Raw genomic sequence first — 56,658 nt, 5'->3', positions numbered from 1 at the left:
ACCCGGCCGAGCAGACGTAGCCGTTGGACATCTCGATCTGCTGGCCGCCGTACAGGTCGGCGGTGGGCCGCACCGCTCCCCGTACCTTCTCGACGGTCACGGTCACCCCGAGCTTGCGGGCCTTGGCCAGGAACGCCTCGGTCGCCTTGTCCTCGGCGCCCTCGACGACCCGGACCAACAGGCTGTTCGACCGCGGGTCCGCCCGCCACGACTGCGCGTCGCCGGCACCCTTGGAGCGGGCGAACTCGTCCAGTTCCCTGCGCTGCTTGGCCAGGTCGGACCCGGAGTGCTTGACCTGGCGCGCCTCGGCACCCGACGCGCGGACCACCGCGGCAGCCTCCGAACTGGTCACCGCGACGACGAGCTTCCCGGAGCCCGCGTCGATCCAGGATCCGGCACTGACGTCCGGGCCGAGCTTGGCCTCGAGGTCGACGGCCAGCACCGACAGCCTGGCCTGCACCGACAGCAGGTTCTCGGCAGCGTCCGTCGACAGCCCGAGTGCGCGGGCCAGCGCTTCCAGCTGGGAATCCGGGATTCCCTTGTCGGGTTGAGCGGTCGCCGCAGTGGCCGTACCGAACATCAGCACGAGCCCGACCAGCGCGGCGAGTAACGGCCTCAGGACAGGGGTCGTTCCCCGATGTGACATGACTTCCTCTCGATCGATTTCCCCGATGGGCACACCCCCGACCTGACCGAGAGCCAGCTCCCCCTGAGCAAAATCGCTTGAGTAAATCGCCGTCGACGCTAACGAACGTCCGGTGGTGGGGTCAAGGGCTCACCCTCCTCGCGGCGATCCGGGTAGGTCTCTTCCACCGAGTTGCGTTCCGTGAGCCTGTCGTTACTATTCTGTTATCCGCAAGGGGTGTGTCACCTGTGCTCACCCACCCGCAGACCCGCTGGAGAATCGTGCGCAAAGTTGTTCCTGCAGTCGTGATCGCTGGCCTTCTCACCGCTGGTGGCCTCGGCTACGGCGGATACGTCGCGGCCGCCGACGATGTCAATCTCTCGGTCGACGGGCAGTCAACCCGCTTCACCACCCATGCCGGGACCGTGGCCGACGTGCTGCGCGACCAGGGCATCGCGGTGAACGACCGGGACGACGTGCAGCCCTCGCTGACGTCCGAGGTCGCCGGACCGACCACGATCACCGTGAACTTCGCCCGGCAGCTGACGATCACGATCGACGGCAAGAAGGACAGCTACTGGACCACGGCGCGCAGCGTCGACGAGGCACTGCAGGAGATGAACATCCCCGCCTCGGCCAAGCTGTCCACGTCGCGCGGCGCCAAGATCGACCGGACCGGTATCCACATCAAGGTGGACACCTCGAAGACCGCGACGATCGTCGCCGGCGGCAAGACCCTGAAGGTCACCTCGACCGGGCGGACCATCGCCGACGCGCTCAAGCAGGCCAAGGTCGCCTACGACAAGGATGATCAGGTCTCGCCGAAGCCGTCCTCGGCCCTGCGGGACAAGGCCAAGATCGTGGTCAAGATCGTCGAGGTGAAGAAGGCGACGAAGAAGATCGAGCACGAGTTCAAGACGATCGAGAAGGAGACCGCCTCGCTCGAGAAGGGCGAGACGAAGACCGACACCACCGGCATCACCGGCATCACCGAAGAGGTCTGGCAGTACGTCTACGTCGACGGCAAGGAGACCGAGAAGCGCAAACTCTCCTCGAAGGTGCTCAAGAAGAAGCGGGACAAGATCGTTCTGGTCGGCACCAAGGAGCCGAAGAAGTCGGACGACAGCAACGACGACAGCAAGAACGACGACAGCGATAGCAACGACGACTCCGGCGATTCGGGCGGCTCCGGCAACGACGACGAGCCGAAGAACGACGAGGCGTCGGGCAAGTCGGGCACCTGCGAGGCGTCGTACTACTGGCAGGGCCAGATGACCGCCAACGGCGAGCAGTTCAACACCAACGACTTCACCGCCGCGCACAAGTCGCTGCCGTTCAACAGCCGCGTCAGGGTGACCAACCTCAACAACGGCAAGAGCACCGTCGTCCGGATCAACGACCGCGGCCCGTACATCTCCGGCCGCTGCCTCGACCTGTCCCGGGCCGCCATGAAGGCCATCGGCGGCACCAGCGCCGGCGTCGTCCCGGTCAAGTACAAGGTGCTCTGAGACCTTAGGACGCGGACGAGCTCAACCCGGAGGGTTCGGCGCACCACCACCGAGCTCTCCGCCCTCGACCCGGTCGTGCCGTGCCGGGTGGAGGTGAATTGGGCCGCTACTGATAGACGCGGACGTAGTCGACCTCGAAGGCGTTCGGGAAGATCGTGGTTTCATCGGGCGGCCCACCGCGGTGATCCGGGGCCCAGGTCCCGCTGTTGAGGATGACGTACATTTCCTTGTCCGGGACCACCTCCCCGGTGACCTCATAGGTCGGCGAGCCATCGGTGAAGAACACCAGGCGGTCCGGCTCCCACAGCACCGAGTAGGTGTGCCAGCCGGTGGTCGGCGTGTCGCCGTAGCTCCAGTGGCTGTCCCATCGCACGTCCGGCCAGTTTCCGGTCGCCAGGCCGCTGTGCATGCCTTCGATGCTGCCGAACCATTCGGCGACGTCGATCTCCGGTGGCCAGCTGCGGTCTTGCGGGACGAGCCAGAAGGCCGGCCACAGGCCCTTCCCGGCGGGGAATTTCGCGCAGATTTCCCAGTAGCCGTACCTCTGGAAGAACTTGTCGTGGGAGGAGATGAAGCCCTCGCTGTAATCGAATTCGCCAACCGGGTCGGTGCCGGTCACGGGTTCGTCGTTGGCGATCAGATTGAGTTGTCCGCGTTTCAGTACCACGTTCTCGTCCAGGGCGTAGCTCCCGTACGACGTGTTGTGGTAGTGGCCGCCGGCCCGACCGGGAAAGTCCATCACGGTGCTCCACTTCGCCTCGTTCAGCGAACGACCGCCGAACTCGTCGCGAAAGGTGGGCCGCATTCCGGCGGTGATGTCCGGGTTGGGGCGACACCCACGGTTGGTGTCGACCGATGCGTCGTCGTCGGCTCGGGCCGGGCCCGAAACGCCGAGGGCGGCAGCCATGCTCAGCATCGCGAGAAGTCCGATCAGAATCCGGGATCTGCGAATCATTGTGGCGTTCCTTTCACTTCGTCGTGATGGGCCCAGTTGCCCGCGAGAATCGGCGACGTTCATGCTCGGATCGCTGTCCACGGCAGTGACATGGTCGCCTCCAGGCTGTCCCGATCAAGATCGACTCCGAGTCCCGCGCCGGGCGGCACGGCGATGCTTCCATCGGCGTCCAGGACGAACGGTTCGCGCAGGTATCCCGCGCCGATGACGGTCGCACCGTCGAGTCGTTGGGCGTTGACCTCGTTGTGTTCCTGGATCAGGAAGTTCGGGATGGCCGCGTCCAGTTGCACCGACGCGGCGAGCGAGATCGGGCTCAGCGGGCAGTGCAGCGCCACGCTGGCCTGCGCCGCCTCGGCCAGTGCGGCGATCTTCTTGCATTCGGTGATTCCGCCGGCGTGGGCGATGTCGGGCTGGACCACGGCCAGTGCACCGGTGCCCAGCGCTCGGGCGAAGATCTCCTTGCCCATCCAGCGTTCGCCGGCCGCGAGCGGGACCGGGCAATGGTCTGCCACCCGGGTCAGCGATTCCACTGCCTCCAGCGGCACCGGCTCCTCGAGGAACAACGGCTTGCTGTCGGCGATCTGGCCGGCCAACTGCGCGGCGACAACCGGGTGCGGATTGTGCACATCGACCGCGAGCACGATATCGGGCCCGATGGCCGCCCGCACCTCGGCGACGATCGCCGCACACCGGTCAACGCTCCCGGTGGCCTCCAGCCCGGACCCGGGATGGACGTGCACCTTGACGGCGCGATACCCCCACTCCTGCACCAGTTCGGCCGCCGACTCGCCGGCTCCGATCTTGGGCCCAGGCGGCAGCCGGTGCCCGGCCGGAGCCGAGGTGGGACCACGGGCTCCACCGGTCGCGTGATACAGCGGGATCGATTTCCGGATCGGACCGCCGAGCAACTCGTGCACCGGTGCACCGAGCGCCTTGCCCTTGAGATCCCACAGCGCCATGTCGATCCCGCTGATCGCGCTCATGGTCACGGGGCCACCGCGATAGCCGAAGCCGGCGTCGCGCATCCGCATCCACAGCGCCTCGATTCGCCGCGGATCCTGTCCGACGACCGCCTGCTCCAGCCGCCGCACCTCGGCGATCACCGCCTCCGGGTGCCCCTCCAGGTATGGCTCGCCGATCCCGATCAGATCGGTGTCGGTATGGATGAACAGCCACACCCAGCTCGGCGGCACCTTGACGATCTCGAACTTGGTGACCTTCATCGTGTCCTGCTCTCGCTGCCGCTGGATGCGAAGCAGGTCTGCAGCAGGACCGCTACCACCGGCACGATCAGCACCAGCCCGCCGATCGAGATGACGCCGACCACCAGGACGGCGCCGACCATCAGCCAGCACCCAAGCGTCGCGCCCGGCCGATCCAGCGCCAGCCGGACCGACCCACGCAGCACCGACATCGCCGACTGCCGCGGGTCACGCGCCAACAGCGGACCCCAGTACTGGGCCGGCACGGTCCAGATCAGCAGCGCCGCAGTCAGCAGGGTGACCACGGCGGCCTGATCGAAATGCCGGGCCAGTGCCCATCCGATCACCCCAGCGGCGGTCACCAGATAGAGCGGGGCCAGGGCCCGCAGACTCGGCCGGGCGAGCACGCGCAGGGCGTCGCGAACCGAGTCATAGCCCACGTGCTGGCCTTCGGCGGCCACGGCCGCTACCCCGTACAGCATGCCGGTGAGCGGCACGATCACCACGACGGTGTAGATCACCAGGACGGTCCGCAGCCCCAGCGGCCACCCCGGAAAGGCCATCGCCAGCACGCCCGGAGCCAGGTTGAGCGACCACAGCACGTTGACCGCGACCAGTCGCTCGACCTGATCGCGGACGACGGCGAACGCCTCCCATACCGGTGGCCGGGCGGCGTCGTCCGGGCCCGCGTTCTCAAGAAACGGCATGGCTCGAGCCGTACGTCAGCGAGGCTTCCGTCTCGGCGTCGAACAGGTGCAGATGATCAAGATCAATCGCCAGCGGCACCTCCTGATCGAGGTAGCTCGCCGGCATCCGCACCTTGAACGTGGCGACGAAATCGACGCCCGGCTCGTCCGGCGTGCTCAGATAGACCGAGCTGCCGGTGGCGGTCGGTTCGATCACGCGGACCAGCCCGTGCAAGGTGTTGTCCGCGGTGACCTCGAACGGCGCCAGCTTGGGCACGTGCAGATGTTCGGGCCGGACGCCGACCTTGACCAGACGCCCGAGATGGCCGGCCACCGCCTCCCGCAGCCGAGGGGGCAGGACCAGACTGAACGCCTCGCCGACCGCCAGAATGCGATCCTCATCGGCCCGGAGCTCGACGTCGAAGAGGTTGATGCTCGGGGTGCCGATGAAGTGGGCCACGAACAGGCTCTTGGGCCGCTCATACAGTTCCGCGCCGGTGCCGATCTGCTGGATCTGCCCGTCCCGCATCACCGCGATCCGGTCGCCCATCGCCATCGCCTCGGACTGATCATGGGTGACGTAGACCGTCGGCCGCTCCTTCTCCCGGTGCAGGGTCATGATGTCCTCGCGCGCCTGATGACGCAGCTGAGCATCGAGATTCGACAGCGGCTCGTCGTACAGATAGACGGACGCGTCCCGGACCATCGCCCGAGCCAGCGCGACGCGCTGCCGTTGGCCGCCACTGAGCTGGCGGGGTTTGCGGCGGAGAAGTTGGTCGATCCGGAAGGTCCTGGCCGCCTCCTCCACCCGCGGCTTGATCTCCCGGCCGGGCACCCGCCGCGACCGCAGCCCGTAGCCGATGTTCTCGAACACGGTCAGGTGCGGGAAGATCGCGTAATCCTGGAAGACCATGCCGATGTTGCGGTCCCTGGGCCGGATGTCGTTGACCACTCGGTCGCCAAATCTGATCTCGCCGCTGGTGGCCGCTTCCAGCCCGACCAGCAGCCGCAGGGTCGTGGTCTTTCCGCACCCGGACGGCCCGACCAGTGCGAGGAACTCGCCCTCTCCCACCTCGAAACTCACGCCGTTCACCGCGGTCTTCCCGGAGAAGTCCTTCACCAGCCCGTCGACGGTGATTCCAGCCATGTCATCAACTCCTGATCAGAACAGTTCGTACGGGTCAGAACAGGTCGAGCGGGCCGGGGACGTGGATCGGCTTCTCGCTGTCGGCGGCGAAGAAGTACGCCCGGTCCAGGTCGGGAGTGATCGCCAGCGGCCGGCCCTGGGGATGATCAAGGTCGGCGATCACGGTGAGGTTGACCCCGGCCAACGTGCCGTGGGCGTAGCAGACGCGTTCGGACGGGATGCGTTCCAACTGCCGTACCGGCAGCTCGGCTCCGCCCGGCTGCCCGATCAGCCATCCTTCGGGACGCACGCCGAGCCGAATCGGCCCGTCCGGCAGGACCGGACGCACAGTGGCCGGCAGCGGCCAGGATGCCTGGTCGACCATGATCGACGGCCCGGTCACCGTCGCCGGCAGCACCGCGAGCGGCGGAGTTCCCAGGAAGGTGGCAACGAACAGGTTGGCCGGTGAGTAGTACAAGTCGTCGAAGGCGCCGATCTGTTCGACGATCCCGTCCCGCATCACCGCGATCCGGTCCCCCATGAAGATCGCCTCCTGTTGATCATGGGTGACATACAGCGTGGTGATACCGAACTTCTTCAGCAGCTTCTTGATCTCCAGCCGGGTCCGCTCCCGAAGCTTGGCGTCCAGGTTGCAGATCGGCTCATCCATCAGGAACAACTGCGGTTCGCGGACGATGCACCGGGCGATCGCCACCCGCTGCTGTTCGCCGCCCGACAGCGTGGTCGGGGCTTGGCCGAGAAGTTGATCAAATCCGACGCCCATCAGTTCGGCGACCTCTTTGGTCCGCTGGGTCGCCTCTTCCTCGGTGCGCTGATTGACCTGGAAGTAGTAGGCCAGATTGCCCTTGCCCTTCATGCTCGGATAGAGGGCGTAATCCTGGAACACCATGCCGATGCCGCGTTTCTGCGGTGAGACCTTGGTCATGTCCTCGCCGTTGTAGAGCACCCGGCCGCTGTTCGCCTCCTCGAGTCCGGCGACCACCTTGAGCAGGGTGCTCTTGCCGCAGCCGGACGATCCGACGATGCTGATGGTCTCGCCGTCTGCGATCTTCATCGACACCCCGCCGAGCGCCGGTGGGCCCGACCCCGTTGCATCGCCGGCGAAGTTCTTGGTGATCCGGTCGATCTCAATGCTGGCCATGACCGGCCTCCCTCCGTGTGGGGGTGATTGCCGTGGTGATCACTTCAAGCCTCGGATCCGGATGCCCTTCAGCAAGTACTCCCGGCAGATGATGAAGACGATGAACACCGGCAGCGACTGCAGGATGCCGAGCACCATCAGGCCGTTCCAGGACAGTCCGGCGTCCAGTAGTTGTTGCATCTGCTGCGACTCGACCCCCGCTTGTTGGGCGCTTGTCGTCCCGGCCTGGGTGAACTGCTGCAACAGCTGGTAGATCTCTACCGAGGCAGGCATCTTGTCCGGGCTCTGCAACACGATCAGCGGCCAGAGGAACTGATCCCAGGCGCCGCTGAAGGCGCCCCAGATCGCGACCGCATACACCGGCACGCTCATCGGCAACACGATCCGGCGAAAGATGTTGAACTCCGATCCGCCGTCGACCCGGGCGGCCTGGATGACCGAGTCCGGGATGGTGTCGAAGAACCCCTTGAACAACAGGAAGTTGAACGCCTGGAACACCGCCGGCAAGATCACCGCCCAGTGGGTGTCCCAGAACTGGACATGGAAGAACTCGTAGTCGGTGCCCGGAATCAACGGGGCTTCCGGCAAGGCCCACGGGAAGTTCCGGGTCAGCAGATAGTTGGGGACCAGCGTCAACGCCGCGGGCATCATCAGGGTGCCGATGAAGAACAGGAAGGACCACCGGGCGATCCGGCCACCCTGCAACTTGCTGTTGGAGTACGCCGCCAGCGAGGTGATCGGGATGCCGAGGATCAGCGTCCAGAACGTGATGTGCAGCGAATTGGCGAAATAGAGCCAGAACGGTCCGCTGAGGAATTGCTCGGCCACGGTGTTGCCGCCCTGGACCAGGCTCCAGACCAGGTTCCAACCGGCGAAGTTGGGATCTTGCGGCCACCAGGTCGGCGGGAACTGCATGACCTCCTGGCCCGACTTGAACGAGGTGATCAGCATGAAATAGAACGGGAACAGGTGCAGGGCGATCCCCAGGATCAGGAGCGCGACGACCACCCACCACCCGACGCGAAGCGCCGGCTGCTTACGGCCTACCTGTGGAAAGAGCGTCATGATCTGCCCTCCTTAGCTCGGATCCAGGCTCGGGTCGCATCACTGGTCGGGGTCTTCGCGGACGACACGGCGCTGGATCAAGATCAGCGCCATGGTGACGAGGAACAGATAGACGCCGAGGGCGGTGGCGTCGGCGTACCGCACGTTCTGCAGCAGCTCGTACAGATACATCACCACCGTCCGGCTGGCGCCGCCCGGGCCGCCGCCGGTCATGATCAGCGGATACTCGAACGCCTGCATCGATCCGATGACCGAGAACAACAGCAGCATCGAGATGATCGGCCGCAGTCGGGGCAGGGAGATGGTCCAGATCTTGCGCCAGAATCCGGCCCCCTCGACCTCGGCTGCCTCGTAGTAAGAGGCCGGAATGCCTTGCAGGGTGGCCATGTAGATCAGCCCGGGCCCGAAGAACAGGATCCCGGGGAACACCAGCCAGAACAGCACCTGATCGGCCGAGCTGAGGAACGGCTGGACGGGCAGATTCAGGATCTCGGTGGCGATCCACTGGAACAGGCCGTACTCGGTGTTGAAGAGATAGCGGAACAGCAACGTGCTCGCGATTCCTGACAGCGGCAGGAACCACAGCAACATCATCCAGCGGATGTGCTTGCGCGGCATCTCCATCAACAGGATGGCGACGAAGATCGGGATGAAGAAGGTCAGCGCGATGGAGAGGGCCGCATAGATCGCCGTGACCTGGAACGCCTGGGCCACCAGCGGGTCGGTCCACAACCGGGTGTAGCTCTCCAGGCCGGTGAACTCCACCGGACCCCTGAAGCGGGCGTTGGTGAAGCTGATCACGAACGCGATCAGCAGCGGATACCACCCCCAGGACAGCTGGAACAGGAAGGCCGGGGCGATGAAGAGCGTGCGTTCCAGCTTCCGGCGCCGGCTGAGTTGGGGTGCGGTCCTCATCGACGAGTCGGCCCGCGGTGCTCCCGACTCGGCTTCGTCCGCCGCGCCGGCGCTGGCCGACGACGGCTGTTGATCTACCGTCACGGTCAGCCTCCCAGGGCGGGCAGCACGGTCCGCTCGTACCACGGGCGAACGACGTTGGCGGAATAGTCCGGAGCGTGCTCGGCCCAGAACGCGTCGACCGCTTCGAAGTAGGTCCGCGCTCCGGCGATGAAGTCGTCGTCGGAGGCGCTGGAGGTGAATCCGCCGGCCTGTTTGTTCATCGTGTCGGTCAACTTGGCGAGACCGGCGTCGACGTCGACGCTCCCCTTCTCATACATCCACGCCGAGGTGGCGTCCTGGACGGCCGTCGAACTCGGGCCCGGGTTTTCCTCCACCGGCAAGAAGTTGCTCTGGTTCGGGATGAGCGGTAGCGCGGCAGCCGCGGCGACGTTGTCGGCGTACCGCTGGCCCCAGGCCTCCGCGACCGATCCCGGAACGCCGGGGATCTCGACGTTTCCGGCGAGCGGCGTGGGATCGCTCCACACCTTCTGCAGGTCCTCGGTGGCCTCGTAGATCGCCTGCTTCTGCTTGACGAAACCGTCACCGAAGGCCAGATAGGTGTGCAGGCTCACCGCCTTGTCCAGGGCGATGTCATCCAGATCGGGGTCGAAGCCGAGGACCGTCATGAACGGTTGGGTGCCAGCCCTGTTTCCGTACCGGCCCACCGGGTATTGGATCCAGCCGACGACGTCGTCCAGCGGTTTGTCCAGCTTCTTGGCGAGGTTGGCCGGGGTGTTGTCGGTGTCGGGGTCGCCGAGCATGAAGAACTGGTTGTTGGGCATCATCGCCGCCCGCTCCTGGGCGAAGGCGGCGGTGACGTCGCCGTCGGCCCAGCCGATGTCGGACTGGATGCTCTTCACGTTGAGCGCCATGTCGCGGTACTGATCGATGATCGTCTTCCAGACGTCGGCCTGGGCCCGGTAGTCGTACGCCCAGTTCCATGAGGTGTCCGGTGCCGGAATATGCGGCAGCAAGGACCAGCCCTCCGATCCGAGCCACACCCCGAGGAAGTAGGACTGGGCGGCGAGGCCGCGCCGATTTCCCTTGGTCAGACCGTTGGCGAGTTCGGTGAGATCGCTCCAGGTCCAGCCCGCCTCCGGCTCCCGCAGCCCCAACTCGTTGATCAGATCCCGGCGGAAGTAGATGCCGTTCCCGGCGCCGTACCCCTGGGGCGCGGCGTAGTAGCGGCCGTCGACCTTCCACGAATCCCAGATGGGCCGGGCGTAGGGGGCGATCTTGTCGTTGAGTTGGTAGCGGTCGAGGACGTCGGTGACATCGGCGGAGAGTCCCTGCAGGAAGGCCGACTTGGTGACGGTGTCGTTCCATCCGCCCAGCACATTGCCCGGGAAGAAGGACGGCGCCGTGCCTCCGGTCACGGCCGTGGTCAGGGCCTGCTGATCCCACACCTCGAATTCGATGGCGCTGAGTTTGACGCCGGGGTTGTCGCTCAGCCAGGTTTGCAGGACCTCGCGATAGGCGCCCAGTACGGGATCGTCGGCAGCGGCACTCTCGCTGGGCATCGCGGCGTACGGCCAGGCTGCGGTCTTCAGCGTCACGTCCACCTTCTGGCCCGGATCCGGTGCTTCATCGGCGCCGCGTCTGGTGCAGGACGTCACGACCCCGCCGGCGGCAAGGGTCGCCGAACCGAGCGCCATCGTTCTGAGGATTTGTCGGCGACTGAGGGCCACGGAATTCGTCATCGTTGAAACCTTCCGTTGTCGTTGCTGCTACAGGTGTTTTCGGCAGACTCGGCCGCCGGACATCAGGACGTGGATTTCTCTTTGCTGTACGGCGAGGTCGCGCACTTCGGCGACCGGCAGCCCGTCGTCGATGCGGATCCAGTTCGCGGCGGCCCTGACCGGATCGGGACACCACCACAGCTCGGTGGAGGTGAGGACCACGATCCCGCTGCGGTCGCCGGCGACGAGGTCGATGCCGTCGTCGAAGGTGCGGGCAGACTGCCAGCGCCGATCCTGGCGCCGGAGCACCGAGCGGCCGATGCTGAGCAGTAGTGGATCGCCCAGGCCACCGACGATCGGCCAGGCGGTGCTTCCGTCGGCTGCCAGTCGCCAGGTGGTCCCCAGATCGTCTGATTCCCAGATCCGTACGTGCTGGTGGCGTCGGTCCATGATCATCGCCACGAGAAGATGGCCGCCGTCGATCAGCTTGGCCACGGGTAGCGCACCGAACGGGGTCGGATGCTCGGCCCAGGTCCGACCCCCGTCGCCGGTCCGCAGCAGGTGGTCGCCGTGCCCGCTCGGAGCCGCCCATCCGGTGCCGTCGTCGCGGAGGATCAGGTCGCGGCACGGGGCGTCGGACGCGGCGATCCACTCACCGGTCGCGAGCACCCCCGCCAACTCGGCGCGGGCGATGCCGTACGGGCTTGCCACCAGGATCGCGTCGCCGGAGATCGCCGCGGCGGTCGGATGGGTCGGCGCGCCTGCTGGGATCTGCCAGCCGGAGCCGCCGCTCCGAAGGGCGATTCCGGTCAACGCACCGCTGGCGAGTAGCCATGTGTGCCCAGCCGCGTCGGCGCCGATCGGCCGGAGTTGATCAAGATCGGCGAGGCTCGGGATCGGTATCGGCCGCAACGTCGGATCGGATTCCATGGCGACGGCGTAGAGTCCGTCGGCCGTGCCGATGTGGCAGGTGTTGCCATCGGCGGTCAGCGACAGAACCGGCTTGGCGGTCGCAACGGCCTGCCATGGGGATCCCTGATCGGCCGACACCAGCACCCCGGCCTCGGTCCCGAGGATGAGGACTCCCCCGCCAGTGATGGCCAGCGCTGTCGCCGCTGGGCTGTCCGTTGTGTGCCACGGCTCATCGCGAACGGAATCGGTCCGGAGCAAACCGCCGGTCTCCAACGCCGCCACCGCGGCACCGCCCGGATGGACAGCCAACCCCGCGACCTGTCGGCCCTCGGTGCCCGCGCACATTCGCCAGGCCCGACCGCCGTTGGTCGACACGGCGACGCCGTGGTCGGTGCCGGCGAGGACGGCGCCGGCTCCTACGGCGAGGGCGCTGATCTCGCTGGTCGGCAATCCGAAGTTGGCCGGCCTCCAGGTGGCGCCTCGATCGGTTGAACGGAGCACGCCTCCGCCGATGGTCGCCGCCAACACCGTGCCGTCGGGATCCAACCGGACCAGCGCGGCCACGACCGCCGGTGCACCTTCGATCGCGCCGCGTTCCCACGACCAGCCGTCAGCCCCGGTCCGGTCCAGCCGAGCCCGCGCGATGCCCGAGCAACCGCCGACGAGCAGCCACCCGTCGCAGTCGAGGATCGCGGTGACCGCGCCGACCGGTGTGGGCCGGACCGAAATGTCGGAGCTGCGGGCGACGCCGCCCGGTCCGCCGACCCAAACCTCGCCCGCGATGGCCTTGACCGCGAGCACCGGCGCAGCAAGATCATCGGCGGGGAGCCAGTGCCACTGTGTGCCCAGCGGTGTTCGGGCGCCCAGCGGTGTTCGGGCGGCGGTCGCTACGGGCGGTATCAGTTGCGACATGGGATCACCTCGGCGGAGATCATCAGGCCGGCCGTGGCTGCCGCGGCGCGCACCGCGCCGACCTGTACCCCCGCGAGATCGACGATCCCGGCCTCGACCATCCGGGTGCAGTGGCCGGTCGTCGCGTCGAATCCGTGGCCGGGACCGGCTCGCTCGAGCTCGAGCAGGATCGGGGACGGGTCGATCCGGCCGGAATTGCGGATGAGCTGGCGTAGCGAGGCGTCCAGAGCGTCGACGACCGCAGCCATCCCGGCGCGGACGTCGGGGTGGTCGCAGTCTCGCGCCGACTCCCGTACGGCTGGAGCACTGTCGCGGAGCGCCACCCCTCCACCCGGCACGCAGCCCTGGCCTTGCGCGGTGGCCAGCAGCCGGACCAGACGCTTGCCCAGGCGGACGCGGGGTTCACGTTCGGCGTCGCTCGGCGCACCGACCAACAGTTCGGCGACCTGACCGGTCAACCGGGCCTGCCGCAGCCAGACCCGTTCGTGGGCGGCGTGATGGGCTCCCAGCCCAGCGGCGTGGGCGCGCAGAGCGGCCGCCCGGGCGTCAATCCCGGCCGCCGACGCGTAGCCGCCCCGCAGGGTCAGATCGCCGCGACGCAGCACGACTCGGCGACCGCGACCGAGGTCGGACTCACGAACCCGGGTCAGCGATCGCCCGAGTTGATCACCAAGCACCGACGCTCCGGTCAACAAGGCAAGATCGTCCAGATCCTCGGCCAGGTGCACCCGCGCCGAGGTCAGGACGACCGGAACATTGATCAGCGCACCGGAACGATCGTTGACCGCCAGCATCGTCTGGACGGCCTCGGTGATCTCCGGTGCGATCAGCAGCAGCGGCGGACGTCCGGGAATCGCTTGGACGACCTCGAGCAACCGCGTGAGCCGTCGTGGCTCGTCGAGGGTCTCGTTGATGATCGCGACCACCGGATCGATCAGCGTCAGTTCGCACTGTCCGAGGCCGATCACGCCGCGGTTGGCCGGCCGGGCGGTCCACCGTGAACCGTCGAGGTAGTCGTGCCAGACCCCGGCGCCGCTCACCTCGCTGACCGCGACCGCACCGTCCTGGCCGACGAAGTCGATCAGCTCGCCAACGGTCGCGCCGAGTTCTTCGTCGCCGCAGTTCGCCGTCGCCAGTGCCGCGAGCTCGGCACCGCTGCACACGGGCCGGGCCTGCCGGACGATCGCGGCACCGGCCTCCTCGGCGCCGCGTGCCAGACCTCGTCGGACCAGGACCGGGTTGGCACCTGCCGCCGTCGCTCGACGAGCACGGCGGAGCATCGCCATCGCCAGCACCGCGGCCGTCGCGCCGCCGTCACCGTACTGCTGGGTGACCGACGTGACCAGGTCACGCATGATCGCAGCACCGGTGTCATGGTGGCGGTCGTCGAGTGCGGTGATCCGGCGGACGATGGTCGCGGAATCGGTGAGCAGCTCACCACTCATGCCGACAGCTGACAGCACCGAGCTCAGCGACGGTCCGAGCGTCGCCGCCAGGGTTCGGCCGAGCAGGACGAATCCGGCGTCCACTCCGGGCGCGGCGTCGGGCGCCATGCGGTCTGCGCCGGTGATCGAAGACATCGTCGTCAGCTCTCGCCCCGGTCAGGACGCCAGCGCCGATCCGGTGTCGGGATCGAACAGCGAGATCTCGGCCGAGACACCCAGCCGAACCACCTGACCGGTGGACAGGTGATCGCCGGTGTCGCCGTCCAGCAGGGCCGATACCGTGGCATCACCGCCGATCCGCGCCCGAATGATCGTTTGACCGATGAGGGGCTCGACATCGGCGATCGTTGCCGAGATCGTCGCGGCCTCGGTCCCCGTGATCGTGAGTCCGTCCGGGCGGATGCCGACGATGACCGCGGTCCTGCCGTGATCCTCGATCGCTACCTTCGCCGCCGGCGGGACCGGCAGCCGCACGCCGGCGCACTGCACGCCCAACTCTCCGTCAACGTTGTGAAGTTCGCCGGCGAGCAGGTTCATCGGGGGCGTGCCGACGAACGAGGCAACGAACGTGGTCGCCGGGGATTCGATCAAATCCTCCGCGGTCCCGACCTGGTGCAGCCGACCCTCAGCCATCACGCCGATCCGATCCGCCAGCGCGAACGCCTCGGTCTGATCATGAGTGACATACAGGGTCGCCTTCTGCTTGGCGCGGTGGAGATCCTGGATGTCTCGCCGCATTCGATGGCGGAGTTTGGGGTCGAGATTGGACAGCGGCTCGTCGTAGAGATAGGCGTCGGCATCCTTCACCATCGCCCGCCCGAGTGCGACCCGCTGTTGCTCGCCACCGGACAGGTCAACGATCGACGTTCGTAGCAACGGTGTCAGGCCGAGCTTCTCGGCCGCCTCGACGACGCGGCGCTCGATCTCGGACTTGGGCAGCCCGCCGCGCGCCTGCAACCCGTACGCGATATTGCCCAGCACGTCCATGCTCGGATAGAGGCCGTACTCCTGGAACACCATCCCGAGATTGCGTTCTCGCGACGGCAACGCGGTGACGTCGCGATCGGCGATCACGATCCTCCCGGAATCGGGCTGCTCGATGCCGCAGATGGTTCGCAGTGTCGTGGTCTTCCCGCATCCGGAGGATCCGAGCAGGACGAAGAACTCACCCTCTGCCACTTCGAAGGTAACGTCGTCGACGGCCAGCTGATTACCGAGCCGTTTGACGAGTCGATCCACCCGGAGGCCAGCCATGGAGTCTCCTTCAACACTGACGGAGCGATGGATGAACGTTGGGCGCAGTCCATCAGAATCTTGGAAAGTGTGTCAAGAGGTCTGACACACCTGAGAGATGGGCTAGCGTTGTCCCGTGGCCTCATCGAAGAGTGTTTCTGCAGCTGACACTTCCGCTGGATCGATGGCAGCACTTCGGCGCGGCAACCTCGACCGGCTGATCCGCCGACTGGCGACCACCGGGCCAGGCCATCGAGCCGAGTTGGCCCGGGCCACGCAGGTAACCCGGACGACCGGTTCGAGCCTGGTCAATGAGCTGCTGCAACGCGGTGTGGTGATCGAACTGCCTCGGACACCCGACGCCGACCAAGGCGGGCACGTCGACGGCCGCGCCGGTGCCACCGTTCAACTCAGCGATCGGCTGTGGACCGCAGGCATCGAGACCACCCTCGACACCATCAGCGCAAGCGTGCGCACCGCAACCGGCGCCACGATGGGCACCGCCTCGACCACCGTCAATCCCGAGGACGGCTGGGAGGTCCGGCGCGACGCCGCGTTGAGCCTGCTCAACGAGCTGCTGGCGGACGAGAGGTCGGCCGGCGTCCGGCTGCTCGGACTGGGCATCGGCGTGCCGGGCCAGGTCGCCCCGGACGGCCAGGTCACCGGGGCGCTGGCCGACCAGCCGTGGAGCGGGGTCAACGTCCGCGAGGTGATGGAGGCCGAAACCGGAGTCCCGGTGCTGGTGGACAACAACGTACGGATGGAGACCTTCGCCGAGAGTCGTTGGGGCGCCGGCCGTGGCTGCAGCAACGTGCTGTACGCCCACGCCGCCAGCGGCATTGCCGTCGGGATGGTGATCGACGGTGAACTGGTCCGCGGCCACAACGGGTCGGCCGGCGAGTTCGGCCACCTGTCCATCGACGTCGCCGGTGATCAGTGTGCCTGCGGCAACCGCGGCTGCCTCGTGCTCTCGGCCGGGCGGGCGGCGGTGATGCGCAGCCTGGAACGGACGTGGCCGGAGTCCCCGACCTGGGAGCAGGTGCTGACCCTGGCCGCCGCCGGCGATCGCGCAGCGGCCGGCGCGTTCCATCAGGCCGGTGATCGACTCGGCATGGCGTTGGCCGGCCTGGTCAATGTGGTGGCCCCGGAACTGGTGATCATCGGGGGCGACATGGCCCGAGCCGGTGAAGTGCTCCGCGACAGCGTGGCCAGACGGGTGCACGAACTCGCGCTCAGTACCCATCGCGACGTGCCCGTCGTGCTGTCCGAGCTCGGTGGCGGCCCGGCCGTCGGCGCTTCCGGGGCCGCGGCCATGGTGTGGAGCGATCCGCGTACGGACAGGCGGATCATCGACCGACTGCTGTCCTGACGATCAGCGACCCAGGAGGAATGATCATGGCGGACCCGATCGAGCTCGGCCGACCGGAACTGCTGGGGCCATGTCGTCGGGATCCGGCGCCGGCGCCGCTGGAGGCGGGCGCCTGGCTGGTGGCCGACGAGACCGATGCCGGGCTTCGATACGAGCTGCCGTACGGAATCCTGCGGAGCGATCGGTTCCTGTGGACCGATCTGCTGCTCGACGGCACCGATCTGGCCGTGTTCGAACTATCGCTGCACGAGGATCGCGGAGCGGTCTTCCGGCTGATGTTCGGTGCCCTGGCCCAGTGTCAGGCACGAGTCCGGGTGCCGTTGAGCGTCACCGATTTCAACCGATGGCGCCTCGACCGGGAAGGCGCCTGGTTGAAGCCGATCTGCTTCGGGGAGGCGGTCGATCTCCCCCAGGTCCGATGGATGGAGCTCCGGATGGTCCGTCACAACGGCGACCCGGTGCGCTGGTGCATGACACCTCTCCGGGTCCTCGACGCCGCGCCTCCGAAGCTGGACCATCCGCTCCTGCCCCGCGGGCCACTCCTGGACGAGCTCGGCCAAAGCACGCTCCACGATTGGCCGACCCGCAGTAAGGACGAACACGAAGTACGCGACCGGCTCCAGCAGCAACGGTCGCTCGCCGAGAGCGCGGAGTGGCCGGACGGCTTCTCCCGATGGGGCGGTTGGCAGACGGCGGACCGGATCGCCGAGCCGACAGGCTTCTTCGGCACCCACCACGACGGGCGACGCTGGTGGCTGGTCGACCCCGCCGGCTACCGCTTCTGGTCATCCGGTGTCGACTGCGTCGTCCCGCACGTCGCCGGACACGTCGACGGGCTGACCGATGCGTTGACCGGCAACCCCGACTCGGGCGGAAACTTCCTGGTCAGCAATCTCAGAAACACCTTTGGCGACCGTTGGCGAACTGAATGGGAGCAGATCACGGTCGGGCTGCTGAAGCAATACGGATTCACCACGATCGGGAACTGGTCCGATATCGATCTGGCGAAGCGCGCGCAATTCAGCTACGTCCGCCCCTTGCAGTTGAATTGTCGTCGCACGCCGATGATCTATCGCGACTTTCCCGATGTCTTCGACCCCAGCTTCGCCGAGGACGCCGACGACTACGCTGCTGCGCTGAGCAGCACCAGAGACGATCCCGCGTTGATCGGCTACTTCCTGATGAACGAACCCACCTGGGGATTTGCCCAGGAAACCCCCGCCGCGGGGATGCTGCGCACCAGCGGACCTTGTGCCAGCCGAGTCGCATTCCGAGAATTTCTGACCGAGCGATATGCCACCGACGCCGAGCTTTCGGAAGCCTGGGGACACCAGGACACACTCGAGGAGATTTCCACCCATCGCTGGACCGGCGGGTTCACCGCGGCAGCCGAACATGATCTTGAAGAATTCAGCACCGTGCTGGTGGCGAAACTGTTCGGCCAACTGTCCGCAGCCTGCCGGGCCGTCGACCCGCACCATCTCAATCTCGGCGCCCGCTATTACACCGTGCCTCCCGCCTGGGCACTCTCCGGCATGGGTGACTTCGATGTCTTCAGCCTGAATTGCTATCGGGAGCGCGTTCCGGCCGAAACCATGCAGGAATTGAGTGACCAGACCGGATGTCCGGTGATGATCGGCGAATGGCACTTCGGCGCCCTCGACGCCGGCCTACCCGCCAGCGGAATCGGTCACGTGCCCGACCAAACGGCTCGCGGACAGGCCTTCCGGGCCTACACCGAACACGCGGCCTCCCAGCCCTGGTGCGTTGGCGTCCACTACTTCACCCTGTACGACCAGTCCGCGATCGGCCGGTTCGACGGCGAGAACTACAACATCGGATTGATCGACGTCTGCCACCGCCCGTACGACCCAGTCGTGGATGCCGCACACGAAGCCCACACACGCATGTACCGAGTCGCCGCCGGCGAGGTCACGCCCTACAGCGACGCCCCGACCTACCTGCCGAAACTGTTCATCTGATGGGGCGAAGTCCGAGGACTCGCACCCGCGAGCGGTTCGAGCCCAGCGAACTTCGGCACCGTAAAACCGTTGGTCTCGCCGGGGACCGCCGCGGAACAATCGGGCCTCGTGGACCGGGATGAGATCACGGCGGAGTTGGCGGCCCGGCTGGTCGCGGAGCAGTTCCCGCACTGGGCGAAGCTCCCCGTCCGGCCGGTCGCGCTGAACGGCTGGGACAACACGACCTTCCGGCTCGGCGACGAACTGTCGATCAGGCTGCCCAGCGGCGCCGGGTATGCGGCTGCGGTGGCGAAGGAGCAGCGCTGGCTGCCCGTGCTGGCCCCGCAGTTGCCGAAGCCGATTCCGGAGCCGGTCGCGCTGGGACGTCCGGGGTGCGGCTATCCCTGGCCCTGGTCGATCAATCGCTGGCTGCCGGGGACGCCGGCCGGTCTCGCGCCGATCGCCGACCTCGCTGCGTTCGCGGTCGACCTGGCGGACTTCCTCAGCACGCTGTACGGGCTCGACGCCACCGGCGGGCCGCCGCCGGAGCCGGGCTACGGACACCGGGGCGGGCCGCTCTCGACCTATGACGACGAGGAGATCCCGGAAGCGCTCGACCTGATCGCCGGCCGCATCGACGTGCGCGCCGTGGCCGAGGTGTGGCAGGCGGCGCTGGCCACGGAGTGGGACCGGAAACCGGTCTGGCTGCACGGCGACCTCGTCGGTTCCAATCTGCTGGTCGCCGACGGCAGGCTCAGCGCGGTGATCGACTTCGGCTGCTCCGCCGTCGGCGATCCGTCCTGCGACCTGGCAATCACCTGGACGTTCTTCGAGGGCGCCAGTGCCCGCCGGTTCCGGGACGCGCTGTCACTGGACGAGGCGACCTGGGCCCGCGGCCGCGGCTGGGCGCTCTGGAAGGCGTTGATCACGATCCGGCGGTCGCGGCTGAACGGCACCGACGAGTACGCCGGCGCCCGCCGGTTCGGCTGGCGGCACGATCCGTACCAGGTCGTCCAGAACGTCCTGGCGGACCACCGCCGATCATGATCAGGCCGGCGGCAGCTGCACCAGCGCCTGTACCGGCAGGTGGTCGGACGGATAGCGGCCGTCCTTGCGGTAGCCGTTGATCGCGGCCTTGCGGACCCGGACCTCGGCGCTGCCCAGGACCCAGTCGATCCGGTTGCCGCCCTCGACCAGCTCCCGGTAACCGGCGAACGTGTTCCACTCCGGCGTCAGCTGCTTCTCCGCCACGTCCCAGCTGTCGATCAGCTCGCCGCTGTCGACCAGGATCGCGTAGGCGCCGGAGTTGTGCGACGAGGAGTTGAAGTCGCCGGTGACGATCATCGGCAGGCCGGACAGGCCGCTGTTGATCAACTCCACCATCGCCTTCGCGCTGTTCACCCGGGCCGGTTCGGACTGGTGGTCGAAGTGGGTGTTGATCATGGCGAACTCCTTGCCGGAGTACCGATCCCGAACCCGGGCCCAGGTGACGATCCGGGTCACCGTGTTGCCCCAGGTCGCCGAGCCGATCACCTTCGGGGTATCGGAGAGCCAGAACTGGTCCCATTCCAGGACCTCGATCCGGGCCGGGTCATAGAAGATCCCGGAGTACTCGTCGTGGCTGCCACCCTGCCGGCCGTAACCGACCAGCCGGTGCTCCGGCAGTGCCTGCTCGATCGCGGCCAGCTGCCCGTACAGCACCTCCTGGACGCCCAGCAGCGTCGGCTGCTCCAGCTCGAGCAGTTCGATCATGATCGGCCGGCGGTCCGGCCAGTGATCGGGATCGCCCGGCTGGGTGACGCCGGAGCGGTCGTACCGAATGTTGAAGCTCATCACGTGCAGTTGGGTCCGGCTCGCCTTGCCGATCAGCGGCCGCCGGCCCGACGCCTCCGCCCGAGCGGTTCCGGCGGTCGCGGCCAGGCCGGCGGCGACGCCCGCACCGGCGATCAAGGTACGACGGGAGATCAAGGACATGGCACCCCTCCGAGTCACTGCGTTCGGGTCGGAACGCTAGGAAGGGCAGGTGGAGGTCAGGTGACGATCGGTCGGCGGCCCGTCGAATGCTGCGTGGGCAACCGGCTCAGTTGGTGATCAACTCGGCCGGCGTTCAGCTGGTGATGTCCTTGCGGAGGAACCACCAGAACGCGAAGCCGAAGCCGATGATCGCGTAGCCGATCGACCAGAGTGCGCCGGTGGCCATCCGGGAGAAGTCGATGGTCGGGGCGAGGGCGGTGGCCCAGGCGAACGCGAAGTGCCCGGGCAGGCCGTCCGCGATCGGGCCGAGGGCCGGGATCGAGTCGAGGATCGCCGAGACGATCATGACCATGACGGCTCCGCCGACGGCCGCCAGCGGGGCGTCGGTGAGCACGCCGAACGCGAACGCCAACGCGGCGACCACGGCGAGGTTGAGGATCAGGTAGCCGATGATGATCGGCAGCCGGAGCAGGAAGTCGCCGAGGCTGAGTTGATCACCGGTCGGCGACAGGTACGAGTTCCAGCCGTACGCGAAGCCGCCGACGATCAACGTCCAGACCGGTAGCACGATCATCGCGGCGACGGCGGAGAGTCCGGCGATGATCAGCTTGCTGCCGAGCAGCCGGGCCCGCGGCACCGGCGCGATGAGCAGGTAACGCAGCGTTCCCCAGGCTGCCTCGGACGGCACTGTGTCGCCGAAGAACAGCGCCACCACGATGATCAACAGGAACCCGGTCGCCGCGTACAGGGCGAAGACGGTCAGGTTGGGCCCGCCGTACTGGGCCAGGTCGACGAACGTCGGCGCCGTCCCGTCGGACGGGCCGCCGAGCGCGAACGCTCCGATCAGCACCAGCGGCAGGGCGACCAGGACGGCCAGGATCCCGATCGTGCGCCGCCGGCCCAGCTGCCGCCGCAGCTCGGCCCGCAGCGGCAGGGCCGCCGTCGCGGCGCCGGTCTCCGGTCGGGTCTCGCTGGGTGCTGCCACGTGATCAGCCTAACCGGCGACAAATCGCCGTCGCTCGTCGTACGATCGGCGCAGCCCAATGGAGGGAGAGCCATGCGGACTCGTCGTGCCGTACTGAAGGGTGGTCTCGGGATCGCCGCCACTGCGATGATCGGCGGCACCGCCGCCACGGCGCACGCGGTGCCCAGCGCCACTTTTCCCTGGATCATCGACTGCGACAGCTGGGGTGCCCGGCCGCCGGCCGGCGCGCTGCCGCTCAGTGCGATCGCGACGAACAAGATCATCCTGCACCACATGGCCTTCCCGAACGTCACGGACTACTCGCGCGAGCAGGCGATCAAGCTCGCCAGGGATTGCCAGGACCTGCACATGGATCGCAACGGCTGGTCCGACACCGGCCAGCACTTCACGATCAGCCGCGGCGGGTACGTCCTCGAGGGCCGGCGCGGCAGCCTCGCTCAGCTGGACACCGGCGGCAACCAGGTGATCTCCGCCCACTGCCCGGGCGAGAACGGCCGCGCGATCGGGATCGAGAACGAGGGCACCTACATCACCGAGCTGCCGCCGGACGCGCTGCTCGAGTCGATGGTCAAGCTCTGCGTCGCCGTCTGCGAGCAGTACGGCCTGCACGCCTGGGACATCTTCGGCCACTGGGACTTCCGGCACACGCAGTGCCCCGGTATCGCGTTCTACGGGATCTTCCCGAAGGTCCGCCGCAAGATCGCCCGCAAGCTGGGCGAGGCGACGATGGACGAGGAGCGACGCTGGCCGGACCTGTGGCGGTTCGTCAACAGCCCGTCTGTGATCACCGTGCAGTACCTGCTCAACGTCCAGGGCTATCCACTGGCGCCGGACGGCGCGTTCGGGCCGGCCACGGTCGCCGCGGTGCAGGACTGGCAGGCTCGCAACGGAATCCCGGTCGACGTCGACGCGACGCTGACCCCGCCCACCTGGCGGTCGCTGGTCGAACCGGTGCCGGTCCGGCTCGGCGATTCCGGCCCGGCCGTCTCGGCGATCCAGACCATGCTCGCCACCAAGGGTTTCGGGACGACGGTGACCGGCGCCTTCGACGGTGTCACCGAGGTCGCCGTACGCAAGCTGCAGCGACTGCACCGGCTGCCGGCCGACGGAGTGATGTCGCCGTCGACCTGGTGCGCGCTGGTCGGCGGGATCGTCCGCGAGTCGTTCCGCTGATCTTTCGGCTTGGGCGACCGTTCAGCCGAGTTCGACGTACGCGATCGTCGCGTCGTCGTTGACCTTGGCGCGGGGCCACCCGGCCCGGTCGGCGTCGGCGGCTTCGAGCTGGCGGACCTGCTCCAGGACGGCCATCGGACCGTCGGCCGCGAGCGTCGCGAACACCGTCGGCCAGTCCTGATCATGGAACAGGTCCACGCCGCGGGCTGCGCCGTCGGACAGCAGGGCGAACACGTCGACCTCCTCCCGCGGCCAGGACCTGATCATGGCCTGGTCGGCCGCCGCCGGATCGGTGCCGGCCACCCAGAACCCGCCGGGCCGGTTCCGGTACGGAGTCATCCAGCCCGGCGCCGTGGGGTGACCCTCGCTGCGCAGCCGGGTGACCAGCCGGTCCAGCCGGTCATCGGTGACCACCGTGGGGCCCTCGTCCGGACCGGTCACGATCAAGGTCGAGTCGGCCAGCACGAGCGATTCCAGCCGGTCGGTGAGCCGGGTGACGATCACCGTGGCCGAGGGCGAGTTCGGATGATCAAGATCGCAGGCGCCGCCGTGCTGCGGGCGTACGTCCATGATCGCGAGCCGCAGCGCCTCCGGCAGCGGCGTGGCCGGGTCGGTCGCGTGGCCGAGCAGAGCCGGGCCGAGCCGGTTGACGTACCAGTGCACGCCGTGGCTGCAGCCGCTGGCCAGGTGCTTCAGGTTGCCGGCGCCGTCGAGCAAGACGATCACGCCGTCCCGCGCGAGCACGAGGTCCTCATTGGGCCGGTCCGGGAATGCCGGCAGCGTGGCGATCCGTACCTCCGGCGGCGCGGTCACTGCTTGAGCGCGTGGATCCGGGCGAGGGTCCAGCCGCCGGACGGCGACGCTTCGATCCCCACCACGCCGACCAGGTTCTTGCTGTCGTCGATCACCTGGTTGAGCATAGCGACGTGCATACCGCCGTGATATTCACCGGTCTCGGCCTGGACCAGGCAGCGGCGCCAGTTGTTCTGCGACATCAGCCGGCCGGCGTTGGTCACCCACATCGTGTAGATCGTGCCCTTGATGTATTCAAGATCATCTCGACAGGCCGGATAACTGGTGTTGGGGCTCTGCAGCAGGTAGAGCCCCTTCGGGTACGTGGAACTGCCGTTCATCGCACCGACGTTGAGGTTCCACGGCACGTCGAACTCCGCGGTTTGGCCGTTGACGATCCGGTCGTACGACCCGTAGTAGAGATCGCTCACCGAGTCGACCATGCCCATCGTCTTGTAGTAACTGAACGGCTGCTTGGACCCGAAGCCGATGCCGCCGTTCGGGTCGACGCCGACCCAGTTGGCGGCGACCAAGATCATCTGGCCGAGGGTGCCGCCGCGCAGTTGGGTCAGGTCCCAGGTTTCGGTCATCCCGCTGTCCCAGGTGATCGACAGCCGGCCGGTGTTGTCGGTGCCGTCGAACGTGTATCCGCCCTGCCAGGTGCCCGAGTAGGTCGAGGTCGCGGTGTAGATCGTGCATCTCTCGACGCCGTTGCACGGGCCGGCATAGCCGATCCGCGCCTTCGCAGGGGCATCCTCGTGGTCGTACTGCACGAAGCGGCCGGTGATCCGGCCGCTGGTCGCGGTACTGGGCGTCATCGCATACGTCACGTTGCGGACCCAGGGCGAGTGGTTGGCGATCAGGCCCAGATTGGCGGACCAGGCGTAGCGGGTCAGCCCGGTGTTGGCCTGGGCCGGCGTCGGACCACCGGTGACTACGAGCACGACCAGCAAGACCAGTGCACCGCAGCTCCGGCCGATCCGGCGGAGGTTGTGGCTCGGACGAGTGATCATTCGGCACCTCCAGCACGATTCCGGCTTGGGATGGTGTGATCGTAAGGCGGCAGTGACGCCCACCACAAGAGCTCCGGACGACCAGAATTCTGATAGAGGATGGACCCTAATTCGGACCGAAATCAGGCGGTCAGCAGTTGCATCAGGTTCCGGGTGACGTGGAACGGGTCCTTGACCGGCAGGGCGACGACCTGGTCCAGCGGTCGGCCGGCCCGGTCCCGGATCTGGATCCATTCCTCGCCGTCGTCGCCGCCGGGGAACGTGTTGATCATGAAATCCCAGACCCGGAGCAGCCAGTCCCGGGACCCGGCGTGGCCGTACCGCCGGGTGGCGATCATGGTCGTCGCCGCGGTCTCGGAGTGCACCCACCAGAGCTTGGTGTCCCAGGTGTTGATCAGTCCCTGTTCGTACGGGCTGCCGGCGTCGGTCCCGCGCGGCCGGACCGGCCCGCCCGCGTCAACATAGCGCAGCAGGCCGCCGAACTCCGGGTCCCAGGCGGAGGCGCAGAGGGCCGGAATCCCGTCCAGCAACCGATCCCGGTGCCGATGATCATCGAGCAGGTCCATCGCGGCCAGCGCCATCCAGGTGCCTTCGATGGCATGTCCGGGCACCCGGTGCCGGCCCAGCAGCGTGTCAGTCGAGGCCGGCAGCAGCTCGGCGAACGTGCCGTCCGGCAGCCGGTGGGTGATCATCGACTCCAGCGCCTCGGCCAGCCACTCCCGGTACGGCCCCGTGCCGCCGACCGCCAGGTCGGCCTGGGCGGCGGCCAGCAGCACGTTGACCAAGATCATCTTCGGCCCGTAGGCGGTGTGGCCGGCCGGGATCGGGTACGGCGGCGTCGGTGCCGTGCCGGCCAGGATGTCGGCCCGGGCCCGGCGCAACACCGGGTCGGCCAGGTCGAGCCAGGACCGGTCCCGCTCCACCCGGGCCAGTTCGGCCAGGCCGAGCACCGCGAAGCAGTCGGCGTAGACGCTGCGATCGGGCTGGCCACCACCGCGGCTCTCGGCGAGCGGCCGGCCGTCCCGCGTGGTGGCGTACCAGCAGGTGCCGTCCGGCCGGATCGCGTGCTCGGCGACGAACCGGGCACCCCGCCGGGCCCAGCCGAGCAGGTCCTCCGCCGAGCCGGCCAGGTCCCCCGCGGCGACCCGCTCGGCGGCGTGCGCCAGCAGCCAGACGAACCGGCCCTGGGACCAGGTGAACTTGTCCGTTCCGGTACGGTTCCGGCCGCGGTTGTCGAAGCAGGTGTGGAAGCCGCCGAGCTCGTGGTCGATCCCGCGGTCCAGCCAGAAGGGCAGAATCACCTGTTCCAGCTGCTCCCGCGCCGTGATCTTGATCTCCGTGATCCGGTCGCCGGCACCGTCAGCCATCCACTCCGCCCTCCCCCGAGCCCCACAAGACGGGACCGTCGTTGACCGGGAACGGGCCACACGCTACTGTCTTCTGCAACCGATTGCAATAGATTGGCAAGGGGGGACGACCCCCTTGAACCCCCGCTCCGCTCCGCGAACGGACAGGAGCGTTCTCTTTGAAAGGGGACCGCCTGATGGACCTCGCCGATTCTCGCCCTCTGGCCGGGGCCGTTGTGATCGAGCCGACCGAGGACGAGGCCGGGCGGCGCGCCGCCGCGGCGGCTGCCGACCTGATCGTCGCGGCCCAGCAGCGGTCCGGCGCGGCGCGGGTGATCTTCGCCAGCGCCCCGTCCCAGGACGCGATGCTGGCCCATCTCCGTGCCGACAACCGGATCGACTGGACCACGGTCCGCTCCTTCCACATGGACGACTACCTCGGCCTGGCCCCGGACCACCCGCAGGGCTTCGGCCAGTGGCTGGCAGACCGGTTGCCGGAGGCCGCGCGGGCCGGGCTGCAGCGGATCGACGCCACCGCCGACCCGGAGGCCGAGATCGCCCGCTACTCGGGCCTGCTGGCCGAGGCGCCGATCGACGTCACCTGTCTCGGCATCGGCGTGAACGGCCACATCGCGTTCAACGAGCCCGGCGACACCGACTTCGCCGACACCCGGCTGGTCCGGCGGATCCGGCTGGACGACGTGTCCCGCAAGCAGCAGGTCGACGATGAGCTCTTCGAGACCATCGATGACGTGCCGGAGTACGCGCTCACGCTGACCGTGCCGGCGCTGATGGGTGCCGCGGCCATGGTCGCGACGGTGATCGGTCCACACAAGGCCGACGCGGTACGGTCAGCGCTGGAGGGGCCGCTCACAACCGACTGCCCGGCCAGCGTGCTGCGCACCCACCGGCAGGCCTCGCTCTACCTCGACGCGGGCGCGGCCTCGCGGCTGACCCGGAAACCAAGCTGATCATGACCGGGCGCCGGACCCCGCTCCCCCACTGAGCCTGTCGCCGTCGCTGCTGCACCGGAGGGTACGGATGATCGCGACCACCGCCGACGCGCTGGCCGAGCCGGCCGGCCCGCGGACCGTGCTCGGCGAGAGCGCCCGCTGGGACGGCGAGGCCTGGTGGTGGGTCGACGCGGACCCCGGCCACGTCTGGACCCGACGGCCGGACGGGCCGGCCGAGCCGGTGGTCAGGAACGGCGGCCGCACGTCGCTGGTCCAGCCGGACGGTGCCGGCGCCGCCCTGGTGGTGCAGGGTACGACGCTGCTGGCGGCCCGTCGTGATCATGATCGGTCCTGGCGGCTGACCGGATTCGGTACGGTCGACGTACCGGACGGTTGGCTGGTCAACGACGGCGCCGCCGACGCCTCCGGCAACCTGTGGATCGGGAGCATCGAACCGGCCCGGACACCGGGAGCCGGCGAGTTGATCAAGGTCGACTCGGACGGCGCCAGCACCCGGCAGGCCGGCGGGATCACCTTGTCCAACGGCATGGTGTGGTCCGCCGACGGCACCGAGCTGTTCCACGCTGACACGTTCGGCCACGTGATCCTGCGGCACCGGGTCGATCCCGCGTCGGGCACGGTCACCGGGTCCGGGGTCGCGTTCGAGATCCCGGCCGAGGACGGGCTGCCGGACGGCCTGGCGGCCGACCAGGGCGGCGGACTCTGGGTCGCCCTTTACGGTGCCGGGCAGGTGCGCCGCTACACGCCGGACGGTACGGTCGACGTCGTGATCACGATCCCGACTCCCCAGGCGACCAGTGTCGAGCTCGGCGGGCCGGACGGCCGCGACGTGTTGATCACCAGCGCCCGGGAGGGCTTCTCCGACGCCGACTCGGCGGCGGACCCGTTGGCCGGCCGGCTGTTCACCGCCCGCTCCCCGTACCCGGGCCGGCTGCGGCCCATGATCACGCTGCCCGCGGCCGCCGGACCTCACGCATGACCGGGAAGCTGGCCGACCGGGTCGCGTTGATCACCGGAGCCTCTCGCGGCATCGGCGCGGCGACCGCCCGCAGGTTCGCCGCCGAGGGCGCGAAGGTGATCATCGCGCACCAGCCGCACCCGGAGCGGACCGCCGAGGCGGGGGCCGTCGCCGCCGAACTCGGCGACGCCGCCATCGCGCTGCCCGCGGATCTCGCGGACCCGGTCGCCGTCGAGCGCCTCGTCGAGGAGTCGGCGGCCCGCTGGGGCGGGCTGGACGTGGTCGTCGCCAACGCCGCGTACGAGACACACCGGCCGTGGCAGGAGATCACCGTCGAGCAGTGGGACCTGACCCAGGCGGTCAACGTCCGCGGCACCTTCCTGCTGGCCAAGCACGCCCATCCGTACCTGCGCGACTCCGGCCACGGCTCGTTCATCGCCCTGACGTCGATCATGGTCGACCTCGGCATGGTCGGCGCGATGCACTACACCACGAGCAAGGCCGCGATCATCGGGCTGGTCCGGACCCTGGCCCGCGAGGTCGGCCCGGACGGGATCCGGGTGAACGCGATCATGCCCGGCGCGATCCGTACCGAGAACGAGGTCCGGTGGGCACCGGACGAGACCGTCGCCGCCGAACGCATCCTGCCGCACCAGGCCCTGCAGCGCCGCGGCTACGCCGATGATCTTGCCGGCGCGTTCCTGTTCCTGGCCGGCGACGACAGCGCCTTCGTCACCGGCCAGATCCTCACCGTCGACGGAGGTTGGGTCCTCCGGTAGTCCTCGCGGCGTGTCGACACTAGTGGCAACATGGACCGGGTGACTGAGACCGAACGATTCCGCGAACTCGGGCAACAGCTGCGGGTCGACTCCGTTCGTGCGTCCAGTGCCGCCGGGTCTGGACACCCGACCTCGTCGATGTCAGCGGCCGATCTGATGGCGGTCCTGCTCGAAGGTGGCTATCTGCGCTGGGACGTCGACCAGCTGACGAACCCGGCCAACGATCACCTGATCTTCTCCAAGGGCCACGCATCGCCGCTCTACTACTCGATCCTGAAGGCGGCCGGCATCATCGACGACGCCGAGCTGTCGACGTTCCGTCAGCTGGGCAGCCGGCTGGAGGGTCACCCGACGCCCCGGATCCCGCCGACCGACGTAGCGACCGGGTCACTCGGTCAGGGCCTGCCGATCGCCGTGGGCATCGCGCTCGCCGGCCGTCGGCTCGACCGGATCGATTACCGCGTCTGGTGCCTGTGCGGCGACTCGGAGATGGCCGAAGGATCGATGTGGGAGGCCATCGAGCATGCCGCGTTCAACCGGCTGAGCAATCTCACCGCCATCATCGATGTCAACCGGCTCGGCCAGACCCGGGAAACGATGCTGGGCTGGGATCTGGATCGGTACCGGGCGCGGGCGGAGGCCTTCGGCTGGCACGCGATCACGATCGACGGCCATGACGTCGAGGCGATCAAGTCCGCCTACGACGAAGTTCTCGCCGTCACCGATCGCCCGACCATGATCATGGCCAAGACCATGAAGGGCCGCGGGGTCAAGGCCGTGGAGGACCTGCCGGGCAAGCATGGCAAGCCGTTGGACAACCCCGAGGAGGCCATCCGGGAGCTCGGCGGCGAGCGGGACCTGCGGGTGCAGTTGCGACGGCCCGACCCGGCCGAGCCGCACGAGTTCGCCGTCGCCGGCGGCGAACTGCCCAGCTGGGACGTCGACGAGGCGGTCGCCACCCGGCTGGCGTACGGCGAGGCCCTGACGGCGCTGGGATCCATCCGCGGCGACGTGGTCGCGCTCGACGGCGAGGTCTCGAACTCCACCCACTCCGAACTGTTCCGCGAGGCCCACGAGGATCGCTATTTCGAGATGTTCATCGCCGAGCAGCAGATGGTGGCTGCGGCGATCGGCCTGCAGGTGCGCGGCTGGGTGCCGTTCGCGTCGACGTTCGCTGCGTTCCTCTCGCGGGCGTACGACTTCGTGCGGATGGCGGCCATCTCGCAGGCGAACCTGCGACTGGCCGGCTCCCACGCCGGCGTCTCGATCGGCGAGGACGGTCCCTCGCAGATGGCGCTGGAGGACATCGCCTCGTTCCGGGCGATCCACGGCTCGACCGTGCTGCACCCTTCCGACGCCAACCAGACGGCGCAGCTCGTCGCTCAGCTGGCCGACCGGCCCGGCATCTCGTTCCTGCGGCTCCTGCGCGGCAAGACGACGGTCCGGACACCGGCGGACGAGAAGGTGATCATCGGCGGATCCCGTACCCTCCGCGACGGCGACAGCGTCGCCATCGTCGCCTGCGGGATCACGGTCGATCAGGCGGTTGCGGCGGCAGAAACCCTTGCCGACGAAGGAATCGACGCACGCGTCATCGATGCCTACTCGATCAAGCCGATCGACGCCGAGACGATCCGGGCCGCTGCGCGTGACTGCGGCGCCGTCATCACGGTCGAAGATCACTGGCCGGAGGGCGGGCTCGGCGAAGCGGTCCTCGAAGCGCTCGCCGAGACCGGCGACCGCCCTCCGGTGCACAAACTCGCGGTGCGTCAGATGCCCGGCTCGGGCAAGCCCGAGGAACTGCTGCGGCAGGCCGGAATCGATGCCGAGGGCATCGCAGCGGCAGCGCGCAACCTCGCGGCAGGCTGAGTGATCATGGAATCCGATCCGGGGGCGTTCCGGCCTCGCTCCGATCTCACCGACGCGGACACCGCGATCCGCGGTGAGGACAGCGGGCGACCTTGGTTTCGCGGCGACGAGGACGCCGCCTGCCGGTTCCTGGCCGATCTGGCCGGGAACGGTCGCGCCCTGGAGTTCGGGATCGGCGACGGACGGAGGATTGCGGACGCAGGATGATCAAGTTCGCTGCTTCGAGAACGCGGCCCGGCATCTCGGCGACGACGGCGCGTTCGTGGTGGAGACGGACGTGCCGACCACCTGGACCGACGAGCACGAATACGTCCGGCCGCGCTGGATCGGCACGAAGGCGTCGGGCTCAACGTCTGCCGCTACGGCCCGTCCACGCAGGTCTTCCTGGAGAATCTGGTACGGATCTCGGGCACCGGGATCACGTCGGGCACGGGCGTGTACCGACTGGCCTGGCCGAGCGAGCTGGACCTGATGGCACGGCTCGCCGGGCTACGCCTGAGCGAACGCTGGGCCGGCTGGAACCGGGAACCGTTCGTTGCCGACAGCACCCTGCACGTCAGCGCCTACCGCCGGCGCTGAGGGCGGCGTCGAGGCGTTCGAGTACGGCAGCCAGCTCGGAGTCGCCGTGCGCCGCCGACACGTACCAGATCCCGCGCGGCGCGACCCAGATTCCATGATCGACAAGGACCGGCACCAGGTCCGCGTAGCGCTTCAGGTCCAGCCGGCCCAGTCCCGCGGCATCGATGACCGGGGCCGGGTCGCCGAACCCGACGTGGAACGCCATCGGCAGGCCTTGCACCCGTAGCGGAAGATCATGATCGACACCGAGCTTGCGGATGCCGTCGATCAACCGGGCGCCGTGCTCCTCGACCCGCTGGTACGGGGCATCGCGCCGCAGCACGGTCAGCGCGGCGGTGACGGCGGCACAGGCCGGCACCGAGGAGTTGAACGTGCCGGAGTGGTTGACCCCCGCGGCGAACCGGTCCATCACGTCGGCCCGGCCGGCCAGCGCCGACACCGGCCAGCCGCCGGCCATCGCCTTGCCGTACACGGCAAGATCGGGCGTCACGCCGAACCGCTCCGCGGCGCCGCCGAGCGTCAGCCGGAAGCCGGTGATCACCTCGTCGAAGATCAACACCGCGCCGTGCTCGGTGCACAGTTCGCGAACCCGTTGCAGATAACCGTTCTCGGGCGGGATCGCGCCGCTGTTGCACATCATCGGCTCCAGAATCACGGCCGCGATCTCGCCGCCGTGCTCGTCGAACGCCCGAGCCAGCGCCACCGGGTCATTGAACCCGAGCACGATCGAGTCGTCCAGGTGATGGGCCAGCTGCCCCTCGCTGGCCGGGCCGGTGACGCCGTCGACGGTCTTGATCAACACGTTGTCCAGCCAGCCGTGGTAATGCCCCTCGAACCGGACGAACCGGGTCCGCCCGGTCGCGGCCCGGGCCAACCGCAGCGCGGCCTGGTCGGCTTCCGTACCGGAGACGCCGAAGCGGACCCGCTCGGCCCAGCCGATGCTGTCCAGGAAGAGCTCGCCGGCCTCGTTCTCCAGCACGTGCTGAGAACCGAACACGCCACCCCGGCGCATCGCCGACTCGACCGCCGTGATCACCTCGTCGTGGGCGTGGCCGAGGAAGTTCGGCCCCTGGCCGAGCAGGTAGTCGACGTAGTCGTTGCCGTCCGCGTCCCACAGCCAGGCGCCCTTGCCGCGATCGAAGAAGACCGACGGGCTGGTCAGCCGGACGTTCGAGTGCACGCCGCCGGGGGTCAGCTCGACCGCCCGGGCCCGCAGCTCCCGGCTCCTGGTTTCGCTCCGCGAGTTCATGATCATCCGCCTCGATGTCCAGCCGACTGATTTTCATTCAGTGGGATCAGTGTTTCTGTTGGCGGTGTTACCCTACCAGCAGTCGGAACGAAGGACGGATCGTGAACCAGCCTCGCCCGCGGATCGCCGCGATCGGCGTCTTCCACGAGACCAACACCTATTCGCCGCTGCCGACCGACCTGGCCGCCTTCCGCCGCCGGGGGTTGATGCGTGGGTCCGCCTGGGTCGACGCGTTCGCCGGCACGCGTACCGTCGGCGGCGGTTTCCTGGCCGGGGCCGCCGAGGCCGGACTGGACCTGATCGGCGTCTTCGGCGCGTACGCCACGCCGGCGGGACTGGTCACCGCCGAGGCGATGGACGTGATCATCGACGGCATCCGGACCGGGCTCGATCGCGCCGGTGCGGTCGACGGCGTGCTGCTCGAACTCCACGGGGCCCTGGTCGCCGACCGCTACGCCGACGCCGAGCAGACGATCCTCACGCTGCTCCGGAACCGCCTCGGCGACCGCCCGATCATCGCGGTCACCGATCTGCACGCCAATGTCCGGACCGGCCGATTGTCCGAACTGGATGCCCTGATCGGCTATCGGACCAACCCGCACGTCGACACGTTCGACCGTGGCCGGGACGCCGCGTTGATCATGGGCCGAGTGCTCCGCGGGGCCTCACGCTGACCCGGGCCCATCGCGGTCTGCCCTGCCGGGCCATCCCCTCCAGCCAGGCGACCGCCGACCGGCCGCTGCGGTTGATCATGGACCGGGCCAGAGCTCTGGAGTCCGAGTACGGCCTGCTCGACGTCACCGTCCACGCCGGCTACGCGTACGCCGACGTGCCCTGGCTCGGCCTGGGGTTCTCGGCGGCGGCCGACGTCCGCTACCGGGACTCGGCCGACGCTGCGGTCGCCGATCTGGCGGCCTACGCCGAACCGCTGATCGGGGAGTTCGCGCGGGAGCTGCCGCCGCCGGCCGAAGCCTTCGCCGACGCGCTGTCGGACCCCGGGTTGGTGGCGATCGCCGACACCGGCGACAACATCAACGGCGGCTCGCCGGGCGACGGGACCTGGCTGCTCCGGCTGGCCCTTGATCATCCCGAGGTGCCGATCCTCGGCACGTTGTGGGACCCGGAGGCGGCCGCGGCGGCTCATCGAGCCGGAGTGGGAGCGACCGTCGCCCTGGAGCTGGGTGGCCATTCCGGTCCGAGCTCGGGCACCCCGGTCCGGGTCGAGGCGACCGTACGGGCACTCACGGACGGCACCTTCGTCAACACCGGGCCGATGGCGACCGGAGCCAGGGTCGACATGGGAGACGCGGCGGTGATCAGGATCGGCGCGATCGACCTCGTGCTGCAGTCGACGCCGGTCCAGCCGAACGACCCGGACCTGTTCCGCTCGCTGGGTCTCGACCCGAGTGCGTACCGGATCGCGATGCTGAAGGGCGCGGCCGCGATCCGGGCCGGCTGGTCCCCCGTCGCCGACCGCTTCGTCGACGCCGCCACGCCCGGACCGTGCGACGCCGATCTCGCCCGGCTCCCGCTCACCCACTGACCCGGCCGGGATCCCCAATCGCGCCGGTACTTGCTTCCTGCCCTCGTTATGCATGAAAATGCGAGTGTGCATGTACAGTCGGCGGAGGTTGAACTCAGGTGACGGAGCTGGTGCGGGCGGTCTACGAGATCGAGACGGCGCTGCCGCTCGAGCAGGCGGCCGAGGTGATGGCCGGCGAGCAGTCGAGCGGGACGTTCGTCGCGGTCGCCCGGGAGACCGCCGAGTTGAAGCAGCGGCACCGCGCGACCGTCGCCGCGATCGAGGACCTGCCGCCGAGCGGCCGGCCGCCGCTGCCCGGTGCGGCCGGCGACTGGAGCCGGGCGCGCCGTGGTCGGGTCATGATCGACTTCCCACTGCGGAACTTCGGCCCGTCGCTGCCCAACCTGCTCGCCGCGGTGGCCGGCAACCTGTTCGAGTTGCGCGAGGTCGGCGCGCTCCGGCTGGTCGACCTCGAGCTCCCGGACGCGTTCGCCGAGGTCTACCCGGGCCCGGCGTTCGGCGTGGACGGCACCCGCAAGCTGATGGACCGGCCGGACGGGCCCATGATCGGCACCATCGTCAAGCCCAGTGTCGGGCTCTCCGGCGAGGAACTGGCGGCGCTGGTGACCGAGCTGGCCGAGGCCGGGATCGACTTCATCAAGGATGACGAACTGCAGGGCAACCCGCCCCATCTGCCGCTGGCCGAACGAGTCGCCGTGGTCACCGACGCCCTGAAACGGGTGGCGGACCGGACCGGTCGGCTGCCGATGTACGCCTTCAACATCACCGACGACATCTCCCGGCTAGCCTCGAACCATGATCTCGTCCGGGACGCCGGCGGCCGCTGCGTCATGATCTGCGTGACGACGGTCGGGCTGCCCGGATTGCACTATCTCCGGGAACGCTGCGAGCTGCCGATCCACGGCCACCGGGCGATGTTCGGGGCGTTGTCCCGCTCGCCGCAGCTCGGCCTCGACTTCGTCGCGTTCCAGAAGCTGGCCCGGCTCGCCGGCGCCGATCACCTGCACACCAACGGGATCTCGAACAAGTTCTACGAGACCGATGATCAGGTGGTCGCCTCGATCGCCGCGGTCCGGGCGCCCTTGTTCGGCGGCTATCCGACGTTGCCGGTGCTGTCCTCCGGCCAGTCGCCGGGCCTGGCTCCCGCGACGTACGGGATGGTCGGGACCGCCGATCTGCTGGTACTCGCCGGCGGCGGCATCCACGGCCATCCGGCGGGGCCGGGCGCCGGGGTTCGGGCGATGCGGTCGGCCTGGGACGCCGCCTTGGCCGGCGAGGATCTTGATCAACGAGCCGGCCGGGACGCCGACCTGGCCACCGCCCTCGAGACGTTCGGACGCCGCTGATGGCGCCCGCGGAGTGCCGCCCATGACGCAGGTGGGGTTCTACGGGGACGACTTCACCGGGTCGATCGACGCGCTGCTGCAGTACCGGCGCGCCGGGCTGGACGGTGTCCTGCTGACCGGGCCGGACGACCTGGCGTCGGGGCTCGCCGATCACGCGGTGGTCGGTATCGCCGGGATCTCCCGCTCGCTGCCCGCCGACGATCTGGCCACCGAGGTGGCGCCGGCGCTGGTCCGGCTGCGGGACCTCGATCCGCGCGTGGTGCAGTACAAGGCCTGCTCGACGGCCGATTCCTCGCCGGAGACGGGCAGCGTGGGCCGGGTGCTGGAGCTGGCCCGGCAGGTGTTCCCGCCGGCGCCGGTGCCGATGATCTTCGCCCAGCCGGACTTCGGCCGCTATACCGTCTTCGGTCAGCACTTCGCCTCCGACGGTCGGCGGGTGCACCGGCTGGACCGGCACCCGATCATGGCGCACCATCCGGTGACGCCGATCGCCGAGGCGGACCTGGCCCGGCTGATCGGCCGGCAGACCTGGCTCTCGGTCGGGTCGGTGCCGTGGACGGAGTACGCCGACCCGGACCGGCTGGCGACCTTGATCAACTCCGGTGCCGACGCGGCCGTGATCTGTGACGCGCTCACCGATGATCACCTCGAACTGGTCGCCCGCGCCGCCCTCGCCGACCCCGCGCGACCGCGGTTCATGATCGGGTCCGGTGGGCTGAGCCTCGGCGTCGGGCGGGCCCTTCGACAGGCTCAGGGTTCGGAGGGAGGTGCGGCTCAGGGTTCGGAGGCACGCGGGCTGGGCCTGTCGAAGTCCAACCAGGTGGCCCCGGCGACGGACGCACGCTGGCCCTCAGCGGCAGCGCGTCGCCGCGCACCCGCGAACAGATCCGGAACGCGGTACGGGCCGGCTGGCAGGAGCTGGATCTGTTCCAGGACGGGGTTGCCGAGCGGGCCGTCGCGCGGCACCGGTCCGGCGTTCCGGTCGTGGTGCACACCCTGTCCCGGGACCGCGTCGAGGCGTCTGACAGGGTCGCCGACCGGCTGGCCGAGGTCGCGCACGCCTGCCTCGACGCGGTGCCCGAGACCAGGCTGCTCGGCTGCGGCGGCGACACCTCCGGCAGCCTGCTGCGCCGGCTCGGGGTCCGGGAGTTGATCATCGAGGCGGAGCCCTGGGGCAATCTCGCCTTCTGCCGGGCCTCGCTCGGTTCCGGTTCGTTCGAGGTGATCTTGAAGGGCGGCCAGATGGGCACCGCCGACGTGTTCGAAGACGTACGACAGGGAAGGCCGCACGCCGCATGTTGACCGACACCTCCGCGAGCCGGCACGCGCTGATGACCTCACTGCCGCCCGCGGCCTGCTCCATCGGCGGCGACTCGCCGCTGGCCCGGCTGCGCGCCCGCGCGATCGAGATCACCATCCCGACCATGGGTTCGATCATGTTCGACCCGGCGATCTCCCATGCGTACCAGAACTTCCTGATCGCCGCCGGTGCGGCCGACGGTGACCGGCAGGGCCCGCCGTTCATGGACGGCGACTTCTACAAGTGGCTGGAGGCGGCCGCCACGATCCTGGCCGAGACCGGCGACCCGCGGCTGGAGAAGTGGCTCGACCTCGGCGCGGCCGCGATCGCCGCCGCGCAGCAGCCCGACGGCTACCAGCACACCAAGACCACGGCCGCCCGGCGAACCGACCCGGCCGTGCGGCCGCTGGCCGAGACGATGGACTTCGAGACGTACAACTTCGGCCACTTGATCAACTTGGCCTGTATCCACCACCGGGTCACCGGCCGCGACGACTACCTCCGGTTGGCGATCAAGGTCGCCGGCTACCTGCGGCGGACCTGCGACGAGGATCCGGCGGCGATCGCCCGCTGCAACACCTGCCCGTCGCACTATATGGGCGTGATCGAGCTCTACCGGACCACCGGCGATGATCAATATCTGGCGTTGGCGGAGCGGCTGCTCGACCTGCACGGCGGCAAGGGCACGGCCGGCGGCGACGACAACCAGGACGTCCTTTCGGTACGGGAGCAGCGCAAGGCCGTCGGCCACGCGGTCCGCGCCAACTACCTCTACGCCGGGATGGCCGACGTGGCGCTGGAGACCGGCGACCCGGAGTTGATCACCGCGCTGAACGCGATCTGGGACGACCTGGTCTCCAGCAAGTTGTACCTGACCGGCGGCTGCGGCGCGCTCTACGACGGCGCCTCGCCGGACGCCGGCCAGGACTATTCCATGATCACCAAGACGCATCAGGCCTACGGGCGTCCGTACCAGCTGCCGCAAACCACCGCCTACAACGAATCCTGCGCCTCGCTCGGCTACCTGATGCTGGCCTGGCGGATGCTGCTGCTGACGGGCGAGGCCCGCTTCGCCGACGAGATCGAGCGGGTGATCTACAACGCGCTGCCGGCCATGATCGGCGCCGACGGGAAGAGCTACTTCTACACGAACCCGCTACGTCAGGTGCGCGGGCTGCCGTACCCACTGCGGCGGGCCGGCGACCCCGGCGGCACCGCGGTCCCGCCGTCCGACCACCGGGGCCGGCAGGAGTACATGAACCACTGCTTCTGCTGCCCGCCGAACATCGCCCGGTTCATCGCCGAGCTGCCCTACTACCTGTATTCCCAAGCGGACAACGGGATCTGGGTGCACCAGTATCTGACCGGCCACGCCACGGCGGCGCTGGGCGGGGTGCCGGTCACCCTGCGCCAGCAGACCGCCTACCCGGCCGACGGCACGGTGACGATCACCGTCACTGCCGAGCGGCCGGTCCGCGGCACGATCCGGCTCCGGCTCCCCGGCTGGGCACCCGGCACGACCGTCGAGGTCGACGGCACCATGATCGAAGCGGTCGAGAACGGCTATGCGGTGATCAACCGCGAGTGGGACGCCGCGACGATCACCGTACGGATTCCACTGCGACCCCGGATGATCACCGCCCACCACTTCGTCGAGGAGGCCGCCGGCCAGGTCGCGGTGGTCCGCGGGCCGGTCGTCTACTGCCTGGAGAGCGCCGACCTGCCGCCGCAGGTGGGCATCGAGGCGGTGCTGCTGCCGCGTACCGTCGCGTGGACCGAACAGCCCGGGACCGGGATCTTCGCCGGCCACGTGCTGCTCACCGCGACGGCGCTGCGCCGGCCCGACCAGGTGCCGTCCGGTTCCCTGTACGGGGAGCTGGTGCCGGCCGAGCCGGAACCGCTGCCGGTCCGACTGGTCCCGTACGGACTCTGGGGCAACCGGGGTCCGGGCGAGATGTCGGTCTGGAACGCGCTGTCCTGGTAGTCCCCGAGCCTGGAGTTGATCATGACCCGCATCGCCTTCATCCACACCGGCGCCGTCGTCATCCCGACGTTCGCCGCGCTGGCCCGGACGCACCTGCCGGACGTCGAGGTGCAGCATCTGCTGGACGACAAGATCGTCGCCGACCTCGGCCGGGACGCCGCCGCAACCCACGTCGCGGACCGGTTGCAGGCGCTGGGCCGGGCGGCGGTCGATGCCGGCTCCAGCGCGGTGATCTTCTCCTGTTCCTCCATCTCGGGCTACGCGACTGAGCTGCAGCAGCGGCTCGGCGTGCCGGTGCTCCGGATCGACGAGGCGATGGCCGACCGGGCCGTGGCCGTCGGCAGCCGGATCGCCGTGATCGCCACCCTGCCGACCACGCTGCGCCCGACCGCGGCGCTGCTGCGGGAGCGGGCCGAGCTGGCCGGGCGGCCGGTGGAGCTGGCCGAACGGGTCGTCGACCGTGCGTTCCAGGCGGTCAGTTCCGGCGACCAGGCCGGGCACGACCGGCTGGTCGGGGCGGCGATCATCGAACTGGCCGAGGAGCACGACGTGATCGTGCTCGCCCAGGCGTCGATGGCCGGCGCCGCCGCGGCCGTCCAGGTCGGTGTCGAGGTGCTGACCAGCCCCGAGCTGGGCGTGCGGCGGGCGGCCGAGGTCGTCGGAACTCTCGACCGGGCGACGCCGTGAATACCCCTGCGGTCAGGCCCGGCGCTGTTACCGTACCGGCATGCGCGGGAACTCAGCGGACGAAGGGACGGCGATGAGTTCGTCGGCGGCCACGGCGCCGCCGGTCGCGTTCGGCCGGCTGTCGCTGGTGGTCAAGACGGCCCGGATGTACCACGAGGAAGGTCTGCTGCAGCCGGAGATCGCCGAGCGGCTGAACATGACCCAGTCGCGGGTGTCCCGGATGCTCAAGGAGGCGGCCCGGCTCGGCATCGTCCGTACCGTGGTCGCCTCCCCGCCGGGGCTCTACCCCGAGTTGGAGCAGGGGCTGCGGACCACGTTCGACCTGCGCGATGTCGTGGTCGCCGAGGCGGCCTCGGACAGCGAGGCCGGCGTCTTGTCGTCGCTCGGCGCGGCCGCCGCGAGCTATCTCGAGGGCACCCTGCGCAGCGGTGAGCGGATCGGCATCACGTCCCGGTCGGCGTCCCTGTTCGCGATGGTCGACGCGCTCGGGCCGGTGACCACCGGCGGTGCCGAGGTCGTCGTGCAGACCCTCGGTGCGGTCGGCAACCCGGCCATGCAGGTCCGGGCGACCCGGCTGACTGACCGGCTGTCCCAGCTCACCGGCGGCGAACCGGTCTATCTGCCGGCACCGGGAGTCGTGGCCAGCAAGGCGGTCCGGGACGGCCTGCTGCTGGACCCGTACATCGCCGAGGCGGTGGCCGCCTGGAGCGGCCTGACCATGGTGCTGGTCGGTATCGGCTCGGCCAAACCTTCCCCGCTGCGGGCCTCCTGGGGCACCGCGCTGCCGCAACGTGATCTTGATCGGCTGATCAAGCTCGGCGCCGTCGGCGACGTCTGCCTGAACTTCTTCGACGCCGCCGGTGACCTGGTCGACGCCAGGCTCACCGACCGGGTGCTCGGCATCGGACCGGACGAACTGCGCGCCGTGCCGCGCCGGATCGGGGTCGCCGGCGGCCCGGGCAAGGTGGACGCGATCCGCGCCGCCGCGGCCGGTGGCTGGATCAACGTGCTGGTCACCGACCACTTCACCGCGCGCCGCCTGGTCGACGCCCAACCCTAGGAGACGTTCTTGATCGTCTTGGCGGCGACGTCGATCGCCTCCAGCTGATGATCACGGAACGCGGGCAGCGTGGGGTGCCAGGGCGTCTGCAGGAATCCCAACAGGCGTGAGGGATCCAGCCGTTCGGTGCAGAACTCCACGGTCCGCCCGAAGTTCTCCGGCACGGTCCAGTTGCTGCCGGTCGGGATCTGCTCGTAGCCATGATCATCGAGGTCCAGGTACGTCAGATAGCGATCATCGCCCTCGACCTCCCGGGGCCGCCCGGACTCGTCCGAGGCGAACGGGGCGCTGTAGTACCAGTTGCTCTGCACGATCGACGTCGGCATCTTCTCGTAGTACGGCTCCGGGTGGCGCCAGGCGTGATCGGACCAGATCCACGGCCGGGAACCGTTCCGGTCCACCGCGTCGGCGAAGCGGAGCAGGTCGCGCCACCAGAGATCGTGCTGGCGCATGATCGCCAGCTCCATGTTGCGCTGATAGCTCGCGGCCTCCTCGTCCATGCCGATGTGGAAGAACCGCGGCCGGTCGAACAACTGCGCCACCTCGTCGATCAGGTCGGCGCACACTTCGTAGTAGAGCTTGGTCGACACCATCTTGGAGTACTCGCCGAGCCAGGCGTCGTGGCAGGCGCTGAAGTTGAGCTTCGGGATCGGCTCCAGCCCGAGTTCGCGGAGCCGGCCCAGTTCCTCGGCCAGCCGGCCGAGGCTCCAGGCACCCCGGACCGCGATCTCCCGGTGCGAGGCGTACTGGACGCCGTCGCCGAGATCGATGACGATCATGGTGAACCCGGCGTCCGCCATCCGCTGGGTGAGCTCGACCCAGAGCTCGTCGTCGCAACGCAGGTCCGGCGAGTACGACACCGGCGAGTCCCCCGGGGTGTCCAGCCACATGTTGTAACTGAGGTGCAGCAGATTGGCCCAGATCAGTGGTTCGGGCATCTCAGAACTCCTTCGCCCAGAGCGGGCGGTAGTTTCATAGAACGCAACTACGGTATCAATGTATAAAGCAGCTTGACCAGTCGTTGACATGGAAAGATGCGATCCCTAGGGCTACCGGGCCGTAACGCGAGCGACTCGCGCGCCGCGAGGCGCGTGCCCGGGCGCCGCCAGGCGTGCAGACTTGGGCGCGACACTGTACTAAGTTCATCGGGTGTCGGATCGGTTGGTCATCGGCGCCGCCCAGCTGGGTCAGGCGTACGGACGCGGACCGCGACGGGAGCCGCCGTCGGAGCACGAGGCCGACGCCTGGTACGACGCGGTGGTGGCAGTCAACGCCCGCGGGATCGACACCGCGCGGGCCTACGGCGACAGCGAAGCGGTGATCGGTCGAGCCCGCGACGGTAGGCCCGGACCAGCGTTGATCACCAAGATCAGGCCGCTGCCGGAGTTCGACGCGGATTCCGATCCCGCCGCCGTTGAGCGCGCGGTCCGGGAGAGCCTTGCGGCGTCCTTCGCGGCGCTGCGGGTCGACTCCGTGGACACGGTGTTGCTGCACCGGGCCCGGGACCTGCGGGCCGGCGCCGGGCGGTCCGTCACCATCCTCGACAGCCTCCGCGCCGACGGCGTGATCATTGAGTGGGGCGTCTCGGTCGGCTCTCTGGACGAGCTTCTCGCGGCGCTCCAGCTGCCCGGCCTCGGTCACGTCCAGGTTCCTTACAACCTGCTCGACCGGCGCTGGTGCGAGCCGCCCGTCGTGGCCGCGATCCGGTCCCGGCCGAAGGTGGTGATCGCGGCCAGATCGACGTACCTGCAGGGAATTCTCGTCGATCCGCTGGCCCGGTCCTGGCCCGGACCCCACCCCGCGGACGCCACCGAGCTCGCCGACCGGCTGGACCGGATCCGCAGGGCCCTCGGCCGGGAGAGCCTTCGTGATCTTGCCCTGGGCTATGTGCTCGGCCATCCCTGGGTCGGCGCGGTCGTGGTCGGCGCCCGGTCGGCCGCGCAGATCACCGACACGGCGCGGCTGGTCGCGCGGCCGCCACTCACCCTGGCCGAGCTCGACTGGGTGCGGTCCGAGCTTCCGGCCGGCCCGCTCGACCTCGTCGACCCGTCCCGCTGGAAAGGATGATCATGACCGAACCCCGACAACACCGGTTCGACCTGTCCGGGCAGGTGGCCTGGGTGGTCGGCGGTGCCGGACTGCTGGGCAGCGAGGTGTCCCGGGCGCTGGCCGAGCACGGCGCGCAGGTGATCATCGCCGACGCCGCGCCGGACCGGGCCGAGGCCCCTCGCAGCGACGTTGGCCGGCGAGGGACTCCGGGTTTCCGGGCGCGGCTTGGACATCGGTGACGTCGCCGCCGTGGACGCGCAGGCCGCCGCGATCGGCCGGGAGCATGATCGACTCGACATCGTGGTCAACCTGGCCGCCTTCCACAGCGGCAAGGGCTACGACGAGATCGGCGCCGACGACCTCGAGGCGGGCTACCGGGTCAGCCTGACCGGCTCGCTGGTACTGAGCCGGGCGGCGGCCCGGGTGATGCGGGAGCGCGGCGCGGGTCGCGGCGGCCGGATCATCCTCTTCGGTTCCATGTACGGGACGGTCAGCCCGGACCCGGCCAACTATCCGGACGGGCTGCCGATCAATCCGGTCGATTACGGCATGGCCAAGGCCGGTATCGCCCAGTTGGTCCGGTTCCAGGCGGTCCGGTTCGGTCCCGACGGGATCACCGTGAACGCCGTGGTGCCCGGCCCGTTCCCCAATCCCTCCGGGCAGGGCGCGCACGGGGAGTTCCTCGAACGGCTGAGCCGGCGCACCGCCCTCGGCCGAGTGGGCCGGGCGCCCGAGATCGCCGGTGCGGTGGTCTTTCTCGCCTCGCCGTCGGCGGGTTTCGTCACCGGGACCCAGCTGGTGGTCGATGGCGGCTGGACCGCCTGGTAGTCCGCTCCCGTACGCCAGGCGTTCGTACGCCAGACTGGGTGGCATGGTGGGCAAGAGGGTGGCCGTGATCGGCGCCGGCATCATCGGCGCGGCCGTGGCACGGGAGTTGCTGCTGCGCGATCCGGCGACCCGGGTCACCGTGATCGAGAAGGAGGCCGAGCCGGCCCTGCACCAGACCGGGCGGAACAGCGGTGTCGTCCATGCCGGGCTCTACTATCTGCCCGGCTCGGCGAAGGCGCGGCTGGTCCGCTCGGGGATCGCCCTGCTGCGGGCGTTCTGCGATGATCACGGGCTGCCGTACCAGGAGGTCGGGAAGGTGCTTGTCGCGCTGACCGACCAAGATCGGGAACGGATGGCGGCGATCTTCGAGCGGGCCCGGGCCAACGGGGTGCCCGGGGTGCGGCTGGTCGACGCCGATGGGCTGCGGGAGCTGGAACCGCACGCCGCTGGCATCGCCGGTCTGCACTCCCCCAGTACAGCGATCACCGACTACGGCGCGATCACCCGGGCCCTGCTCGGCGATGTGACCGACGCCGGCGGCGAACTGCGGACCGGCGTCGCCGTGACCGCCTTCACCGAGGCGGGTGACGAGGTCCGGGTCTTCGGCGGCGAGGAACTCGGTGGCTACCACCGGGTGATCAACTGTGCCGGCCTGCAGGCCGATCGGCTGGCCCGGCTCGCCGGTGATCAGGAGTATCCGGTGATCGTGCCGTTCCGCGGTGAGTTCGCTGCCCTGCGGGCCGATCGCGCGGGCCTGGTCAACGGCCTGATCTATCCCGTGCCCGACCCGCGCTATCCGTTCCTGGGCGTGCATCTGACCCGCCGGGTCGACGGCCGGGTCCTGGTCGGGCCGAACGCGGTCCTCGCCTTGGCCCGGGAGGGCTACCGGCGCCGCGACGTGGCCGGTGATCAACTTCTGGCTCTGCTCCGCTGGGCCGGCTTCCGCCGCTTCGCCCGCCGCAACTGGGCGACCGGCATCCGTGAACTGGCCGGCTCGTCCAGCCGCCGCCTGTTCGCCCGCGCCGCCCGCCGCTACCTGCCCGAGCTCCGGGTCCGTGATCTTGAACCCGCCCCGCCCGGGATCCGCGCCCAGGCCATGGACGCCGACGGTTCGCTGGTCGACGACTTCCGGATCAGCCGGGCCGGCCGCGTCGTCTGCGTACGCAATGCTCCGTCACCGGCTGCGACCGCCAGCCTCGCCATCGCCCGGGAGATCGTCGACGTCGCCCTCGGCTGAGCTCTCGCCGCCGAACTCCGTGGTCAGCGGAGTCCAAGAGTCGCCGAGTTCGTGCATCCGCTTGAGTTCGGCCAGCGCGGCGAGCCAGCCCGCCTCGTGCTGCGCGGCGTTATCGAGTTCATCATTGCGATAGCCACTCTGGACGAACGTCAGGTGCGTGTGCCCATCGGATTCGGCCAGCTCCCACCGGACGATGCTGCCCTCGTCGTCGGCCGCGCTGAGTCGCTTGCCCGGCTCGAACTCGAAGATCTTTCCGTCCACCCCGAGCTGGATCCGGCCACCGACGCGTGGTTCGACGAGGGCTTCCCAGCCGAACCACCGCTCGATGATCTTGGGCTGGATCAGACTGTCGAAGACCCGGTCGGCGGCGTCGTCGATGTCGATCGAGATCCGGATCTCAGGCTTCCGGTCAGGTCCGAAGTCCGCCCGCGGTGTCAGGGGCCGGCCTTCGACATGCTCGGCCAGGTTGGCGATCGCCAGCGGCCAGAACGTGTGCATCGAGTGCCGGCCGTCGCGCCGGCCGGTCGGTGCCATCAGTTCGTCCATGCCGGGCAGGTCGGTCTGGGTCAGGGTCAGGGTCGTGCCATGATCAACATCGGGCTCGAAGGCGAGCGTGACGGTGGTGTCGACGTCGTCGAGCCGCCAGCGGAACGCGAGCTCCCGCTCGGGGTGCCAGGCCAGCAGTTGTTGCCGGCCGCGCTCACCTTGCGGAGTGGAGCGTCCCCAGAACTCGTAGCGCCGGTCGGCAGGTGCCAGGTCGGCGTGGTCGGCGAGCCAAGTGGTGGCTTCGGCCGAGTCGGTGAGCGCCCGCTGGACGCGGCTCACGTGTGCCGCGATGCGAGCGCGAAGGGACAGGTCAGTCATCGCGATCGTCCTCCTTCGGATAACAGGCCACAGCGAGCCGGAACGTGTCCCCGGTAGCGCCGCCGTGGCGGGTGAACAGGTCTTGCAAGGTGGTGCGGAGATCGGCCAGGAACGCGTCCCGGTCCCCCGCGGCGAGCCGGATCTCCCCGGAGACGCCCAGAGTGGGCAGGTCGCCGTCGGTGCCGTCGAGCCGGACCAGATCGGCCTGGACGTCCTCGACGAGATTGAGCAGGTAGCCCAGACTCAACTCGTCCTGAACCCGGCGGGTGCCGATCGTGCCGACCAGGGAGGGCAAGAGCCAATAGGACCGTGCTGTCGCCTGATAGATCCCCTCGTTGATCCCGCGCACGCGGCGTTCCGAGACCTGCGAGACCAGGCCGGCTTCGAGCAGCTTCCGTACGTGGTAGTAGACGTGCTGCGCCGTCTGCCCCAACTCCTTGCCGACCTCGGTACAGGACCGGGGCTCGGACAGTTGCCGGAGCACCGCGACGCGCTGGGGCTTGAACAGAGCCTCGGCCTGCTCAAGTCGTTCGAGATAGACGATGTCCTTCATTGTGATGAAGATCGTATTACGTACAATCCAGTTTTTACAATGGTACGAGCGGCATCAGTCTCCGGACGAGCAGGGCGTGTCAGGGAAGGCGGCCTCGTGGAAGGCGAGGATCGACTCGCGGTCGGGTGCGATGGCCGGGAGCGACAGCAGGAGGTCGCGGTGTTCCGGCAGGATCCGCTGCGCCTTGGACAGGGCGCCCATCCGGCTCGTCTCCGGGTCGACCAGGAGGCACAGGTTGACCAGCTCGCCCCAGACCAGGTGGCTCCCCTGCGTCGCGGTGATCAGATCGTCGCGACCCAGCACCACCGGAAGGAGGCCGTAGACCCGGACGAGCTGAGTGATCACCGCTGCCGCAGCCTCAAGATCAACGGTGTCCTCCATCGATGACGTGATCTCGATCGGCTCGCCGTACACCTGGCGGAGCGACATCCGAGGCCCGCCCGGTCGGGGATCATCGGTAACGCTGATGTCGAGCCGGATCCACGGCGGCAGCACCAGATTGACCAGACAGGAGTGATCACTGTCGCGGCGGATCGCGAGCAGAGGCTCGTTCGATGCGGTGACGGCGACCAGTGCGGCATCGGCCAGCTCTGCGGGCGCGACGCCGTCCGCGGCGACGATCATGAGATCGAGGTCGCTCCAGCGATCGGCGGCGTCACGGGCGAAGCTGCCGCCGAGCAGTACGGCACGGACGCCGGACAGGGCCGACAGCAGCTCGACGTAGTGATCAACGAGAGCGCGTACGTCAGCCATGCCATGACCCTAGCCGTCGGGTCAGGCGGCGGCCCTTCCCGTGCACGCCGCCCAGGTGAGCTGCGCGAAGGATCCGGACCCGAGGGCATGGGTGCCGGCATGATTGGTGACGTAGACGTCACCGTACGGGGAGCGATAGATCATCGTTCCCGGCTCGGGTTGTCGCCGTTGCCAGCCGCCGTGGGTCACCAGCCGGTGCTCCGTGCGAGAGGTCGGCGTCAGCCCATCGACTCCCGTCTGACCGGGTGGGCCGCCGCGTTTCCTTGACAGGTAGGGAATGACATGATCAAGATCGAGCCCGGACATCGCCGTGGACCACGGGAAGCTGCTCGCCGGTTGCCGGAGCGCCAGGTGTCGCCGGTGGCGCGGCGGGATCTCGTAGCGGTCGACCGGCGGAGGTGGATCGTTGAGATCGATCACCGGTCGCACCGTCACGCTGCAGTGGCCGAGCCAGTCCTTGACCACGCCGAGCGCGGTCGGCCCGACGCCGGGCACCCGGCAGACGCCGGTTCCTCGTTCCAGGGCGTCCGCGTCGACGTACACGGACAACGTCGCCTTCGGCAGCAGGTCGGCCGGCTTGAGCTTGCGGAACAGTTGCTCGACGGCGGCTCTGAAGATCGCGGACTCCGGGCTCGGGACCACCGGCCGATCGCGCAGGGACGGATGCAGCTCGGTCTCTTCCACGGCGCCGTCGCCGCCCGGCGCCGGCTGCACGGCCGCTTCCAGGTCGAGGTCGAACAGGTCCGGTTGCCGATGCCGCGCGACCACCTCGGTGGCCTGAAGTTCGTTGCCCAACATTGCCATGGCGTCCGCACGGCGCTCGTCGGCCGTCGCCGTACCCAGCGGAAGACAGGCCGCGATCTCCTGGATCCGGGCGTAGAGGCGGATCGCCTCCGGCGGCGTCAACCGGCCGTAGATCCCCTTCAGCCCGTGCTCGTCGGTCTGCGACAGCCAGACGCCACGCTTCTTCTTCGCCTCGGCCGCCTCCCGCTCGATCCGTTCGCCGTCGACGCGGATGATCGCGGCCTGGGTGAGCCGTTCCAGCTTGGGCCACGGCACCAGCCCGGCGTGATCAGCAACCTCGACGTCGACCGCCCGAGCCTGTTCGAACGTCAACTGGCATGTCATCCGGGCCACCTTGCAGCCCTGCCACCCGATCACCTCACAGTTCGTGATCTTGGCCCACAGACCTGGCAGTCGATCCCGCAGATCGAGCGCATCGCCCAGGAACCCGAGTGTGGCCACGTAACCCTTGTCGATCTTGGCTCCGAACGTGGCCACGGCAAGATCATTGACCTCCGGCGTCCCGTCGCCACCCGGACGCACCCCGCGCGCACCGCCGGAGACCCGCAGTTGATCTTCGGTGATCGACTCGGCCGGCCAGGTGTCGGCCCACGCGACGGCCCACCCCAGCAGTTCGTTCTCGGCCGATATCCGAGCACGGTACGCCGCCTCGGCACCCCGCAGGATGCCGGCCGCCGCACCGTCCTCAGTCGTCGATGAATCGAACATGTCAGCGATACTAACCGGCCCCACTGACAACGGCCTCGAGTTCCGCACGTCCGCAGCTCGGATCCGGACTGTCGGACCACGACCCTACGATCTGCGCCCATGGTGACCATCAACCTCCGCGGTGGCGAGTCCGAGGATGTCGACGCCGATCTGCTCCTGTTCGACGGTGATGACCTCGTGCTCTGGCGCGGTGAGCAGGAACGCTGGCGCCGGCCTCGCACCGAGCTCGGCAGCATCCACCTCAGAACCTCAAGGACCGTGACCCTCGAGGGGGTGCGGGAGGAGCATCCACACGCCTACCGCCGCTGGGACGAGAATCAGGAGCGCGAACTGCTCGACCTGCACGCCGCTGGATTGAGCGTTCGGGAGATCGCGGAGCGCACGGGGCGTCAGCCGGGAGGAATCCGTTCCCGCCTCAACCGCCTCCTCGGTGCCGTCGCGCCGACCTGAGCACGAGGCGCGCGCCGCCGTCCTGGCCCACTGCCGTCGGGTGAGGCGATGTCGATCATGATCGACGGCGCCGAGGAACGGCCGAACTATTCGAGGACGGCCTCCTCCTCGGGTTCGTGCTCGTGCCAGAGTGAACGCATCTCGGCGCTGTTGATCAACAGGTCGTCAAGCAATCCCTCGGCTTCGACGCGGCCGTCCTTCAGGACGACGATGTGGTCGGCTCGACGTAGGGCGGCACGTCGATGAGACACGGCAAGGCAGGTGAGGTTCTTGCCATCGATCATGCGCTGCCAGAGTGTCGCTTCGGTGTGGACATCCAGCGCGCTGGAGAGGTCGTCGATCACCAGCAGTTCGGCGTTGCGCGCCAGCATTCGTGCAGCCGCCGACCGCTGGATCTGTCCGCCCGAGAGCTTGACACCACGCGGTCCGACAGGTGTATCGAGGCCGGCGGGGAACGTCGCCAGGTCGCGCTCGAGCACTGCCCCGTGGACCGCCGCCTCAAGGTTCTCCGAATTCTCCGGTAGTCCCAGCAGGATGTTGTGTTTGAGCGAGTCGCTGAACAGGCGCGGTACCTGAGGCGTATAGGCCACGCGCGGCGGCACGAGAAAGGATTGTGGGTCCTCGACCAGTTTGCCGTTCCAGCGGATCTGGCCGGAGCGCGGAGGCAGCAATCCGAGGAAGGTCCGCAAGAGGGTCGTCTTGCCGGACCCGACGCGGCCGGTGATCACCGTGAGGGTTCCGCGTTCCAGCTGGAGATCGAGGTTGTCGATGCCGGCAGCAGTCCCCGGATGTCGAAAACTCAGCCCGGACGCTTCGACCGTCTGGAGTGAGTCGGCGCCAATCGGCGGCGGTGGCGTGACGGGAGGCAGGTCGCCGCGCAGGTACAGAGGTGTGGGAGCCACCAGGGTGGCCGCCGGGTCCTCGCCGAGCAGAGTTTCCATCCGTTCGAAGGCGACACCGGTCTGTCGGTACTGCGCGACGAACTGTCCGAGGCTGGCCGTGAACTGGGTGATGAAGCCCAGATAGGCCACGAACAACACAAAGTCGCCGACCGTCATGCTGTTGTCACGGATGCTGCCTGCGGCGAGCAGCATGACGAGTCCCGATCCGATGCCGACCAGATTGGACGTGATCGCGTTGATCGCCTGTGTCGCCAGACGATCGGTCACGGTCGTGGTCCGGCGTCGGTGATTGAGTTGGCGAAGGTGAGCAACCAGACGTGACTCGGCTCCTGCTGCCTGCACGGTCTGTACGGCCGTCAACAGGTCGCCGATCGCTCCGGTCACCTGGCTCGTCGCCTCGCTGCTCGCTTTCCGGTATCGACCGAGCTTGCTGCTGGCTCGCTGGGCGACATAGACAACGACAACGAGCGGCAAGATCACGACCAACGTCAGCTTGACGTTCACGATCAGCAGAACGACGAAGGCGACGGAGGCGATCACGGCTTGACCGACCGTCTCATCCATCCAGTCCAGACTGTCCTCGGCCGAGTGGGCGTCATCGCGGAAGCGGCTGAGCGTCTCTCCGATCGAGTACGGAAGCGCCTGTGCGCCCGGGCGATCGAGAATGCGGCGCAGCAGGTTTCGTCTCAGCAATCCACTCATGGTGAAGCGCATGACGATCTCGACGTACCCGGCTACCAGCCAGAGCGTCGATTGGACTGCGGCAAGCAGCACCAATAGCCACAACAGTCCGGAAGTTCCCATCGGCAAGGGCGATTGTTCGGTCAGGACGTCGAAGAACAAACTCGCGATCAATCCTGGCACCAGCCCCGAGAGACTCATCAGGCACCAGAGCAATGCGTGGACAAGGCTGATGCCGGGTGAGAACCGGGCCATTCTCAGCAGATACCGCCAGGTTGGAAGCGTGGTCATCGGTCGATCTCCTCCCTGGCGTGAGAGAGCAACTGCGAGAAATGCGACGCTTCATCGGCCTCGAGCTCGGCGCGCGGCCCGTGTTCGTGAATACGCCCGTTCTCCAGCACGAGGATGTCGTCGGCCATCGAGACCGTCGTCAGGCGATGCGCCACGATGATGGCCGTGCGTCCTTCAAGCAAACGGACCAAGGCCTGTTGGACGAGGCGTTCAGTGGCCAGGTCGAGTCGGGATGACGGTTCGTCCAGAATGACGATGTCCGGATCTTGAAGGAGAATCCGGGCGCAGGCCAACAACTGCGCCTGCCCGGCCGAGAGTGCCGCGTCCTTCGATCCGACGAGCGAGTCGAGTCCTTCGGGCAGGTTCCGGAGCCAGTTGGACAGACCAACGGACTGCAGCGCGGCAGTGATCCGGAGGTCATCCGCCTCGTCGTCGAACAAGGTCAGGTTGTCTCGTACCGAAGCGTTGAACAGGTGGATGTCCTGTGACACGATCCCGATTCGGCAGCGAACCGCGGCGAGGCCGACCGCACGCACGTCGACGCCACCGATTCTCACGACACCTTTCTGCGGATCGTAGAAGCGCGGTACGAGTCGCGTCAGGGTGGTCTTGCCGCTGCCGGTTCGTCCGACGATCCCGAGCACATGTCCCGGCGGCAGGCGAAAGCTGAGTTCGTGAAGCACCGGCGTGTCGGGGTCGTAGCCGAACGAGACTCCAGCGAGTTCGACGTCCAGCGGTCCCGAGGGCAGGGCAGGCCGCGGTCCGTCGATCAGGCGAGGCGAAATCGCAAGAAGGTTGGCGATGCGCCCAATACTCGCCCCGGCCTGCTGCAGGTCCTGGATCTCGTTACGAATCTGCTCGGTTGGATGACGCAGCATCTGGGTGTAACGGAAGATCAAGTAGACAGCACCGATGGTGAGCGCACCATCGTGATATCGCATCGCGCCAAGCGCCAGCGCGAACACTGATCCGAGGGTGAAGATCCCGCTGCTCGACGCCACCATGGCGTAGCCTCGCATGCCCGCCCGGCTGGTCATCGATATCCACGTGCGCATCAGTTCGGCGCAGCGGCGTAGCACGAATGCCCTGGCGCCACTGGACCGGATGTCCTCCAGGCCGGAGAGACCTTCTCCAATGAATCCATAGAATTCGGCACTGGCCTGTCGTTCGGCGGCGGAAAGAGGTGTGGCCGCAGCGCGGATCTTGAGCATCACGACCAGGGCGATCACGACGAACACGCTGAGCCCGAGAGCGACCCGCCAGTCCGTGACGAACGTCAGTCCGAGTACGCCGAGAATAAGAATCCCGTTTCCCAGCACGTACACGACGAATCGCGAGAAGAGGCGGGCGACGGCCGAGACGTCGCCGTCCACGCGTTCGATGAGTTCACCCGGTGTGTGGGCATTGTGGAACGACGCATCCAGCCGGAGCAGATGTGCCGCCAGGTCTTCGCGCAGCGCGTTGGTGGCCTGCCAACTGACGAGTTCGGCGACGTAGGTGTCGGCCAGGGATGCCCCTTGACGAACGATCGCAAGACCAACCGTGACCAGGGCAAGAACAGTGAGCAGTCGGTGAGTTCCATCGCCGGTTGCCTCATCGATGAACCGGCTCGCGACGATGGGAGTTGAGATCTGCACGGCGATCGTGAACGCGAGGATGACTGCCAGGACCAGCAGACGCCACCCATGCGGTCGCAGATATCTGGTCAGCATCTGCCGGGAGGCAGACGGATTTCGCTGGGTGAATAGCACGTGAAGGCATCTCCAGAGGGGTTCGCAGCATGACGACCCCTGCAGTGATCACTGCAGGGTCACAATTGCGCGCAACGCTGAAGAGATGTCAGGAGCCGGTCATCCCGGCGGTTGGCGCCGGCCGGCGATGAGTGGAACCACCGGCCGTGAAGCGCCAAGGAGATCAGGCGAAGACGACAACCTTCGGACAAGCGCGCCGATTCGATGGTGGACGCATGTGCACCTCCCGGACTCGTACGCTCGTCAATCGGGGAATGTCTACCTCTGAACGTGTCCGAGTCTATCGATGTGGCGTGACCCGGCAACCGGAATATCGAACACGAACGTTGGCGTGGGCCCCACTGACCTGATGCCGAGATCGCCCCGCCCTATCCACGTTCCGGCTAGCTGCTGGGGATCAGGGACCTGACGGTCCCGTCGTCGGGACAAGCGCAGCCGTAGGATGCCGTTGCCGCCGGCGTCGTCGGGCCAGTACTTTGCTGCGACACCGTCCCGTTCGGCGCCGGTCTTGCCTTCCGCCTCCTCAAGGAAGTCGGCGACCGAGAAGAACGGCTGGTCGGCGAACTCGATCCATTTGCTTCGTCGGTCGCCCTCCTGCGCGGCTCCGAGCCGGAACCCCTCGTTCTGCTCGAAGTCGTCGACGGACCAGAAGCCGAGTTGCCGCGGCTCGCCGTCGACCTTGCCGCCCGCGTACGCGAGGCCGCCGGCTTCCGTACCTTCGTCGTTGCAGAAGATGATTCCGCCGAGGTTCCCGCGATCCGGATGCTCGACGTCTCGACCGCGAATCGGTGCGAAATTCGACATCGCCGAGTTGCCGATGATCATCCGCGTGGTGCCGTCCGGCTCGACCACCCGGAGCCGTTGGACCCGAAGCTCCGGCGCTGCCGTTCCATCGGGCTCGACTCCGGCGGCCCGGGCTGCCGCCTCGGCTCGGGCCAGGGCCTCGGTGGCCGCGGCGTGCGCCGCGCGTGCCGCTGTGAGCGCCTCGTTCACTTGAGCTTCGTCGGTCATGCCGAAACGATAAGCCTCGGATCGATGACAAAATGGCTCTGTGGACACGGTGTTGATGCGGCCGGCGCGCGCGGACGAGGCGGAGTTGCTGGGCGACATCGCCCTGCTGGCCAAGGGATCCTGGGGTTACGACCAGGAGTTCCTGGACGCCTGCCGGAGCGAGCTGACCTACACCGAGGGCGATCTGTCCGACCGGAAATTTGTCGTCGCCGAGTCCGCCGGTCGGGTTCTGGGGTTCTACAGCGTCGACGGCGAGCTGCCCGAGGGCGAGTTGGGCAATCTCTGGGTGGTGCCCGAGTCGATCGGCACGGGGCTCGGCCGTCGGCTCTTCGAGCACGCCGCCGACACGGCGCGCAACCTGGGTTTCAGGTTGCTCAAGATCGAAGCCGAGCCGCTGGCTGAGGGCTTCTATCTCGCCATGGGTGCGGTCCGCGTCGGCGAGATCGCGTCGGGCTCCATTCCCGGCCGGATGCTTCCGGTACTGCGGTACGACGTGATCATGAAGACGAAGTGACCGCCTCGACGACATGTGGTGTCGCGGAGTTCGGTCTGATACGCACGACCGGAGTGAATTTCAGCCGGTCAGTTACGGCGGAAATCCACAGCGGTCGGGTCGTGAGGTGGACGCCACCCACCGGGGGACCGATTTCTCGGCCGTTGAGCCGCAGCAAACTGCAATTCTGTGCCACAGCCCGTTGAGCAACAGCAAGCTGCGAGCCGTGCCACGCCCCCTTCACCCAGCGGACGACTTCACCTCCATTTCGGGCCGGATTCGCCGGCAGCATGATCACGACGGTCCGACCGGCTCGACGGCACCCTCCACCGCGACGGTACGGCCGCCGACCACGACCCGGGCGATGCCCTCCGGGGCGGCCCAGGGATCGAGGTACGTGGAGCGCTCGGTGATCGTGGCCGGGTCGAAGATCACCAGGTCCGCCAGCAGGCCCGGCTCGAGTCGGCCGCGGTCCGCCAGTCCGGCCCGGAGCGCCGGCGCTGAGGTGCAGCGGCGCACGGCGTCTTCCACGCTGAGCAGGGATTCCTCGCGGACGTACCGCTGGAAGAGTCCGGGGTAGGCGCCGAAGTAGCGCGGGTGCGGCAGTCCGCGATCCCTCCGCTCGGGGTCTACGGCGAGGCCGTCGGAACCGATCATGCTCAGCCGGTGGGTCATCACGGCGCGAAGATCAGCTTCGGAGCGGCCGAACGCGATGATCGAAGGGTCGGCGACGGCGAGCAGCTCGACGGCCGCCGCGGCCGGCGGCTGTCCGGTCTCGGCGGCCAGGTCGGCGACGGTCCGACCGGCCAGCTCCGGACGTCCGGGCATCAGGCCGAGCAGGATCTCGTCCCAACCGACGGCCGGATCGCTCATCTGCCCGATGATCTTGGTCCGGAGCTCCGGCTCGGCGAGCCGCGCGTGCAGCCCGTCCTGACCCCCGTCCATGGCCCAGCGCGGCGCCAACTGGGACAGGTTGGTGCTGCCGGCCAAGTACGGGTAGCAGTCCACCGCGACGTCGACGCCGGCCTCGGCCGCGGCGTCGATCTCGGCCAGGGCGGCGGGCACAGAACCCCAGTTGCGCCGGCCGGCGACGGTGAGATGGGAGATCTGCAGCCGGCAGCCGGACCGCTCGGCCACCGTCAGCGCCTCTCGCACCGCGTCCAGCAGACCGGCGCCGTAATCACGCAGATGCACCGTCAGCACGGCGTTGTTGCGGGCGACCACCTCGGCCAGGGCGGTGAGCTCCTCGACGCTCGCGTACGCACTCGGCGGATACATCAGGCCGAGCGACAGCCCGACCGCGCCCTCGTCCAGCGCCTGCTGCACCAGCCCGCCCATCGCCGCCAACTCGTCAGAATCCGGCGGTCGTTGATCAAGCCCGACGACCGACGCCCGGATCGCCAGATGCCCGGCCAGCAAGGCGATCCGGAGGTTCGGCCGGGACCGTTCGACCAGGGCCAGATAGTCGCCGACGCTCGACCAGGACCAGGGCACCTCCGGCAGCTCGACGATGCCGAGCAGCCCGCGCACGCCGGCCACGGCGTCCGCGGCGACCGGGGCGACGGCCAGGCCGCAGTTGCCGGCGACCTCGGTGGTCACGCCCTGCCTGATCTTGCTGGTGCCGGCGGGATGATCAAGGATCGACAGGTCGGAATGCCCGTGCAGGTCGACGAAGCCGGGGGCGACGACCAGCCCGTCGGCGTCGATCCGCTCCTCGGCCGCGGCGCCACCAAGATCACCGACGGCCACGATCCGACCGTCCCGCCAGCCCAGGTCGGCCCGGCGCCGTACGGCGCCGGTGCCGTCGACGACCGAACCGCCGACGACCACCCCGTCCAAGATCATCCCCGGTTCAGCTCTCGATCGGCGTCCGCTGCTCGCCGAGGTTGCCGACCCGGGCGGTCATCACCTCGCCGGGCCTGAGGAAGACACCGATCGCGACACCGGTGCCGTCCGGCGTCCCGGTCTCGATCACGTCGCCCGGCTCCAGGGTCATCACCGACGACGCGAACGCGATCAACTCGGCGACGCCGAAGATCATGTCCTTGGTCGAGCCCTGCTGCCGTACCGTGCCGTCGACTTCGAGCACCAGCTCGAGATCCTGCGGATCGGGCACCTCGTCGGCCGTCACCAGATACGGGCCGAGCGGCGCGAACCCGTCCGGCCACTTGCCGAGCAGCCAATCGAAGAACGGATGCGCGTGCTCCTCGTCCCGCTCGAAGCCCGGCTCGATCGAACGCGCCGACACGTCGTTCGCGGTCAGGTAGCCGGCCACCACGTCCAGGGCGCGATCCACCGGCACGTCGCGGCAGCGCTCGCCGATCACCACCGCCAGCTCCACCTCCCAGTCGTTCCGGGTGGAGATCTTGGGCAACGTGATCGGGTCGTACGGACCCGTGATCGCCGTCGACGGCTTGAGGAACAGCCGCGGCGTCGCGCGCGCCGGGTTCATCGGTGTGCCGCCGCCCTCCTTGATGTGGTCGGCGTAGTTGGCGGCGACCGCGAGCAGTTTCGGCGGCCGCAGCAGCGGCGCGGTCAGCGTGAGCTCCGCCGCCGACCGCTCCGGGCCGGGCCGCTGCCCGGCCGCGGCGAGCCCCTCGCCCTCCAGCACGGACAGCAGGTCGCCCGGGCCGAGTTCGATCACCCCTGACTCAAGTTGATCACCGGCCAGACGGCCGTGGTAGAGCTCACCGTCCCGGCGGTAGCTGACGAAGCGCATGATCAGATTCCTTCCAGATGGATGACGGCATTCTCCGCGATCGACTTCCGGATCGCGTCGACGACCCCGGCCACCGCGTCGGCGTCGGCCGGTTCGAGCACCGGCTCGACGGCCGTCGGACCGTACGCCAGCAGGCGCGCGCCGCCGTCGATCAAC

General features: G+C 68.6%; 53 protein-coding genes and 1 pseudogene (2 of these 54 cut by a window edge). 25 read left to right on the top strand and 29 right to left on the bottom strand.

The genetic code is table 11. From position 1 onward, the window contains the following. Nucleotides 1-646: the 5' portion of a S1 family peptidase gene (locus BKA15_RS29045; RefSeq protein WP_179756917.1), read on the bottom strand. Its footprint begins 596 nt before the window's first position; only the first 646 of its 1,242 coding nucleotides appear in the window; the start codon lies at nt 644-646; its stop codon lies off the left edge, out of view. Between the two features lie 284 nt (nt 647-930). Here BKA15_RS29045 and BKA15_RS35990 point away from each other — a divergent pair, with 284 nt between their 5' ends. Continuing rightward, nucleotides 931-2,133: a septal ring lytic transglycosylase RlpA family protein gene (locus BKA15_RS35990; RefSeq protein WP_179756915.1), complete on the top strand. Its 1,203-nt coding sequence runs from the start codon at nt 931-933 to the stop codon at nt 2,131-2,133. A 106-nt stretch (nt 2,134-2,239) separates the two neighbouring features. Here BKA15_RS35990 and BKA15_RS29035 read toward each other — a convergent pair whose 3' ends face one another. From BKA15_RS29035 to BKA15_RS28985, 11 genes are all read right to left on the bottom strand, one after another. After that, a complete protein-coding gene (locus tag BKA15_RS29035) occupies nt 2,240-3,040 on the bottom strand; it encodes a glycoside hydrolase family 16 protein (RefSeq protein ID WP_179756914.1) in 801 nt (266 codons plus the stop codon). Between the two features lie 107 nt (nt 3,041-3,147). Next, the gene (gene dgoD / locus BKA15_RS29030) at nt 3,148-4,311 is read right to left on the bottom strand and encodes a galactonate dehydratase (protein WP_179756912.1); all 1,164 of its coding nucleotides are present in this window, start codon (nt 4,309-4,311) and stop codon (nt 3,148-3,150) included. Further along, a complete protein-coding gene (locus tag BKA15_RS29025; protein WP_179756909.1) occupies nt 4,308-4,997 on the bottom strand; it encodes a hypothetical protein in 690 nt (229 codons plus the stop codon). The genes dgoD and BKA15_RS29025 overlap by 4 nt, the downstream gene beginning before the upstream one ends. Continuing rightward, complete coding sequence (locus BKA15_RS29020; RefSeq protein WP_179756907.1) at nt 4,984-6,123, bottom strand: ABC transporter ATP-binding protein; 1,140 nt, start codon at nt 6,121-6,123, stop codon at nt 4,984-4,986. Before BKA15_RS29020 ends, BKA15_RS29025 begins: the two co-directional genes overlap by 14 nt. A gap of 34 nt (nt 6,124-6,157) precedes the next feature. Then, nucleotides 6,158-7,264, bottom strand: a complete 1,107-nt coding sequence (locus tag BKA15_RS29015) for an ABC transporter ATP-binding protein (RefSeq protein WP_179756905.1) — start codon at nt 7,262-7,264, stop codon at nt 6,158-6,160. Nucleotides 7,265-7,303: 39 nt separating this feature from the next. After that, a complete protein-coding gene (locus BKA15_RS29010; RefSeq protein ID WP_179756903.1) occupies nt 7,304-8,329 on the bottom strand; it encodes a carbohydrate ABC transporter permease in 1,026 nt (341 codons plus the stop codon). 39 nt (nt 8,330-8,368) lie between these two features. Next, on the bottom strand, nt 8,369-9,328 hold the full coding sequence (locus BKA15_RS29005; RefSeq protein WP_179756902.1) for a carbohydrate ABC transporter permease: 960 nt from the start codon (nt 9,326-9,328) through the stop codon (nt 8,369-8,371). Nucleotides 9,329-9,330: 2 nt separating this feature from the next. Further along, on the bottom strand, nt 9,331-10,941 hold the full coding sequence (locus BKA15_RS29000; protein ID WP_179756900.1) for an ABC transporter substrate-binding protein: 1,611 nt from the start codon (nt 10,939-10,941) through the stop codon (nt 9,331-9,333). A 72-nt stretch (nt 10,942-11,013) separates the two neighbouring features. Further along, nucleotides 11,014-12,789: a beta propeller repeat protein gene (locus BKA15_RS28995; RefSeq protein WP_179756898.1), complete on the bottom strand. Its 1,776-nt coding sequence runs from the start codon at nt 12,787-12,789 to the stop codon at nt 11,014-11,016. After that, entirely contained in the window at nt 12,777-14,369 is a 1,593-nt protein-coding gene (locus BKA15_RS28990; RefSeq protein ID WP_179756896.1) for a TCP-1/cpn60 chaperonin family protein, read from the bottom strand. The genes BKA15_RS28995 and BKA15_RS28990 overlap by 13 nt, the downstream gene beginning before the upstream one ends. A 21-nt stretch (nt 14,370-14,390) precedes the next feature. Continuing rightward, nucleotides 14,391-15,488, bottom strand: coding sequence for an ABC transporter ATP-binding protein (locus BKA15_RS28985; protein ID WP_179756894.1), 1,098 nt, complete (start codon nt 15,486-15,488; stop codon nt 14,391-14,393). 163 nt (nt 15,489-15,651) lie between these two features. Here BKA15_RS28985 and BKA15_RS28980 point away from each other — a divergent pair, with 163 nt between their 5' ends. The 3 genes from BKA15_RS28980 to BKA15_RS28970 all read left to right on the top strand — a co-directional run bounded on the left by BKA15_RS28980 (nt 15,652) and on the right by BKA15_RS28970 (nt 19,844). Next, nucleotides 15,652-16,836 (top strand): ROK family protein, encoded by a 1,185-nt coding sequence (locus BKA15_RS28980; RefSeq protein WP_179756892.1) that lies wholly within the window; start codon nt 15,652-15,654, stop codon nt 16,834-16,836. Nucleotides 16,837-16,862: 26 nt separating this feature from the next. After that, nucleotides 16,863-18,818, top strand: a complete 1,956-nt coding sequence (locus BKA15_RS28975; protein WP_179756891.1) for a hypothetical protein — start codon at nt 16,863-16,865, stop codon at nt 18,816-18,818. Nucleotides 18,819-18,926: 108 nt separating this feature from the next. Then, nucleotides 18,927-19,844, top strand: coding sequence for an aminoglycoside phosphotransferase family protein (locus tag BKA15_RS28970; protein ID WP_179756889.1), 918 nt, complete (start codon nt 18,927-18,929; stop codon nt 19,842-19,844). Here BKA15_RS28970 and BKA15_RS28965 read toward each other — a convergent pair whose 3' ends face one another. After that, nucleotides 19,845-20,771, bottom strand: coding sequence for an endonuclease/exonuclease/phosphatase family protein (locus BKA15_RS28965; RefSeq protein WP_179756887.1), 927 nt, complete (start codon nt 20,769-20,771; stop codon nt 19,845-19,847). A gap of 133 nt (nt 20,772-20,904) precedes the next feature. Then, a complete protein-coding gene (locus tag BKA15_RS28960) occupies nt 20,905-21,756 on the bottom strand; it encodes an ABC transporter permease (RefSeq protein ID WP_312879496.1) in 852 nt (283 codons plus the stop codon). Nucleotides 21,757-21,828: 72 nt separating this feature from the next. On the opposite strand from BKA15_RS28960, the gene BKA15_RS28955 reads away from it, so the two are divergent. Next, on the top strand, nt 21,829-22,929 hold the full coding sequence (locus BKA15_RS28955; protein ID WP_179756885.1) for a peptidoglycan recognition protein family protein: 1,101 nt from the start codon (nt 21,829-21,831) through the stop codon (nt 22,927-22,929). A 21-nt stretch (nt 22,930-22,950) separates the two neighbouring features. On the opposite strand, the gene BKA15_RS28950 is transcribed toward BKA15_RS28955, so the two are convergent. The 3 genes from BKA15_RS28950 to BKA15_RS28940 form a co-directional block, all read right to left on the bottom strand. Next, nucleotides 22,951-23,742 (bottom strand): protein phosphatase 2C domain-containing protein, encoded by a 792-nt coding sequence (locus BKA15_RS28950; protein WP_179756884.1) that lies wholly within the window; start codon nt 23,740-23,742, stop codon nt 22,951-22,953. After that, a complete protein-coding gene (locus BKA15_RS28945) occupies nt 23,739-24,734 on the bottom strand; it encodes a hypothetical protein (RefSeq protein WP_179756881.1) in 996 nt (331 codons plus the stop codon). Before BKA15_RS28945 ends, BKA15_RS28950 begins: the two co-directional genes overlap by 4 nt. A gap of 122 nt (nt 24,735-24,856) precedes the next feature. Next, nucleotides 24,857-26,101 (bottom strand): AGE family epimerase/isomerase, encoded by a 1,245-nt coding sequence (locus BKA15_RS28940; protein WP_179756880.1) that lies wholly within the window; start codon nt 26,099-26,101, stop codon nt 24,857-24,859. A gap of 176 nt (nt 26,102-26,277) precedes the next feature. On the opposite strand from BKA15_RS28940, the gene BKA15_RS28935 reads away from it, so the two are divergent. From BKA15_RS28935 to BKA15_RS35075, 6 genes are all read left to right on the top strand, one after another. Continuing rightward, the gene (locus BKA15_RS28935) at nt 26,278-27,051 is read left to right on the top strand and encodes a 6-phosphogluconolactonase (RefSeq protein WP_179756878.1); all 774 of its coding nucleotides are present in this window, start codon (nt 26,278-26,280) and stop codon (nt 27,049-27,051) included. A gap of 70 nt (nt 27,052-27,121) precedes the next feature. After that, entirely contained in the window at nt 27,122-28,033 is a 912-nt protein-coding gene (locus tag BKA15_RS28930; protein ID WP_179756876.1) for an SMP-30/gluconolactonase/LRE family protein, read from the top strand. Next, nucleotides 28,030-28,791: an SDR family NAD(P)-dependent oxidoreductase gene (locus BKA15_RS28925; RefSeq protein ID WP_179756874.1), complete on the top strand. Its 762-nt coding sequence runs from the start codon at nt 28,030-28,032 to the stop codon at nt 28,789-28,791. Before BKA15_RS28930 ends, BKA15_RS28925 begins: the two co-directional genes overlap by 4 nt. A gap of 30 nt (nt 28,792-28,821) precedes the next feature. Next, nucleotides 28,822-30,660 (top strand): transketolase, encoded by a 1,839-nt coding sequence (locus BKA15_RS28920; protein WP_179756872.1) that lies wholly within the window; start codon nt 28,822-28,824, stop codon nt 30,658-30,660. Nucleotides 30,661-30,666: 6 nt separating this feature from the next. Beyond that, on the top strand, nt 30,667-30,867 hold the full coding sequence (locus tag BKA15_RS35080) for a hypothetical protein (protein ID WP_218871619.1): 201 nt from the start codon (nt 30,667-30,669) through the stop codon (nt 30,865-30,867). A 228-nt stretch (nt 30,868-31,095) separates the two neighbouring features. Continuing rightward, nucleotides 31,096-31,239 (top strand): hypothetical protein, encoded by a 144-nt coding sequence (locus BKA15_RS35075; protein ID WP_218871618.1) that lies wholly within the window; start codon nt 31,096-31,098, stop codon nt 31,237-31,239. On the opposite strand, the gene BKA15_RS28910 is transcribed toward BKA15_RS35075, so the two are convergent. Continuing rightward, nucleotides 31,217-32,494, bottom strand: a complete 1,278-nt coding sequence (locus BKA15_RS28910) for an aspartate aminotransferase family protein (RefSeq protein WP_218871617.1) — start codon at nt 32,492-32,494, stop codon at nt 31,217-31,219. The two genes, BKA15_RS35075 and BKA15_RS28910, sit on opposite strands and share 23 nt — an antisense overlap. A gap of 95 nt (nt 32,495-32,589) precedes the next feature. On the opposite strand from BKA15_RS28910, the gene BKA15_RS35980 reads away from it, so the two are divergent. The 8 genes and pseudogenes from BKA15_RS35980 to BKA15_RS28865 all read left to right on the top strand — a co-directional run bounded on the left by BKA15_RS35980 (nt 32,590) and on the right by BKA15_RS28865 (nt 40,408). Then, nucleotides 32,590-33,162, top strand: coding sequence for a M81 family metallopeptidase (locus BKA15_RS35980; RefSeq protein ID WP_179756870.1), 573 nt, complete (start codon nt 32,590-32,592; stop codon nt 33,160-33,162). Beyond that, nucleotides 33,045-34,031 carry an MlrC C-terminal domain-containing protein gene (locus tag BKA15_RS36655; RefSeq protein ID WP_312879719.1) on the top strand — a complete coding sequence of 329 codons (987 nt, stop codon included), beginning with the start codon at nt 33,045-33,047 and terminating at the stop codon, nt 34,029-34,031. The genes BKA15_RS35980 and BKA15_RS36655 overlap by 118 nt, the downstream gene beginning before the upstream one ends. Before the next feature lie 98 nt (nt 34,032-34,129). Next, nucleotides 34,130-35,377 carry a RuBisCO large subunit C-terminal-like domain-containing protein gene (locus tag BKA15_RS28890; protein ID WP_179756866.1) on the top strand — a complete coding sequence of 416 codons (1,248 nt, stop codon included), beginning with the start codon at nt 34,130-34,132 and terminating at the stop codon, nt 35,375-35,377. 22 nt (nt 35,378-35,399) lie between these two features. Then, nucleotides 35,400-36,086: pseudogene (locus BKA15_RS35970) on the top strand (four-carbon acid sugar kinase family protein); the annotation flags it as partial. Between the two features lie 134 nt (nt 36,087-36,220). After that, nucleotides 36,221-36,679, top strand: a complete 459-nt coding sequence (locus tag BKA15_RS35965) for a nucleotide-binding domain containing protein (RefSeq protein ID WP_246323291.1) — start codon at nt 36,221-36,223, stop codon at nt 36,677-36,679. After that, complete coding sequence (locus BKA15_RS28875; RefSeq protein ID WP_179756860.1) at nt 36,673-38,661, top strand: glycoside hydrolase family 127 protein; 1,989 nt, start codon at nt 36,673-36,675, stop codon at nt 38,659-38,661. The genes BKA15_RS35965 and BKA15_RS28875 overlap by 7 nt, the downstream gene beginning before the upstream one ends. Before the next feature lie 21 nt (nt 38,662-38,682). Continuing rightward, complete coding sequence (locus tag BKA15_RS28870; RefSeq protein ID WP_179756858.1) at nt 38,683-39,348, top strand: aspartate/glutamate racemase family protein; 666 nt, start codon at nt 38,683-38,685, stop codon at nt 39,346-39,348. 40 nt (nt 39,349-39,388) lie between these two features. Next, complete coding sequence (locus BKA15_RS28865) at nt 39,389-40,408, top strand: sugar-binding transcriptional regulator (protein ID WP_218871616.1); 1,020 nt, start codon at nt 39,389-39,391, stop codon at nt 40,406-40,408. Here the strand turns inward: BKA15_RS28865 and BKA15_RS28860 are convergent. Beyond that, nucleotides 40,405-41,346 carry a glycoside hydrolase family 20 protein gene (locus BKA15_RS28860; protein WP_179756856.1) on the bottom strand — a complete coding sequence of 314 codons (942 nt, stop codon included), beginning with the start codon at nt 41,344-41,346 and terminating at the stop codon, nt 40,405-40,407. The two genes, BKA15_RS28865 and BKA15_RS28860, sit on opposite strands and share 4 nt — an antisense overlap. Nucleotides 41,347-41,557: 211 nt before the next feature. Between BKA15_RS28860 and BKA15_RS28855 the strand changes: the two genes are divergently transcribed. The 4 genes from BKA15_RS28855 to lhgD are packed head-to-tail and all read left to right on the top strand — an operon-like array spanning nt 41,558 to nt 44,522. Continuing rightward, nucleotides 41,558-42,475 (top strand): aldo/keto reductase, encoded by a 918-nt coding sequence (locus BKA15_RS28855; RefSeq protein WP_179756854.1) that lies wholly within the window; start codon nt 41,558-41,560, stop codon nt 42,473-42,475. 2 nt (nt 42,476-42,477) lie between these two features. After that, on the top strand, nt 42,478-42,696 hold the full coding sequence (locus BKA15_RS28850) for a hypothetical protein (RefSeq protein WP_179756852.1): 219 nt from the start codon (nt 42,478-42,480) through the stop codon (nt 42,694-42,696). Continuing rightward, on the top strand, nt 42,683-43,285 hold the full coding sequence (locus BKA15_RS28845) for an SDR family oxidoreductase (RefSeq protein ID WP_179756850.1): 603 nt from the start codon (nt 42,683-42,685) through the stop codon (nt 43,283-43,285). The genes BKA15_RS28850 and BKA15_RS28845 overlap by 14 nt, the downstream gene beginning before the upstream one ends. A gap of 43 nt (nt 43,286-43,328) precedes the next feature. Beyond that, entirely contained in the window at nt 43,329-44,522 is a 1,194-nt protein-coding gene (lhgD, locus tag BKA15_RS28840; RefSeq protein ID WP_179756848.1) for an L-2-hydroxyglutarate dehydrogenase, read from the top strand. Here the strand turns inward: lhgD and BKA15_RS28835 are convergent. The 4 genes from BKA15_RS28835 to BKA15_RS28820 are packed head-to-tail and all read right to left on the bottom strand — an operon-like array spanning nt 44,460 to nt 48,204. Continuing rightward, nucleotides 44,460-45,386, bottom strand: coding sequence for an SRPBCC family protein (locus BKA15_RS28835; RefSeq protein WP_179756846.1), 927 nt, complete (start codon nt 45,384-45,386; stop codon nt 44,460-44,462). The two genes, lhgD and BKA15_RS28835, sit on opposite strands and share 63 nt — an antisense overlap. After that, nucleotides 45,379-45,939, bottom strand: coding sequence for an ArsR/SmtB family transcription factor (locus tag BKA15_RS28830; protein WP_179756844.1), 561 nt, complete (start codon nt 45,937-45,939; stop codon nt 45,379-45,381). The genes BKA15_RS28835 and BKA15_RS28830 overlap by 8 nt, the downstream gene beginning before the upstream one ends. Before the next feature lie 54 nt (nt 45,940-45,993). After that, nucleotides 45,994-46,692: a nucleotidyltransferase domain-containing protein gene (locus BKA15_RS28825; RefSeq protein WP_179756842.1), complete on the bottom strand. Its 699-nt coding sequence runs from the start codon at nt 46,690-46,692 to the stop codon at nt 45,994-45,996. Between the two features lie 21 nt (nt 46,693-46,713). Beyond that, on the bottom strand, nt 46,714-48,204 hold the full coding sequence (locus BKA15_RS28820) for a DUF222 domain-containing protein (RefSeq protein ID WP_179756840.1): 1,491 nt from the start codon (nt 48,202-48,204) through the stop codon (nt 46,714-46,716). Between the two features lie 99 nt (nt 48,205-48,303). Here BKA15_RS28820 and BKA15_RS28815 point away from each other — a divergent pair, with 99 nt between their 5' ends. Then, nucleotides 48,304-48,654: a helix-turn-helix domain-containing protein gene (locus tag BKA15_RS28815; RefSeq protein WP_179756838.1), complete on the top strand. Its 351-nt coding sequence runs from the start codon at nt 48,304-48,306 to the stop codon at nt 48,652-48,654. 86 nt (nt 48,655-48,740) lie between these two features. Here BKA15_RS28815 and BKA15_RS28810 read toward each other — a convergent pair whose 3' ends face one another. The 3 genes from BKA15_RS28810 to BKA15_RS28800 form a co-directional block, all read right to left on the bottom strand. After that, on the bottom strand, nt 48,741-50,528 hold the full coding sequence (locus BKA15_RS28810) for an ATP-binding cassette domain-containing protein (protein WP_179756836.1): 1,788 nt from the start codon (nt 50,526-50,528) through the stop codon (nt 48,741-48,743). Further along, nucleotides 50,525-52,240: an ABC transporter ATP-binding protein gene (locus BKA15_RS28805; protein ID WP_179756834.1), complete on the bottom strand. Its 1,716-nt coding sequence runs from the start codon at nt 52,238-52,240 to the stop codon at nt 50,525-50,527. The genes BKA15_RS28810 and BKA15_RS28805 overlap by 4 nt, the downstream gene beginning before the upstream one ends. 297 nt (nt 52,241-52,537) lie before the next feature. Beyond that, nucleotides 52,538-53,290, bottom strand: coding sequence for a hypothetical protein (locus tag BKA15_RS28800; protein WP_179756832.1), 753 nt, complete (start codon nt 53,288-53,290; stop codon nt 52,538-52,540). Nucleotides 53,291-53,330: 40 nt separating this feature from the next. Between BKA15_RS28800 and BKA15_RS28795 the strand changes: the two genes are divergently transcribed. Next, on the top strand, nt 53,331-53,804 hold the full coding sequence (locus BKA15_RS28795; protein WP_218871615.1) for a GNAT family N-acetyltransferase: 474 nt from the start codon (nt 53,331-53,333) through the stop codon (nt 53,802-53,804). A 273-nt stretch (nt 53,805-54,077) separates the two neighbouring features. Here BKA15_RS28795 and BKA15_RS28790 read toward each other — a convergent pair whose 3' ends face one another. The 3 genes in view from BKA15_RS28790 to BKA15_RS28780 are tightly spaced (at most 7 nt apart) and all read right to left on the bottom strand, a layout consistent with a single transcriptional unit that may run on beyond the window. Then, nucleotides 54,078-55,628, bottom strand: coding sequence for an N-acyl-D-amino-acid deacylase family protein (locus BKA15_RS28790; protein WP_179756830.1), 1,551 nt, complete (start codon nt 55,626-55,628; stop codon nt 54,078-54,080). A gap of 7 nt (nt 55,629-55,635) precedes the next feature. Continuing rightward, nucleotides 55,636-56,502 carry a fumarylacetoacetate hydrolase family protein gene (locus BKA15_RS28785; protein WP_179756828.1) on the bottom strand — a complete coding sequence of 289 codons (867 nt, stop codon included), beginning with the start codon at nt 56,500-56,502 and terminating at the stop codon, nt 55,636-55,638. A gap of 2 nt (nt 56,503-56,504) precedes the next feature. Then, a protein-coding gene (locus BKA15_RS28780) for a Gfo/Idh/MocA family protein (protein WP_179756826.1) crosses the window boundary here: on the bottom strand, nt 56,505-56,658 show its end. 386 nt of this gene lie beyond the right edge of the window; the window shows 154 of its 540 coding nt (coding positions 387-540); its start codon lies off the right edge, out of view; its stop codon occupies nt 56,505-56,507.

The sequence above is a fragment of the Microlunatus parietis genome (genome assembly GCF_013407955.1).
GTDB lineage: Bacteria > Actinomycetota > Actinomycetes > Propionibacteriales > Propionibacteriaceae > Microlunatus > Microlunatus parietis.
Note: the sequence above shows the minus strand (reverse complement) of the source record. Positions and strands in the feature narration are given on the sequence as shown.

What these genes read in the sequence shown, in the direction of transcription:
- BKA15_RS29035 (WP_179756914.1), bottom strand. Translation starts at nt 3,040, where the DNA reads ATGGCTGCCGCCCTCGGCGTTTCGGGCCCGGCCCGAGCCGACGACGAC.
- dgoD (WP_179756912.1), bottom strand. Translation starts at nt 4,311, where the DNA reads ATGAAGGTCACCAAGTTCGAGATCGTCAAGGTGCCGCCGAGCTGGGTG.
- BKA15_RS29025 (WP_179756909.1), bottom strand. Translation starts at nt 4,997, where the DNA reads ATGCCGTTTCTTGAGAACGCGGGCCCGGACGACGCCGCCCGGCCACCG.
- BKA15_RS29020 (WP_179756907.1), bottom strand. Translation starts at nt 6,123, where the DNA reads ATGGCTGGAATCACCGTCGACGGGCTGGTGAAGGACTTCTCCGGGAAG.
- BKA15_RS29015 (WP_179756905.1), bottom strand. Translation starts at nt 7,264, where the DNA reads ATGGCCAGCATTGAGATCGACCGGATCACCAAGAACTTCGCCGGCGAT.
- BKA15_RS29010 (WP_179756903.1), bottom strand. Translation starts at nt 8,329, where the DNA reads ATGACGCTCTTTCCACAGGTAGGCCGTAAGCAGCCGGCGCTTCGCGTC.
- BKA15_RS29000 (WP_179756900.1), bottom strand. Translation starts at nt 10,941, where the DNA reads ATGGCGCTCGGTTCGGCGACCCTTGCCGCCGGCGGGGTCGTGACGTCC.
- BKA15_RS28995 (WP_179756898.1), bottom strand. Translation starts at nt 12,789, where the DNA reads ATGTCGCAACTGATACCGCCCGTAGCGACCGCCGCCCGAACACCGCTG.
- BKA15_RS28990 (WP_179756896.1), bottom strand. Translation starts at nt 14,369, where the DNA reads ATGTCTTCGATCACCGGCGCAGACCGCATGGCGCCCGACGCCGCGCCC.
- BKA15_RS28985 (WP_179756894.1), bottom strand. Translation starts at nt 15,488, where the DNA reads ATGGCTGGCCTCCGGGTGGATCGACTCGTCAAACGGCTCGGTAATCAG.
- BKA15_RS28980 (WP_179756892.1), top strand. Translation starts at nt 15,652, where the DNA reads ATGGCAGCACTTCGGCGCGGCAACCTCGACCGGCTGATCCGCCGACTG.
- BKA15_RS28975 (WP_179756891.1), top strand. Translation starts at nt 16,863, where the DNA reads ATGGCGGACCCGATCGAGCTCGGCCGACCGGAACTGCTGGGGCCATGT.
- BKA15_RS28965 (WP_179756887.1), bottom strand. Translation starts at nt 20,771, where the DNA reads ATGTCCTTGATCTCCCGTCGTACCTTGATCGCCGGTGCGGGCGTCGCC.
- BKA15_RS28955 (WP_179756885.1), top strand. Translation starts at nt 21,829, where the DNA reads ATGCGGACTCGTCGTGCCGTACTGAAGGGTGGTCTCGGGATCGCCGCC.
- BKA15_RS28945 (WP_179756881.1), bottom strand. Translation starts at nt 24,734, where the DNA reads ATGATCACTCGTCCGAGCCACAACCTCCGCCGGATCGGCCGGAGCTGC.
- BKA15_RS28940 (WP_179756880.1), bottom strand. Translation starts at nt 26,101, where the DNA reads ATGGCTGACGGTGCCGGCGACCGGATCACGGAGATCAAGATCACGGCG.
- BKA15_RS28935 (WP_179756878.1), top strand. Translation starts at nt 26,278, where the DNA reads ATGGACCTCGCCGATTCTCGCCCTCTGGCCGGGGCCGTTGTGATCGAG.
- BKA15_RS28930 (WP_179756876.1), top strand. Translation starts at nt 27,122, where the DNA reads ATGATCGCGACCACCGCCGACGCGCTGGCCGAGCCGGCCGGCCCGCGG.
- BKA15_RS28925 (WP_179756874.1), top strand. Translation starts at nt 28,030, where the DNA reads ATGACCGGGAAGCTGGCCGACCGGGTCGCGTTGATCACCGGAGCCTCT.
- BKA15_RS28920 (WP_179756872.1), top strand. Translation starts at nt 28,822, where the DNA reads ATGGACCGGGTGACTGAGACCGAACGATTCCGCGAACTCGGGCAACAG.
- BKA15_RS35080 (WP_218871619.1), top strand. Translation starts at nt 30,667, where the DNA reads ATGGAATCCGATCCGGGGGCGTTCCGGCCTCGCTCCGATCTCACCGAC.
- BKA15_RS28910 (WP_218871617.1), bottom strand. Translation starts at nt 32,494, where the DNA reads ATGATCATGAACTCGCGGAGCGAAACCAGGAGCCGGGAGCTGCGGGCC.
- BKA15_RS28875 (WP_179756860.1), top strand. Translation starts at nt 36,673, where the DNA reads ATGTTGACCGACACCTCCGCGAGCCGGCACGCGCTGATGACCTCACTG.
- BKA15_RS28870 (WP_179756858.1), top strand. Translation starts at nt 38,683, where the DNA reads ATGACCCGCATCGCCTTCATCCACACCGGCGCCGTCGTCATCCCGACG.
- BKA15_RS28865 (WP_218871616.1), top strand. Translation starts at nt 39,389, where the DNA reads ATGCGCGGGAACTCAGCGGACGAAGGGACGGCGATGAGTTCGTCGGCG.
- BKA15_RS28860 (WP_179756856.1), bottom strand. Translation starts at nt 41,346, where the DNA reads ATGCCCGAACCACTGATCTGGGCCAATCTGCTGCACCTCAGTTACAAC.
- BKA15_RS28850 (WP_179756852.1), top strand. Translation starts at nt 42,478, where the DNA reads ATGACCGAACCCCGACAACACCGGTTCGACCTGTCCGGGCAGGTGGCC.
- lhgD (WP_179756848.1), top strand. Translation starts at nt 43,329, where the DNA reads ATGGTGGGCAAGAGGGTGGCCGTGATCGGCGCCGGCATCATCGGCGCG.
- BKA15_RS28835 (WP_179756846.1), bottom strand. Translation starts at nt 45,386, where the DNA reads ATGACTGACCTGTCCCTTCGCGCTCGCATCGCGGCACACGTGAGCCGC.
- BKA15_RS28830 (WP_179756844.1), bottom strand. Translation starts at nt 45,939, where the DNA reads ATGAAGGACATCGTCTATCTCGAACGACTTGAGCAGGCCGAGGCTCTG.
- BKA15_RS28825 (WP_179756842.1), bottom strand. Translation starts at nt 46,692, where the DNA reads ATGGCTGACGTACGCGCTCTCGTTGATCACTACGTCGAGCTGCTGTCG.
- BKA15_RS28820 (WP_179756840.1), bottom strand. Translation starts at nt 48,204, where the DNA reads ATGTTCGATTCATCGACGACTGAGGACGGTGCGGCGGCCGGCATCCTG.
- BKA15_RS28815 (WP_179756838.1), top strand. Translation starts at nt 48,304, where the DNA reads ATGGTGACCATCAACCTCCGCGGTGGCGAGTCCGAGGATGTCGACGCC.
- BKA15_RS28810 (WP_179756836.1), bottom strand. Translation starts at nt 50,528, where the DNA reads ATGACCACGCTTCCAACCTGGCGGTATCTGCTGAGAATGGCCCGGTTC.
- BKA15_RS28805 (WP_179756834.1), bottom strand. Translation starts at nt 52,240, where the DNA reads ATGCTGACCAGATATCTGCGACCGCATGGGTGGCGTCTGCTGGTCCTG.
- BKA15_RS28800 (WP_179756832.1), bottom strand. Translation starts at nt 53,290, where the DNA reads ATGACCGACGAAGCTCAAGTGAACGAGGCGCTCACAGCGGCACGCGCG.
- BKA15_RS28790 (WP_179756830.1), bottom strand. Translation starts at nt 55,628, where the DNA reads ATGATCTTGGACGGGGTGGTCGTCGGCGGTTCGGTCGTCGACGGCACC.
- BKA15_RS28785 (WP_179756828.1), bottom strand. Translation starts at nt 56,502, where the DNA reads ATGCGCTTCGTCAGCTACCGCCGGGACGGTGAGCTCTACCACGGCCGT.